This window comes from Actinomadura kijaniata NBRC 14229 (genome assembly GCF_001552175.1).
GTDB lineage: Bacteria > Actinomycetota > Actinomycetes > Streptosporangiales > Streptosporangiaceae > Spirillospora > Spirillospora kijaniata.
Window position 1 is genome coordinate 1 of the sequence record NZ_BCQR01000003.1, and the last position, 57671, is coordinate 57671.

The window sequence follows — 57671 nt, forward strand, 5'->3', positions numbered from 1 at the left end:
GGCGGCCACGCACTGCCCCACACCGGGGTGGCCGGTGAGGGCGGCCTCGATCTCACCGAGCTCGATGCGGAACCCGCGGACCTTCACCTGGTGGTCCAGGCGGCCCAGGTACTCCAGCTCGCCGTCGTCGTTCCAGCGGACCAGGTCGCCGGTGCGGTACATGCGTTCGCCGGGCGCGCCGAACGGGCACGCCACGAACCGTTCGGCGGTCAGGTCGGGGCGGCCGAGGTAGCCGCGCGCCAGGCCGGGCGTCGCCAGGTACAGCTCGCCGGGGACGCCGGCCGGGACGGGGCGCAGCGCCTCGTCCAGCACGTAGGCGCGCACGTTGCGCATGGGGCCGCCGATCGGCGCGCGGGCGTCGGGGTTCCCGTCGTCGAACCAGTCGGTGACGATGACGGTCGTCTCGGTGGGGCCGTAGATGTTGGAGACGCGCGCGTGCGGGGCGAGGGCGCGCAGGTCCCGCAGCAGGCGGGGCGGCAGGGCCTCGCCGCCGAGGGCGATGTCGCCGACGTCGAGCTTGAGGCCGCCGCGCGCCAGCGTCGCGGCCATCGCCGACGGCACCGCGGCGACCAGGGTGCCGCGCCAGCCGCCGCGGTCGGCGAGTTCCAGCAGGTCGCGCACGACCTCGACGCAGCCGCCGGCGGTGAGCGGGACGATCCACTCGATCACCGAGACGTCGAAGTTGAGGGAGCTGGCGAACAGCACCCGGCCGAGGCGCTCGGGCGGGTAGTCGGCGACGGTGGAGGCGACGAAGTCCACGACGTTGGCGTGGGTGACGACCACGCCCTTGGGGCGGCCGGTGGACCCGGAGGTGAAGATGACGTAGGCCGGGTTGTCCGGGCGCAGGGGGCGGACCCGGTCGGCGTCGGTGACGTTCCCGCCGGGGACGCCGGTCAGGTCCAGGGCGTCCAGCTCGACGCGGCGGGGGGCACCGGGCAGGTCGGCACCGGGCAGGTCGGCACCGGCGCTGGTGATCACGCAGGCGGGGGCGGCGTCCGCCAGCATCATCGCCACGCGGTCGGGCGGGTAGGACGGGTCGACCGGCTGGTAGGCCGCGCCCGCCTTGAGGATCGCCAGCGCCGCCACCAGCAGGTCGGCGCCGCGGGGCAGGGCCAGGCCGACGAAGTCCTCGGGGCCGACGCCGAGGCCGATCAGGTGGCGGGCCAGCCGGTTGGCGCGGGCGTTCAGCTCGGCGTAGGTCAGCTCGGTGTCGCCCGCGACGACGGCGGTCGCGTCCGGGGTGCGGGCGGCCTGCGCCTCGATCAGGTCGGGGAGGACGGCGGGCGGGACGTCCAGGGCGGTGTCGTTCCACTCGTGCAGGACGCGGCGGCGTTCGGCGTCGTCGAGCAGCCCCACCTCGCGCAGCGGCGTGGCCGGGTCGGCGTCGGCGAGGGCGCGCAGGAAGCGGACGTAGCGGTCCTGGTGCCCGGCGACCTGGGACGCGGTGTACAGGTCGGGGTGGGCCTCGAAGTCGACGCGCAGGCCGTTGCCGTCGAGGTTGTCGTAGATGTTGACGGCCAGGTCGTCGATCGGGCCGATGGTGAGGGCGTGCATGCGGCCCGGTGTCCCGGCGAAGTCCAGCCGGTAGTCGAACGCCATGATGTTGACGACCGGGCCGTACAGGCGGTGCTGCCGGTCGCCCAGCAGTTTCAGGTCGCGCAGCAGGTCCTCGCGGCGGTACCGCTGGTGGCGCAGGGCGCGGGCGGAGGCGCGGGTGACGGTGCGGACCAGCTCCTCGACCGTCATGTCGGGGCGGACCTCGACGCGCAGCGGCAGGATCGACGACATCATCGCCGGGGTCTCGCGCGCCAGTCGCGTGGTGCGGCCGGTGACGGCCAGGCCGAGGATGACGTCCCGGGTGCCGGTCATGCCCGCCACGTAGGCGGCGGTCGCGGCGATCGCCAGGCCCTGGGTGGCGGTGCGCAGCCGGCGCGACCCGACGGCCAGGGCCTCGGTCTGCTCCGGCGGGACGGTGACGGTGCGGGCGAGGTAGTCGGCGGTCGGCGGCGCCGTGCCCTCGGCCAGGCCGACCGCCACCGGCCGGTCGGCGAACCGTTCGGTCCAGTAGGCGCGGTCCCGTTCGAACCTCTCCGACGCGCGGTACCCGGCCTCCTCGGCGAGCAGCGCCCGGTAGTCGCCGAGCCTGGTCGGCTCGTACTCGCCGCCGTCGGCCAGGGTCGTGTAGAGCTCGGCGGCGCGGTGGCTGAGGATCGGGCCGCAGAAGCCGTCCTGGAGGATGTGGTGCGAGCGGATCCACCACCAGTGGTGGTCCCCGGCCAGGCGCAGCAGCGCGGTGCGGTACAGGCGCTCGTCGTCCAGCGGCAGCGGCTCGGCCATCCGCGCGTCGATCCAGGCGCGGGCGGCGGCGCGCGGGTCGGCGGCGTCGCTCAGGTCGACCAGCGGAATGGTCGCGTGCGGTTCCAGGAATTGCTGGACGGCCATTCCGTCGCGTTCGACGAGGCGGATGTGCATCGCCTCCAGCTCGTGGGAGGCGATCCGCGCCACCCGGTCCAGCAGCCCGTGGTCGACCGGCCCCTCGATCTCGATGTAGAGCCCGATATGGATCGGCGTCTCCGGCGTCAGTTGCTGCGCGTACCAGACGCTCTGCTGGGCGGCGGAGAGAGGAACGAACTCGGAGGACGACATCAACAGCACTTTCCCGGTCGGAGGGGGTTTCGGCGATGCCCGGGAGCGGGGCCGTTCCGGTGGCCCGGGGCGCGGGAAAAGAAGACGGAACTGTGAACTCCGGGCCGCTGCGGTCCCCTTTCCCCCCGTCCCTCTCCGAATCGTGCCGCGCGCACGCGACCGGCGGCCCGTGTGGCTACTCGGCAGTAGCGGAGCCACAGTTAACCAGCCCGTCACATGCCTCGCAATCCCCCCGAAAGTAGAAGTTGAACCCGCGCATTACTCACGCGCGTGACAAAGGATCACCAGTTGGCGGGTGGGACGCCGGGATCGACGCTCGGCCGATGACAAAGGTTGACGACCGAACCCGGCCAACGTGATTACGGAGGGTGATATCAGGTGATGTCAGGCCGGATAGTCGTGGACCACGACGGCGGCCGCGCCGACCGCCGGGTGGCGTTGCAGGACCGCCTCGATCTCGCCCAGCTCCATGCGGACCCCGGAGATCTTCACCTGCCGGTCGACGCGGCCCAGGTACTGGAGCGTGGGCCGGGGGTCCCCGCCCGCGCCGGGCGGCAGCAGGCGGACGGCGTCGCCGGTGCGGTACAGGCGGCCGGTCGGGGTCGCCCCGAACGGGTCCCGGAAGAACGCGTCGCGGGTGCGCTCGTGGTCGCCCAGGTAGCCCCGGCCGACGCAGACGCCGCCGACGAACAGCTCGCCGGTCTCGTCGATGTCGCAGGCCGCCCAGGTGCCGTCGTCCTCCTCGCGCAGCACGTAGAGCTGGGTGTTGACGACCGGCACCCCGATCGGCAGGCGCAGCAGCTCCAGGTCGCCGGCGGTCACGGTGTGGTGGGTGACGTCGTCGGAGCACTCGGTGGGGCCGTAGGCGTTGAGCAGGCGGGCGTGCGGCATGGCCGCCAGCCAGCGGCGCGACAGCTCGGTGGGCAGCTCCTCGCCGGTGGCGATCATCCAGCGCAGGCACGACAGCGAGCCCTCGGGGGCGTGCGGCAGGTCGTCCAGCAGGTGGCGGACCATGGTCGGGACCAGCTCGACGACGGTGGTCCCCCGCTCGTCGACCGCGCGGGCGAACGCCACCGGGTCGTGCGCCACCTCGTCGCCGACCACGTCGACCCGGCCGCCGACCAGCAGCGGGCACAGCATCTGCCAGACCGAGATGTCGAAGCCGAGCGGGGCGGTCTGGGCGACCGCGTCCGCGCCGGTCAGCCCCAGGTCCACGATCTTGGCGTGGAGATGGTTGACCATGCCTTGGTGCTCGACGACCGCGCCCTTGGGGCGGCCGGTGGACCCGGAGGTGAACAGCACGTAGCGGGGCCGGTCCAGGGAGTCCAGGCGCGGGTCGCCCGGCCAGGGGTCCAGGGCGTCCGCCTCCCGGACCGGGACCACGCGCACCTGCGCCGCGGCGGCGCCCTCCCGCAGCGCCGGGGCGGGTTCGCCCTCGTCCACGGCGAGCAGGACCGTCGCGCCCGCCTGGGCGAGGACGTCGCGGACGCGCCCGGCGGGCCAGGTCTCGTCGGCGGGCACGTACACCGCGCCGACCAGCTCGATCGCCAGGAACGCCGCGACCACGGCGGCGCTGCGGGCGCCGCCGACGCCGACGACGGTGCCGGGCGCGACGCCCTCGCGTTCCAGCAGGGCGGCGATGCGGCGGGCCTCGGCCGCCAGCTCCCCGTAGGTGAGGGAGCGCGCCGCGTCGGTGACGGCGGGACGGTCGCGCTCGGCGGCGAACCGCTCCACGCGGGTGATGACGGGATCGGCCAGGTCGACCTCGCGGGCGCTGCTCATGCCGTGCCGCGCGGTGAGCTCCCGGGCCCGCTCGACCTCGGCGGCGGGGACCGGCAGCACCGGCAGCCCGTCGCGGGTCAGCAGCCGTTCGCCGACGGGTCCGCGAGCGTCCATGTTCACTCTCCGTGATGCGAAACTGATCGACCGTCATCGCCGAATAGGCGGGCGGCCCAGCTTATGTCCGCCCTCGCCGTAAGCGGGCGAGAATCATCGCATAGCGGCCTACTAGCTGGTAAGTAGGGGGTTGCGGGGCGACATGCCCGAAGGTACCGTGATGCTCCGCCACGGTTCGGCCAACGGTCCGGCGGCGAACTTCGGAGCAGACGGGGGAACGGCCGCAAATTGCTTTCCGGATATTCTCCGCCACGCCGGAGAATGGACGGCTGCGTTTCCCCGGAAACGGCCATTGGCATTCGTTCGAGGATGGCAGCGTGCCCATCATAAACTCGCCGCTGGAATTCAATGTCGAGGACCTGTACGTCGACCTGCGGCCGGTTCTCGGCCCGCCGCTGTTCCTCAAGTGCGAGGGGTTCAACTTCGCCGGTTCGGTGAAGCTGAAGGCCGCCGTCGCGATGGTCGCCGCCGCCGAGCGCGACGGGCGGCTGGCCCCCGGCGCGACGATCATCGAGTCGTCGTCGGGGAATCTCGGCGTCGCCCTGTCGATCATCGCCGCGAGCCGGGGCTACCGGTTCGTGTGCGTCACCGACCCGCGCTGCAACCCCGCCTCGGTGCGGGTGATGCGGGCCCTCGGCGCCGAGGTGCGGGTCATCACCCGGCCCGACGGCAACGGCGGCTTCCTGGAGAGCCGCATCCGGTACGTGCGGGGCCTGGTGGAGTCCGGCGGGTACGTGTGGCTGAACCAGTACGCCAACCCCGCCAACTGGCTCGCGCACTACGAGGGCACCGCGCCCGCGATCGACAAGGCGTTCCCCGACCTCGACGTCCTGTTCGTCGGCGCGGGCACCACCGGGACTCTGATGGGATGCGCGCGGTACTTCCGCGAGCACGGGCGGCCGGTCACCGTCGTCGCGGTCGACGCGGTGGGGTCGGTGACGTTCGGCGGCATCCCCGAGCGCCGCATGGTGCCCGGCCTCGGCACCTCCGCCCGGCCGGAGCTGGTCGACGAGTCGTTCATCGACGACGTGGTGCACGTCCCGGAGGGCGACACGATCCGCACCGTGCACGCGCTGGCCGCCAAGGGCTTCCTGTTCGGCGGCTCGACCGGCACGGTCGTGGCGGGCGCGGCGCGCTGGCTGGCCGAGCACCGCCCCGGCGCGCGGCCCGTCGCCGTCGCCCTCGCCCCCGACCTCGGCGAACGCTACCTGGACTCCATCTACGAGGAGAACTGGCTGCGCGAGAACTTCGCCGGACTGGTCGACCAACTGCCCGTCCCGGGCGCCGGCGTCCGCGGCGCCTGACCACCCCGACACCCCACGGAGCCGTGCCATGCCCCAGCCTTCGTTCGCCGTGATCTCCGGAGCCCAGGTCCACGAGGCCGTCCACGGGCGCGAGGAGCGGGTCACCGCGATGGTCGAGGCGGCCTACCGGCTGCACGGCGAGGGCCTGACGGTCAACCCCGACTCCTACTTCCTGCGCTTCCCCGACCGCCCCTCCGACCGGATCATCGCGCTGCCCGCGTCGGTCAGGGGCGAGGTGAACGTGCACGGCATGAAGTGGATCTCCTCGTTCCCCGGCAACGTCGCGAACGGCATCCCGCGCGCCTCGGCCGTGCTGATCCTCAACGACGCCGAGACCGGCTACCCGTTCGCGTGCCTGGAGAGCTCCATCATCTCGGCGGCCCGCACCGCCGCCTCCGCCGCGCTGGCCGCCGCGCGCCTGGCGGACGCCCGCGGCGACCGGCCCCGCCGGGCCGGCTTCTTCGGCGCCGGGCTGATCGCGCGCTACGTCCACACCTACCTGGCGGCCAACGGCTTCGCGTTCGACGAGCTGCACGTCCACGACCTGTCGCGGGAGCACGCCGAGGGGTTCCGGGGCTACCTGGAACGCACCGAGAAGGGCGAGGTCACGATCCACGACGCGCCCGAGCCGCTGGTCCGCTCCTGCGACCTCGTCGTGTTCGCGACGGTGGCGGGCGAGCCGCACGTGACCGACCCGGCGTGGTTCGCCCACAACCCCCTGGTCCTGCACGTGTCGCTGCGCGACCTCTCCCCCGAGATCATCCTGTCGTCGTGCAACGTCGTCGACGACGTCGAGCACTGCCTGAAGGCCGGCACCTCCCCGCACCTGGCCGAGCAGAGGGTCGGCCACCGCGACTTCGTGGACGGCACCCTGTACGACGTGCTGACCGGCCGGGTCACTCCCCCGGCGGACCGGCCGGTGGTCTTCTCGCCGTTCGGGCTGGGCGTGCTGGACCTCGCGGTGGCCAAGTACGTGTACGACCGGGTCGCCGCCACGGGCGGGCTCCAGGAGGTCCCGGGCTTCTTCCACGAGATGAGGCGCTACGGCTGACGCCGCGTCCCGGGGGCGCCGAGGGTAGGGACGCCCCCGTTCGGGGAACGCCGCCCGCATGGACAACGAACGCGACGACGTGCAGTCCCTCACCGACTTCGAGCTCCAGGTCTACGAGACGGTCGCGGAGATCGACAAGGGCGGCGGCGCCGCCGACATCGACACGCTGAGGACCCTGATCGACCGGCCGGAGGAGGACATCTGGGCGGCCCTGAGCCGCCTGGTCTCGGCCAACCACCTGCACTCCACCGCGAAGGGCTACGTCCTGGGCCCCCACGACTGGTCGGCCTGACCGGCCATCAGGAGAACTCCGAGGTGTCCAGCTCGAAATCCACCAGCAGGTGCAGGGGGCTACCCGCCTGCGCATGGCTGCGACGCTTGACCTCGCGGACGGGTCATCCCGGCAGGGCTGGCCGGTCAGTCCATGTGCGGGAACTCGGTGGTGTCGAGTTCGAACCCGAACGGCTCGGGCAGCGGCACCGGCTCGCCGAATTTCACGAGCCGCACACCCCTGTAGTCATCGCCCTCCGGATCGCTGTAGAGGACCAGGACACGTTTGTCCCGGTCGACCAGCAGATAGAGCGGGATGTCGGCGCGGGCGTAGCAGTGCCGTTTCGTCACTCGGTCCCGCGTCGGGTTGGAGGAGGTCACCTCCACGACCATGGCGACACCGACAGGGCGCGTCCACGGCCCTCCGCCCCGGAAGTGCCCGTGCGACGCGGGAGTGAAGGCGATGTCCGGGATGAGGTGGTCATCGGGAGGCCGGCCGTCGCTCGGCGCCGTGGTCCCCCTGTTGCAGGAGAACTTCATCTCCGTCGTGGACCGCCTGATCACCTGTGTGGTGATCAGGCTGATGGCGTCCTCGTGATCGGAGTTGGGGGGTGGCGACACGACGATCTCTCCGTCGATCAGCTCGGCGCGGTAGCCGTCGGGCACTTCGAGGGCGAGGAAGGCGTGCAGGAGACCTTCCGAGTCCGACGGGCGACGCTTCGAGCTCTGCGTTTCGCGGGCCATCGCGGTCATGCTCTGCTCCTTCCCCCACCGGAGGAGGATAGACGCAGAACGCCACCTCTCGCATACAGATCGTGTCCATCACTGACCCTCCAAGCGTAGAACGCTGACCACGATCGCGCGACGGGCGGGATGGCGGCGGGGTGGGCCGGTGCGGCACAATGCCTCTTACCAAGCAAGCGTCAGGTTGGGAGTTGCCGTGGGGCTCGTGGCCACCGAGGAGCAACAGGAGCTGCGGGAGACGTTGCGGCGGTTCTTCGCCGACAAGTCGCCCGGCGCCGAGGTGCGGCGGCTCATGGAGGGCGAGGCGGGGTACGAGCCCGAGGTCTGGGCGCGGATGGGCGGGCAGCTCGGGTTGCAGGGGCTCGCGGTCCCCGAGGAGTACGGCGGGGCCGGGTTCGGGGTGCGGGAGCTGGCCGTGGTGTTCGAGGAGATGGGGCGGACGCTGGTGTGCGCGCCCTACCTGGCCACGGTGATGGGCGCGGAGGCGCTGCTGTCGTCGGGGGACGAGGCGCTGCGGCGCGAGTGGCTGCCGGGGATCGCCTCCGGGGAGCGCATCGCCACGCTGGCCTGGGTCGAGGGGCGCAGCTGGGACCTGGACGACGTCGCCATGGAGGCCGTCCGCGACGGGGACGGGTGGGTGCTGGACGGGGTCAAGACGCTGGTGCTCGATGGGCATGTCGCCGACGTGGTGCTCGTGGTGGCGCGCGCGGCGGGAGGGCTCGGGCTGTTCGCGGTGGAGGGGGGCGCCGGGGGGCTGGCGCGGGCCGTGCTGCCCACCGTGGACCAGACCCGGCGGCTCGCGCGGCTGGAGTTCTCCGGGGTCGCGGCGCGGCGCGTGGCGGGCGGGGACGTGCGGCGCGCGCTGGACGTGGGGCTGGTCGGGCTGGCCGCCGAGCAGCTCGGCGGGGCCCAGCGGGCGCTGGAGATGACCGTCGAGTACGTGAAGGTGCGCAGGCAGTTCGGGCGGCCGATCGGGAGCTTCCAGGCGATCAAGCACCGGTGCGCGGACATGTTCGTGCGGGTCGAGTCGGCGCGGTCGGCGGTGCTCCAGGCGGCGTCGGTGGCCGACGAGGATCCGGCGGAGCTTCCGGTGGCGGCGGCGCTGGCCAAGGCGTACTGCTCGGACGCCTACTTCCACGTCGCGGCCGAGACCGTGCAGATGCACGGGGGGATCGGGTTCACCTGGGAGCACGACGCGCACCTGTACTTCAAGCGGGCCAGGGCGTCGCAGGAGATGTTCGGCCCGCCCGCCGACCACCGCCGGCGTCTGGCCGCGCTGCTGGGGATCGGCCCCTGAACGGTCAGACGGTCGCGGCCGAGAAGTCGTCGAACGCCGCCTTCGTCGGGACCCCGCGGTGCGGGTCGGCGGACGTGGTCAGGCCCACCGCCCCCGTGCCGGAGTCGAACGGCCGCTCCCGCCGGTCCCGGTACTCCAGGCGCCGGACGCCGTTCACCCACAGGACCAGGCGCAGGTCGCCGCCGTCGGCGTCGCACAGGGCCTGCACCAGCGAGGTCGCGCGGGGTTTCTCGGGCGCGGCCTGGGCGAGGACCGAGACGCGTTCGCCGACGTGGCGGGACAGGCGGGCCGAACCGCCCGGAGTGATGGTGAAGCCGTAGAAGTCGACGGCCCGGCCGTTCCCGCGGCCCAGGCAGTAGACGCCCGCCTCGCCGTCGGCCGCGCGGCTCTCGAACGTCACGCCCGCCGTCACCAGCACGCGGCGCGGCACGGCCGCGGCCCGCACCGGGTCCACGACGACGACGCCCGTGTCCCCGCTGGTCACGTGGAGGGCGCCGGCCGCGACGCGGGTGTAGGGACCGGCGGCGGCGCGGGTGTCGAACGTCTGCGTCGGGATCACGAAGCTCCGGATCACCGGGGGCGGGTCCGGCGGGGCCGGGGCCGTGGGCCGGGAGGTCGGGGCGGGCGGCGGCGGCAGGAATGCCGCGTTCGGCTCCCCGCCCGGCCGGAACGTCCCCACCACCAGGATCGCCGCGACGGTCAGCACGGTCGCGGCGGCGGGCACGCGGCGGCGCGGCGGGGCGTAGGTGGGCTCGGAGGCGTCGTGGTCGCGGGACCAGCGGGACTCCAGGACGCGGGAGACCTCCGCGGGGTCGGCCTCGGGCTGGGAGGTCAGCTCGGTGAGGATCTGGCGGGCGGTCGGGCGGTCGGCGGGGTCCTTGGCCAGGGCGCGGGCGACCAGGCCGCGCAGGCGGGCGCCGGGGATGTCCAGCTCCGGCGTCTCGTGGACGATGCGGTGGATGATCTCCGACAGGGTGTCCCCGGCGAACGGGGCCCGGCCCGTCGCCGCGAACGCCACCACGCACCCCCAGGCGAACACGTCGGCCGCCGCCGTCGCCCGCTCGTACCGCACGACCTCGGGGGGCAGGTAGGCGGGCGTGCCCACCACCTCACCCGGGACGGTGACCGTGTCGTCGGTGCGGCGGGCGCGGGCGATGCCGAAGTCGATGACGCGGGGGCCGACCGGGGACAGCAGCACGTTGCCGGGTTTGAGGTCGCGGTGCACCACGCCCGCGCCGTGGATGCCGACCAGCGCCGTCGCGATGCCGGTCGCCAGGTCCTCCAGGTCCGCGCCGCGCAGCGGGCCCTGTTCGCGGACCGCCCGGTCCAGGGTGGGGCCGGGCACGTACTCGGTGACGACGAACAGCGGCTCGGCGTCCAGGCGGGCGTCCAGCACCGGCGCGGTGCAGAACCGGCGGACGCGGCGGGCGGCGGCGACCTCCCGGTGGAAGCGGACGCGGAACGCCTCGTCGCCCGCCAGGTCCGGGTCGATCACCTTGAGGGCGACCGGGCGGCCCGTCTCGTCCTCGGCCAGGTAGACGATGCCCATGCCGCCCCGGCCGAGCCGCCCCACCAGCCGGTAGGGGCCCAGCCGGCAGGGGTCGTCGGCGGTCAGCGGCCGGGTCGGCGGGAGCGTGCGCGAGGTGGTGGTCACCGGTGCTCCCCCGCCGCGAAGTCGTCGAACGTCGCCTCGGCGGCGCCGGGGCCGGTCCGGGCGACGGCCAGCCCGACCATGCCGGAGCCGCCGGCGAACGCCGGGCGGGTGGGCTCGGTGCGGTCGGCGCGCTTCACCCCGTCCACCCACAGCGCCAGCCGCGTCGCCCCGGCGTCGGTCACCTCGCACAGGGCCCGCAGCCGGTGCTCGCCGGTCAGCGCGGCCCCGCCGCGAGCCAGGGGCTCGGCCACGCCGTCGCGGCGGTGGGCGAGGGTGACGCCGCCGGGCCCCACCAGCAGCTCGTAGAGGCTGGGCCGTCCCCGGTCGCCGAGCCGCTGCCCCAGGCAGAAGACCCCGGCCGCGCCCGCCGTGACGCGCACGGTGGCCGACACCAGCACCCGGCGCGGCATGACCGGCTGGGGCCGCCAGAGCCAGACGGCCTGGTGGGCCGGGGTGACGCGGCCGGTGTAGCGGCCGTCGCGGTAGCGGCCGTCCCCGTCGCGCGGCCAGCCGGAGCGGGGGTCGTCGAACGCGTCGGAGAGCAGGGCCGTCGCGGCGACGGGCGCCTGGGAGCGCTCCAAGGGAGGGGCGGGGGCGCCGTCCGGCCGTCCCGCCAGCACCGCCCCGGCGACCACGGCCGCCACGACGGTCACACCGGCCCCACCCGCCAGCAGCGGTCCGGGGTGTACGCGGCGGGCCGCCCCCGCCCGGTCCTCCAGCAGCGTCGCGAACACGTGCAGCGCCGTGGGACGCGCCCGCGCGTCGGGGTCCAGGGCCCGTTCGACCAGGTCGCGCAGCGGCCGGTCGATCATGTCGGGCGGCGGGGCGGCGCCGGTGTCCCCGGTGGCCGCGAACGTCACCAGCCGTCCCCAGGCGAGCATGTCGTCGGCCGGGTCCCGCCCCGCCCGCGGGGCGGGGGCGTGCACGCGCGGCCCGACCGGCGTCAGCAGCACCGTCGCGGGGGTGAGGTTCCCGTGCGCGGCGTCCGCGCCGTGCAGGCCGGTCAGGGTCCGGGCCACCGCCAGCGCCAGGGCCTCCAGGTCGGCGCCGCGCAGCGGGCCCCGTTCCCGCACGACCTGCTCCAGCGTCGGCGACGCGGCCCGCGCGAGACCCGGAACCGAAACCATGCGCACCTCTCGTCCTGGCCGGGGTGGGCGCGGGGAGAATCCCAGGTAACGCCACCACCCCGGATCGCGCAACCCCCGACCAGATGAGATCACCACAGAACCGATATCCGCGACAATTCGCCTATGACGGTGACGCGACGGGCCAGCGGATCGATCTACGGGCTGGCGTACGGGGACGCGCTGGGCGCGCCCACCGAGTTCCTGACCATGAAACAGATCCACCGGCGGTACGGGACCGGCGGTCCCCGCGAGCTGGAGCGGACCCCGGCGCTGGTCACCGACGACACGCAGATGGCGCTGGCGGTCGCCGAGGCGCTGCTCGACGCGCTGGCGAACCCGCCGTTCACGCCCGACCTGGTCACGCCGATGTGGCGGCGGCGGTTCGTGGACTGGCTGCGCAGCCCCGACAACAACCGGGCCCCGGGCGCGACGTGCCTGCGGGCAGTCGAGGGCCTGGACGCCGGCGTCCCGTGGGTGCGGGCGACGCAGGCGGGCTCCAAGGGGTGCGGCGCGAACATGCGGGTCACGCCGGTCGGGCTCGCGCCGGGCCTGACCGACGAGCAGCGGGCCGGGGCGGCACAGCTCCAGGCGGCGATGACGCACGGGCACCCCACGGCGCTGGCGGCCAGCGAGCTGACGGCGTTCGCGGTGTGGTGGCTGCGGGAAGGCATGGAGCCCGACGGGCTGCCCGCCGCGCTGCGGGACCGCTGCCGCTCCCAGCGCGCCGTCTACCACGCGCGCTGGCTGGGCGACCTGTGGCAGCGGCCCGGGATGGACGCCCCGGAGACGTTCATCGCACGCGGCTGGGACGAGTGCCTGGCCGTGCTGGACCGGCTGGACGCCGCGCTGGCCCGGCCCCAGCGGGAGATCGACCCGTGCGAGCTGACCGGGGGCGGGTGGGTCGCCGAGGAGGCGTTCGCGACGGGGCTGCTGTGCTTCCTGTACTTCCCCGACGACGCGGTGGGCGCGATCCGGCGCGGGGCGGCCAGCTCGGGGGACTCCGACTCGATCGCCTGCCTGGCGGGCGCGTTCGCCGGGGCGCGCCTGGGCATGGACGCCTGGCCGCCGGAGTGGGCCGACCGGATCGAGTACGCCGACCGCCTAAGGCGTGTGGGCACGGCCTGGGACTGACTCCCAGCCGGTCCAGCCGTCGATCACGATCGCGACGACCGGGCCCTGCGGCGGGCGCTCGCGGTACTGCCGGTAGCGGGCGGCGAGCAGGTCCAGGGGGCCCCGCATCGCGGCCGGGTCGTCCACGACGTGCGCGTGGCCGTCCACGCGGACCCACCACAGGCGGTCCCAGTCGTCCTCGTAGTGGTCGACCAGCAGCGTCACGTGCGGGTTGGCGCGGATGTTGGCCAGGCGCCGCAGGTCCCGGCCGGTCTTGGGCTTGTGGTCCACGGCGGTGTAGACGGTGCCGTGGTCGACCGCGAACGTCACCGGCACCAGGTGGGGGCGGCCGTGCTCGTCCACGGTCGCCAGCCGCGCGACGGGGGCGCCGGCCAGCCTCCGTCGCGCGTCGTCGGCGTGAAGTCTGGGCATGCCGCCATCGTCTCAGTCGCGGAACTCGGGGGGCCGCCCCTCCTTGCGGGCCTGGATCGCCTCCTCGAAGTTGCGGGTGGTGAGGCGGACGAAGAGCTGGCCGAGGCCCTCGTGGCCCATGTGGGACTCCAGGCTCGCGGCGTCCAGGCCCGACCACAGCATCCGCTTGGTCAGCTCCACGCCGGGGCGGCTGAACGCGGCGATGCGCTCGGCCAGCTCGTAGGCGGTGTCGAGCAGCTTGTCGCCGGGGACGGTGCGGGAGACCAGGCCGACGCGCTCGGCCTCGGCGGCGTCCACGTCGCGGCCCGACAGCATGATCTCGAACGCGCGGGACGCGCCGATCGCGCGCGGCAGCAGGTAGGACAGGCCGAGTTCCCCGGCGGTGAGGCCGTTGTTGATCCCGGCGGCGCGGAACAGGGCGGTGTCGGAGGCCAGGCGGATGTCGGTGGCCAGCGCCAGGCACAGGCCGCCGCCGATGGCCGGGCCGTTGACCGCGCCGATCACGGGCTGGTGCAGGCGGCGCAGGGCGCGGATGACGTCGTCGAGCAGCTCCATCGAGCGCAGCGCGATCGTGGGGACGGTCAGGCCGTCGACACCGGGGACCCGGCCGGGCGACTCCAGGTCCGCGCCCGAGCAGAAGCCGCGTCCCGCGCCGGTGACGACCACGACGCGGGTGCCGTTGTCGCGTCCGATCTCCTCCAGGGCCTCGCGGAACGGGACCATGACGTCGAACGCCATCGCGTTCATGCGTTCGGGGCGGTTCAGCGTGACGAGCGTGACGTGCGGGCGGGGCTGGTCGAGCAGGACGAAGGACATCGGCACCCTTTCCGTTAACCTAGCAAGCGCTAGGTTACACGGCGGGGCCAGGCCGGGGGCTCCAGCATCCGGTCCACCACCCGCGCGAGCTGCTCGTCGGTGAGCACGCGCGGCTCGCCGATCGCCCTGGCACGCACGTACACGCCGCACAGCCACTCCAGCAGCCGGGCGTTCTCGTAGGCCTCCTCCAGGTCGCGGCCGATGGTGACGCCGCCGTGGTTGGCCATCAGCGCCGCCCTCCGGCCGCCCTCCATCGCCGCGCGCACGTGGGCGGCCAGCTCGGGGGTGCCGTAGGTGGCGTACTCGGCGACCCGCACCACGCCGCCCAGCAGCAGGGTGTTGTAGTGGATCGGCGGCAGCTCGGTCATGGTCGTGGCGACGACCGCGCCGTAGGTGGAGTGGGTGTGCACGACGGCCGCCGCGTCGGTCTCGGCGTACAGCGCCAAGTGCATCGGGGTCTCCGAGGACGGGGCGCGCTCCCCCTCGACGAGGTACCCCTCGACGTCCACCACCGGGCAGTCCGCGGGGGTCATCCGGTCGAGCATCATCCCGCCCGGCGTGACCGCGACCAGGTCGCCGGCGCGGACGCTGACGTTGCCCGACGCGCCCGTGACGAGGCCCGTCCCGGCCAGGCGGCGGCCGACGTCGCACAGCGCCGCCCGCTCCTCCTCCAACAACATGTGAACCACCCTCACGTTCGACGGCCCGAAGGCGTACGCTATCGCCCTCGGTCCCCCCACACCGGAGCTGTGTCATGGCCGTCGTCACCCTGGGCGCGCACATCCTCGACGTCCTCGCCCGCCCCGTCCAGACCCTCCCGAGCGGACAGGACACGGTGGTCGTCGACCAGATCCGGGTCACCGCCGCCGGGGCCGCCGCGGGCACCGCCGTGGCGCTCGCCAGGCTCGGCAACGACGTGGTGTCGGTCGGCGCGATCGGCGACGACGACCTCGGCGACCTGCTGGTGACGATCATGACACGGCACGGGGTGGACGTGTCCGGGCTGGTGCGGCGCACCGCCGAGCAGACCGCCGCGTCGATCCTGCCGATCCGGCCCGACGGCGGGCGGCCCTCGTTCCACGCGCCCGGCGCGAACCTCACCCTCACCGCGGGCGCCGTCGACCCCGGCCTGCTCCAGGCCGCCGCGGCGATCCACCTGGGCGGGCCGGACGTGGCGTTCGGGCTGAACGACCCGGCGCTGTTCGCGGCGCTGGAGGCGGCGCGCGCGAACGGCGCGTTCGTCACCATGGACCTGCTGTCGAACATGCCCGAGCTGGTCGCGGCGGCCCGGTCGTTCCTGCCGCACGTGGACTACCTGCTGCCCAACGAGGAGCAGGCGCGCCTGATGACCGGCGAGGCCGACCCCGGGGCCGCCGCCCGCGCCCTGCTGGCCGAGGGCCCGAAGGCCGTGGTGGTCACGCTCGGCGGCGACGGCAGCCTGCTGGTGACCGGCGCCGGGGAGCGGCACGTCCCGGCATTGAAGGTGGACGTCGTGGACACCACCGGCTGCGGCGACGCCTACTGCGCGGGCTTCGTCACCGCCCTGCTGCGCCACCGCGACCTGCCCGAGGCGGCCCGCTGGGGGACGGCGGCCGCCGCGACGGTGGCGCGGGGCCTCGGCTCCGACGCGGGCCTGACCGACCTGGACGCCGTCCTCGGCCTGCTCCGCCGGACCCCGGACTAGATCTTGGCCTCGCGGTCCTTCCAGTACGGGTCGCGCAGCAGCCGCTTGTAGAGCTTCCCGGTGGGGGTGCGGGGCAGCTCGGGGACGAAGTCGACCGTCTTCGGGGCCTTGTAGCCCGCCAGGGAGGCCCGGCAGTGCGCGATCAGCTCCTCGGCCAGGCCGGCGGAGGGCACCGCCTCGTCGGACGGCTCGACGACGGCCTTCACCTGCTCGCCGAACTCCTCGTCGGGGACGCCGAACACCGCCACGTCCCGCACCGCCGGATGGGTGATCAGCACGCCCTCGACCTCGGCCGGGTAGATGTTGACCCCGCCACTGATGATCATGTCGATGGCGCGGTCGGCCAGGTACAGGTAGCCGTCCTCGTCCAGGTAGCCGATGTCGCCGGTGGTGAACAGCCCGTCCGCGCGGTGCGCCGCCGCGGTCTTGGCGGGGTCGCCCCAGTACTCCATGTCGTCGCCGCTGGTGTAGCGGAACCAGAGCTGGCCCCGCTCCCCCGGCGCGGCGGGCGTGCCGTCCTCGCGCAGCACGTGCAGCTCGGTGAGCGGCAGCGGGCGGCCCACGCTGCCGGGCTTGTCCAGCCACTCCGCCGCGGTGATCACGGTGTTCACCGACGCCTCGGTGGAGCCGTAGTACTCGTGGACGACCGGGCCGAACCAGTCGATCATCTGGCGCTTCACGGCGGGCGGGCAGGGCGCGGCCCCGTGCCAGACGGCCCGCAGGCTGGAGCCGTCGAACGCGGCGCGCCGCCGTTCGTCCAGCCGCAGCAGCCGCACGAACTGGGTGGGCACCAGGTGCACGTTGGTGATCCGGTGCTCGTCGATCAGCCGCAGCGTCTCGGCCGGGTCGAACGACCGCCGCATCACCACCGGCCGCCCCATCAGCAACAGCAGTTGCGAGAACAGCCACTGCGCCGAGTGGTAGACCGGGCCGACCAGCAGCGACCGGCCCGGGTCGGGGATCAGCAACATCTCGGCGAACGTCTGCCCGACCAGCCGCACCATGTCCAGCGGCAGCCCGGCGCCCAGCAGCTTGCGGCTCACGCCCTTGGGACGGCCCGTGGTGCCGGAGGTGTAGAACATCGGGAAGCCCATGACCTGGCCGGCGGGCTCGCCGTCGCCGCCGGAGGCCAGGAACGCCTCGTAGTCGGCGAACCCCTCGACCGGCCCGCCGACCGCGACCCGGGCGGCCAGCTCCAGCCCCTCGGACGCCGCCCGCGCGACGTCGCCGAACGCGTCCTCGGAGAACAGCGCCCGCGCCCCCGAGTCGGTGAGCACGTAACGCAGCTCGTCGGCGGTCCAGTGCCAGTTGACCATCACGTAGCGCAGCCCGACGTGCCCGGCGGCGCACATCAGCTCGAAGTGCTCGCGGCGGTTGCCCGCGTGGATCGCGACGGCGTCGCCGGTGGCCAGGCCGAGACCGCGCAGCGCGTTGGCGAGCCGGTCGGTGCGGGCGTCCAGGTCGCGCCAGGTGGTGACGCCGTGCTCGTCGGTGAGGGCGGGCTCGTCGGGGCGGGACTCGGCGTGGGAACGGAGCAGCTCGGCCATCGCGACCTCCGGGAAGACGGTCCTGCCCTCGGACTCTAGGTCGCGGCCGGGCCGGGCGGAAGATCCGTCCCCGGAACGGGGAGACGGTTCCCGGATGCGACCGCGCCGCCGCACCCGGGAACCGTGTCCACCACAGTAGACGCCTGAGCCCTCTCTCCGGTTTCCCGCTTTTTAAGAAGTCCGCACCAGATCCGTGATCGATGTCCCCCGGAGTACCGCCTGTGCCGCGCTGACCAGTTGCGCGAGCCGGAACACCTCGGTCCGGTGGAACGGCGGCGCGCCGGTCCGGGCGACCAGCAGCGCCAGGTCCGGCGCCGCCCCGCCCGGCGACATCGGCGTCAGGGCGTACTGGGTGCCGTCGGCGGCGGTGAACGCGCGGTCGCGCAGCGGCTCCAGGTCCGGCAGCGCCGTGTCCGGCAGTCCCCCCAGGCTGGCGTGGGCGATCCGCGCCCCGCCGGGACCGGTTTCGGCCAGCGCCGCCCAGTCCGCGCTGAGCAGCGCGGGCACCGCGTCGGTCAGGGTGACCGCGCCGCGCGCGGGGGCCGAGGCCAGCTGCCCGATCAGCGCGGCGTCCGGAAAGGCCCCCTGCGGCTCGACGGTCGGCCAGACGCCGACGATGTCCACGCCGGGCACCGCGCCGAGCCCGTCGACGAGCCGGTCGATCCCCGCCCCCGACGGCCAGGAGACCGTGAAGTCGTCCAGCGCACGGCCGTTGTCGCGTTCCAGGACGTTCATCTGCACCACGTCCGCGCCCGCCGCGCCGAGGGTGCGGGCCACGCTCCCCAGCGAGCCGGGCCGGTCCGGCAGCCGAACGCGAATCCGCAACAACATCGTCACCTCCAGTGTCCCCCGCGCCACGCGCGACGTCCGCACCAGCGTCCGGCAGCGACGTTTCGGACGTGTTACCCGTCCATGTCGCCGCCGAGAAGAACCGGGCGTCACCGTCACGACACACCCAATGGAAGGTCAACGCCAGACCTACCCCCGGCACCTGTGGGCCGTTAAGGTAACTGCACGTGTCGAGCGACCGGGATCGCCCAGTCAGCGCGGAGGCCCAGGTGGAGTCCGAGCCCGATCCCAACATGCCCGGTCCCGCCGCGCCCGAATCCCCCGAACCCCCCGCGTCCGGTGAGCCCCCCGCGTCCGGCGGGTCCCCGGACGGGGCCGGCGTCGCCGCCGCGCTGACCGCGCTGGCCGAGCAGCTGCGGCGCGAGCACGAGCGCGCCGCGCACCGCGAGAAGGTCATCGACCGGCTGCACGAGGAGAACCAGCGGCTGCGCCGCGACGAGCTCCAGGCCGCGCTGGAGCCGCTGCGCGCCGCGCTGTTCCGGCTGCACGACCAGACGCGGCGCGCCGCCGGGGACTGGGCCGCCGCGCCGCCCGACCCCGCCCAGGCCGTCCGGCTGCTGGGCGCCCTCGCCGACGACGTCGCCGACGCCCTGGCGCGCGTCGGGGTGGAGCGCTTCACCGTCGAGCCCGGCGACCCCTACGACCCGGCCCGGCACCGCCCCGCCGGGGTGGACCCCGCCCCCGACCCCACCACCGACGACACCGTGACCGCCGTGCTGTCGGACGGCTTCGAACGCGACGGCCGCGTGGTGCGCAAGGCCGCCGTGCGGGTGGCGCGGCTGCCCCCGGACGCGGGCGCCCCGGCTCGGCCGAGTCGCCTGCGCGACGGCGGCCGGAGCGAGACGATGAACACGCGATGACAGACGCGACGAGGACCACCGACGCCGACGGGTGAGAGGGACATGGCTGTCTACGGGATCGACCTGGGAACCACCTACTCCTGCATTGCCTCCATCGACGATGTGGGACGCCCCGCGGTCCTGCGCAACCTGGAGGGCACCGACACCACCCCGTCGGTGGTGTACTTCGAGAGCTCCGAGAACGTGGTGGTGGGCCAGACCGCCAAGGACACCGCCGTGCTGGAGCCCGACAACGTGGTCAGCCTGATCAAACGGGACATGGGCCGGGAGGTGAGCCGGACCATCCACGGGTTCGACTACACCCCCGAGGAGCTGTCGGCGTTCATCCTGCTGAAGCTGGCCACCGACGCGCGCACCACCACCGGCGAGGAGACCCGCGACGTCGTGGTCACCGTCCCGGCGTACTTCGGCGCGGCCGAGCGGGACGCCACCCGCAAGGCGGGCCGCATCGCCGGGCTCAACGTGATCGACATCGTGTCCGAGCCGATCGCCGCCGCCATCACCTACGGGGTGCTCAACCCCGAGACCGACCGCACGATCCTGGTGTACGACCTGGGCGGCGGCACGTTCGACACCACCGTGATCGCGCTGCGCGGCGGGCACATCGAGGTGGTCTGCACCGACGGCGACCACGAGCTGGGCGGCGCCGACTGGGACGCGCGGCTGGTGGAGTACCTGGCCGAGCGCTTCCGCGCCGAGCACCCGGACGCCGGGGACCCGCTCGACGACAAGGCCACCGAGCAGCAGCTGCGGCGCGACGCCGAGGACGCCAAGAAGGCGCTGACCGTCCGCACCGCGCACACCGTCCGGGTCGTGCACGCCGGGCGGACCGCAGCGATCGAGGTGACGCGGGAGAGGCTGGAGGAGCTGACCCGCGACCTGCTGGACCGCACGATCGAGATCACCGGGCGGACCCTGGCGACCGCCGCCGACAAGGGCGTCCACGACTACGACGACCTGGTGCTGGTCGGCGGGTCCACCAAGATGCCGGTGGTCGCGGCGCGGCTGGAGACCGAGCTCGGGCTGCGGCCCCGGCTCCAGGACCCGGACCTCGCGGTCGCCAAGGGCGCGGCGCTGTACGCGTTCGAGGAGACCTACCGGCGGCTGGTCCGCGAGGGCGCGGTGGACCGGGCCCGCGAGATGGCGAGCCGGGCGGGCCTGTCGGCCGAGCAGGAGGAGCAGATCGCCGGGCGGCGCATCCGCACGGTCGCCTCGCACGCGTTCGGGATCGTGGTGGTGGACCGCGAGACCGGCGCCGAGAGCGTCGCGCACCTGGTGCACGCCAACGACGAGCTCCCCGCCGCCAAGACCGAGGACTTCTACACCCTGCACGACGACCAGGCGATCGCCGACGTGCGCGTGATGGAGCAGGCCGGCAGCGTCGAGTCGCCCGAGCTGGTCGACAACACCGAGATCGCGCGCGGCGAGATCCGCGTCCCGCCGGGCAAGAAGGCGGGCTGGCCGATCGGGGTGACGTTCGCGCTGGACGCCTCCGGGCTGCTGAACGTGACGGCCGTGGAGAAGGAGACCGGCGAGCGGCTGGAGCTGAAGGTCGACGTCGGCGGCATGTCGGAGGAGGAGGTCGAGAGATCCCGCAAGGCCCTGTCCCGCGTCCAGGTGAGCTGACGGTGTTCCAAGGCCCCGGCCCACGGCACTCGCCTGGCGGCTCGCGCCGTGACCGTGCCCCGGCGAGTGCGGCATCGCTTCGCGATCTTCCCGGTGGGGCTCGCCTCCGGCGTCGCCCCACCGGTCAGGTCACGCACTCGCGCCGTGGCCGGGGCCGTTTCGGAACAGGCCCTGGCCGTAGCCGTGCGGAGGCGCGGCCGGAGGCGGGACGTTGACCTCCGGCGGTTTCGACTCCGACTACCAGCGGGGGGTGCTCGAACCGGCGCGGGCCGCCGGGGACCAGCCGCCCGAGGACCTGCGGCTGCGGTACGCGCTGGAGGACCCGCTGACGCCCGACCGGGTGACCGCGCGGGTCAAGCAGGTGCGGCAGTGCTGGCGGCGCTCACGCGGGCAGCTGAAGTACCGACGGCTGGTGGACCGGCTGGAGGCCGAGCACCGCGAGCTGGCGCCGCTGTTCGCCGCGGCCGAGCGCGGCGACCTCGGGCCGCTGGAGGAGCGGTTGCGCGGCGGCCGGGAACGCGCCCGGCGGCGGCGGAGCGCGGCCCGCGCCCGGCTCGCCGACGCGGCGGGGCTGCTGCGGATGGTGACGCCCGCCGAGGTCGAGGACATCGCGCGGACGGCGGGCGTGGCCCGCGCCGAGCTGGAGGAGCTGGCCCGGCGGGACCGGATCGAGGTCCGCGAGCCGGACCCGCTGCCCGCGGCCGCGCCGTACCAGGCGTTCGGGAAGGTCCGCGAGTCGCTGGAGGTGCTCGGGCGGCGGCACCTGGCGGACTTCCTGTTCGGGGCGCGGCTGGCCGGGCCGATGCGGGTCCTGGACGGGTTCGCGGCGCGCGGGGTGGTGCTGGACTCCAGCGCGGTGTTCAACGCGGCGTCGCAGTGGGCGCGGCGCAGCCGCGACACCAGCACCACGCACGCCGACACGGTGCTGGCGGCGCTGCGTTCGGGCCCCGACCCGGCCGACCTGGTCCGTTACGACATCGTGGAGCGGCTGCGCGAGCGGCTGCGGCAGCGCGCCTCGGAACGGGCGCTGCTGCGGCACGCCACCGAGGACCTGGGGGTCGAGGAGGACGACGCGCGCCGCCTGGTGTTCGCGGTGCTGCGCGAGGGCGCGCCCGGCGGGGGCGTGGCCGGGCGGCTGCGGGCCCTGCTGGACGGGGGCGAGGTGCACGCCGCCGCCGAGCTGGCCAACGCCGCCCAGGAGAGCGGGACCGAGCTGCCGGAGGAGGCCGCCGTGCTGGCCACCGAGGCGCGGCGGCGGGTCGCCACGGCGTCGCGGCTGCGGGAGGCGGCGGTCGCCGAGCCCGACCCGGACCGGGCGTGGCGGCTGCTGGCTGACGCGCTGCGGCTGGTGCGGGACCTGCCGGGGGCCGCCGAGCACCAGCGGCGGCTGCCGCCCCTGCCCGTGCCGTCGCTGCGCGCCGACGTGGACGTGGGCGGCGGCGAGCGTTCGGTGCGGCTGTCGTGGGAGGAGTCGCCGTCCACGGCCGGTGAGGTGATCTACCACGTGGTGCGGCGGGCCGGGCGCCCGCCGCGCGGCCCGGCCGACGGCGACCCGGTCCCCGGGCGGCACTCCTCCGGTCTGCGCGACGACCGGCCGCCGGTGAACGTCCCGCTGTACTACGGCGTGGTCGCGATCCGGGGCGAGGCCGCCGCCCCTCCCGCGGTGGCGGGTCCGCTGGTGGTGCGGCCCGAGGTCCGCGACGTGGAGCTGACGCCCGGCGACGGGGTGGTGACCGGGCGGTGGCGCTGCCCGCCGGAGGCCGCCCGGGTCGTGGTGCTGCGCGAGGGCCGGATGGTGGCGACCGGCCGCGAGGGGTTCCAGGAACGCGTCCCCAACGGCGTCACCCACCACTACCGGATCCGCGCCGTCTACCTGGACGAGGACGGCGGGGAGGCCGTCACCGCGGGGGCGCGGGCGTCGGTGACGCCGACCGCGCCGCCCGACCCGGTGTACGAGCTGGCGGCCGTGCCCGACCCGGCCGATCCGGGGCTGCTGCTGGTGCGGTTCGACCCGCCCGCGCACGGCACGGTCGAGCTGGTGCTCACCGAGGAGGCGCCGCCGTGGCCGCGCAGCGCGCTGGTGCCGGTCGCGGAGGTGCGGCGGGAGAGCCGCCGGCTGGCCGCGACGCCCGTCGAGGGCGGGCTGACCGTCCGGCCGGGCGCCGGCGGGTGGCTGCTGGCGGTGACCGTCGCCGAGGACACCGCCGCGATCGGCGCCCACCACCGGCACGTGAACCTGCCGCCGCCGCGCCGCCTGGTCGCCGACCGCCGGGGCGAGCGGGTCCACCTCGGGTTCGACTGGCCGCCGGACGTGACCGAGGTGGAGGTGTCCTACCGGATCGGCGCCGACCGCATCGCCACCGGCCGCATCGAGGCCCACCTGGCGGAGACCGGCCGGGTCGAGCCGGGGCGGCTGGACTCCGGCGCGCCGGAACGGCTGCTGGTCAGCCGCGCCGCCTACGAGACCCAGGGCGGGGTGCGGCTGGAGGTCCCCGAGGACGAACCGGTCGAGATCGCCGTCGCCGCGTCCGGGACGGCCGCCGGGACGCGCGTCACCGGCCCGCCGGTCACCACCGAGCTGGCCGCCCGCGCCGTCGTGCGCTACGACCTGGAGCGGTCGGGGCCGCCGTGGCGCAGGACGCTGACGGTCCGGCTGACCTGCGCGCGGGCGCTGCGGATCGCGCGGCTCCACCTGGTGCTGCGGGCGGGGCGGGTGATGCCGCACCGGCCCGGCGACGGCGAGACGGTGGGGACGTGGGAGGACGTTCCGGTGCCGGGCGAGCTGTCGGTGCCGTTCCCCGCCGTGTCGGGGCCGTGCTGGCTGCGCTGTTTCGCCGATGATGAGGGCGTCGAACTCGGCGACCCCCCGATCCGCCGGCTGCGGATCGGCCGATGACCCCCGGGAGGAACCGGTGTCCCTGCCGTCTCGGGTGAGCCTGTCCCCACGGGCGGAGATCACCTGCCCGTACTGCTTCGCCGAGCTGGCCCCCGCGCGGATCCCGTTCCGCTGCCGGGGGCGGGCGGGCCGCCGCGCGGGCTGCGCGCCCGTGCTGGACGAGCGGCTGGCCGCCTACACCGGCTCGACGGCGGGCGCGTCGCTGCCGCCGGTGTTCCCCGCGCCCGGCCGCCGCCGCGCCGAGGGCCGCGCCGGCTGCCCGCACTGCGGCCAGCCCACCGGCAGCCGCGTCTGCCCCGAGTGCCACAACCCGCTGCCGTCCGCGTACTGCGACTCGCCGGGCCGGATCGTCGCGCTGGTCGGGGCGAAGAACGCGGGCAAGAGCACCTACATCGCGGTGCTGCTGCACGAGCTGATGAACCGCGTCGGGACGGAGCTGGACGCCTCGCTGGTGGCGTGCGACGACCGCACGATCGAGCGGTACAGGCGCGACTTCGCCCGGCCCCTGCTGGAGGAGCGGCGGCTGCTGCCGACCACCGCCAGCGCCGCGACCGCGCCCCGCGAACCCCTGGTCTACCTGCTCACGCGCAGCCGCCGCACGCGGTTCGCGCGCGAGCGCACCGACTCCCTGGCACTGGTGCTGTTCGACACCGCCGGGGAGGACCTGCGCAGCCGGGAGGTCCGCGACCTGCACCTGCGGTACCTGGAGGCCGCCGACGCGATCATCTTCCTGGTCGACCCGCTCCAGCTGCCCGGCGCGCGGCCGGTGCTCGGCGACGTTCCGGGCGCCGAGCCCGACAGCGAGCCGATCGACATCATCGCGCGGGTCACCGAGGCGCTGCGGCAGCGGCACGGCTCCCGTCCGAACGAGCGGCTGCCGGTGCCGGTCGCGGTCGCCCTCACCAAGATCGACCTGCTGCGCCCGTCGCTGCTGCGGCAGTCGGCGCTGCACCGCGGCCGGTCCGGGACCGGGGTGCTGGACCTCGACGACCGGGACGCGGTGCACGAGCAGGTCCGGGCGCTGCTGCACGAGTGGCAGGCCGGGCAGCTCGACACCTATCTGGGGCAGCGGTACGCCGACTACGCGCTGTTCGGGCTGTCGGCGCTCGGCGGGCGGCCCGAGGGCGACCGGGTCGGCGCGGGCGGGGTGCGCCCGCACCGGGCCGAGGACCCGCTGCTGTGGCTGCTGTACCGGTTCGGGATGCTCGACGGCGTTCGGGGAAGGTGACCGCGTGGCCTGGCAGCTCCACTACACCTCCGCGCGGCACGGCCCGACCGGGCGGGCGGGCTTCCAGTTCGTGGCCGAGACGCCGGGCCTGCCCGACGGGGTGCGGGCGAGGGTGACGCCGTACCTGTCGTACCGGCCGCCGCCGGACGCGCCGCTGTCGCCCGACGCGGCGGAGCTGGGGCGGTTCCCGGTGGCGCTGCTGTACGACGTGGTGGAGGGGCGCCCGCTGCTGCTGCGGTGCCGCTACCTGGGGCGCGACTACTCGGGGCGGTACGGGAACTTCTTCGCCCACGCGGTGGTGGCCGACCCGGACGAGCTGGAGGGCCTGCGGCCCGCCGAGCTGTGGGAGGCGCCGCTGTGGGCCGGGGAGCCCTCCGGGGACCCCGACCTCCCGGCGCTGGAGGACCTGGTCCCGGACGCCGGGGTCGCGCCCGACGCGCTCGCCGGGTGGCTGGCGGGCGTCCCCCACGCCTACACTCTGCTGGCCCGCCTGGTGGACGCGGTCACCGACGTGCTGGACCGCGGCCACGGCCGGGTCGTGCTGGTGGCGCGCGACGTGGCCGACGTCGCCCGGTGGATCGCGGTGCTGTCGTACTCGCTGCCGGTCGCGGCGACGGCGCGGATGTCGTTCGTGACCTACAGCGCCGACCCGGAGGGCGCCGGGCAGCGCCTGGTGGGCACCACGCCGGACGTGTGGGCGGCGGCCCGCCGCCCCGCCGGGCACGCCTTCGTCCTGGACGGCCCCGTCCCCGGCGGCGAGCCGAGCCGCTTCGCGCGCATGGTCGCCGCGTTCTGGCGGGAGGCGGACCTCCCCGGCCTGGACGCCCTGGCGGAGCTGGCGACGCTGGAGCCGGCGGCCCTGGAGCCGGCTGCCCTGGACCGGGCCGCCGCCCTGCTGGCCCTGTGCCGGGGCGAGGCCGGGATCCCCCCGGACGAGGAGGCGGCCGCGGCCGCGCTGCTGGCCCGCCACGGCGCCGCGATCCCCGACTGGGTGTGGCGGGACCTGGTCCCCGGCGTGCCGTCGATGGGCTTCGACCTGGCGGTGGCGGTCCACGACCGGGCCCGCGCCGCGGACGCGACGGACGTGGCCGCCCAGTGCGCCGCCCGCGCCGCCGTCCTGGCCCTGACCGCCCGGCATCCCCCGCCCCCGACGCCCAACGACGACACGACATCGACACGACCCCCAGGCCACACGCACCCCAGCGACACACGCGCGGCGGTTCGGGCAGCCGCGATACCGGCACGTGGCGGCGCGTGTGGTTTGACAGGCGAGTCGCCGCGTGCCGGCATGCGTGCGGCATCAGCAGCCGGGCTCCCGGCGCCTGGGGAGGTCTTGGCTCGGTTGCCTCGGTGCGTTCTGCCCGCCGGGGCGGGGGCGGAGGTCGCGGCGGTGGTGCGGGGGGCGCTGGGGGCCGCTTCCAGGGTGGACGAGGTCACCCGGATCGTCGCGGTGGCGGATCGGGTCGGGGTGCCCGTCGATCCGGCGGAGGTGACGGCCGCTGTGGCGGCGCGGGTGCGCGACGCCGACGTCGTGGCGGCGTTGGAGGTGTGCCCGGACGCGATGCGCGGGGCCGTCGTGGACGGGGTGCTGCGAGGGCTTGGGGAGGTCGGTGAGGAAACGCGGCGGGGGGTGCTCACCGATGACGTCTGTGATGTGCTGTACGGCGATCCCGGACCGCTGTGCGCCGTCCCCCTGGTGGCGTTGGCGGTGCTGGGGTCGGTGGGGCGGCGGTACCGGGAGCGGCGGGTCGCGGTGACCGGGCGGATGCTCGGGCTGCGGGTGTTCCCCGCCGACCTCGACCCGGTGCTCCGGGAGGTCTGGGCGGTGCCGCCCTCGCCCGGCGAGTGCCTGGAGCTGATGGAGGATCATGTCGAGCGGTTCCGGGAGCATCCCGCGCTGGCGGCGCTGCCGTCGCGGGCGTTCACCCGGCTCGCGGTGCCCGAGGGGGAGCGCCTGACCGGGGCCGACGCGCTGCGGCTGGCCGAACGCGTCCGGGCGCTGCTGCCCGACGGGACCGCCGCGCGGGACGCCGACGTCGTCCGGGCCTGCGCGGCGCTGGCGCGGGCCGAAGCGCCCGAGGACGCGGCGCGGGCCCTGGGCGCGATCGCCTTCACTGCGGGCGCCTCGCGGCGGTTGCGGGACGAGGCGTTCGCCGGGGCGGCGCGGCGGCTCGCGCGCCGGGACCCGGGGTTCCGGGCGGGGGTGCTGGCCGCCGCGTCCGAGCGGGTGCGGACCCGGCTCGCCGAACGCTGGGCCGCCGACCCGCCGGACCGGGCGGGCCGCGCCGAGCTCCTGGAGGTCGTGCTGCGGCTGCGCGGCCACGGCGTCGCCGACGCGGCCCTGGACGCGTGGGCGCGGGCGGCGGTCGGGCGGCGGTTCGCCGGGCGGCGGCTGGAGCACCGCTTCTCCGGCGACCCCGGGCTGCGGGCCGCGCTGCGCGACCTGATGGACGGGAGGTGAGCCCGTGCATCCCCTCGTCGCCCTGATCGTCGGCCTGCTGTGGGTCGGCGTGATGTGGGTGGGGTTCTGGCTGGTGTTCCCGGTGCTGTTCCCCGTCACGCTGGCCGCCGCCGGGCTCGGCGCGGTCGGCGTGTACCTGCTGCACGCTGCCCGGACGCTCGCCCCCGCCACGCTGCACGGCCCCTCGCCGGTCGCCGAGCCGGAGGTGTCCTACCGGCACTACCTGCTGGGACAGGTCTGGCGGGACTGGTGGGCGATCACCGCGACGGTCGTGCCGAAGGTGGCGCGGACCGGCCGCGCCCTCCTGCTGAGGATCACCGTGGTGCTGCTGGGCGGGCCGTGGGGGTTCTTCACGTTCCCGATCTGGGCCGCGCTGTGCGCGGGGATCCTGGCGGCGGCCGTGCCCGCCGCCGCGCTCGGCGCGGCGCTGACCGTGCTGTACGGCGTCGTCGCGGCGGTCGGGCTGGCGGGCTGGCTGGTGTGCGTGCTGGCGCTCGCCGCCGTGGAGCGCGTCTTCATGGCCACCGGCCGGATCCTCCAGACGTGCCCCCACCCGTTCTGTTACGAGCGGATCGGGCTGCCGGTGTACGAGTGCCCCGGCTGCGGCGCGCGGCACCCCCGGCTGGCGCCCGGCCCGGCGGGGGCGTTCCGGCACGTGTGCCGGTGCGGGACGCGGCTGCCGACGACGGTGCCGCTCGGCCGGTTCCGGCTGGCGGCGTACTGCCCGCACTGCGAGGGGCGGCTGCCGGACCGCATCGGGCGGGTGCGGGTGGAGCCGCTGCCCTTCGTGGGCGGCCCGGCGGCCGGGAAGACCACGTTCATGATGCTGGGCATCCGGGCGCTGCACGCGCGGGCACGGGCGGTCCACGGGCGGCTGGCGTTCGTGGAGGAGCGGCACGCCCACGCCTACGCGCAGGAGATCCGCGAGTTCGCCGAGGGCGGGCGCGCGGCCAAGACCGGGCCCGGGCTGCCGCTGGCGACGATGCTGGACGTGGAGCTGCCCGAGCCCGCGAACGCCCGGAAGGTCTCGCACCGCATCCTGTACCTGTTCGACCCGGCGGGCGAGCACTACACGGGCGCGACCGAGGTGGAGTCGCTGCGCTACCTCGACCACGGTGAGGCGCTGCTGTTCGTGGTGGACCCGTTCGCGCTGCCCCGCGTCCGGCACGCGCTCACCGCGGCCGAACGCGCCCTCGTCGAGGCGGCGGGCTCCTCGGAGGAGGACCCCGCCGACACCCTGCAACGCGTGCTGAACGAGCTGCGCACCCGCCCCGACCAGGGCCGCCAGAAGCGCGTCGCCGTCGTCGTGACCAAGCTCGACCTGCTGGTCCGCACCGGGATCGGCGAGGGCCTGGCGGACGACGGCGACCTGCGCGGCTGGCTGGAGCGGGTCGGGCTCGGCAACATGGTCCGCGTGCTGGACCAGGTCGCCGGGCGGGTCCGCTACCTCGGCTCGGGCCTGGACACCGACCCCGACGAGATCGCCGACCTTCTGTGCTGGGTGGGCGGGCTGTCCGGCGAGCGCGGCCTGGCCGGACGGTCGCCCGACCCCGGGGCGGAGGTGCCGGGCACCGCGCCGCTGCGCGCGCCCTGGCCGGTGCGGGGCCGGGGAGACGGCCGCGTTCCCGTGGGGTACCAGGTGGGCCGGTGGACGGTGCTGGCGGGGGTGGCGGCGGTGACGGCGGCCGCGATGACCGTCGCGTCGATCGCCGCCGCCGAACGGCTCCCCTTCTGAATCCGGGCACGCGGAAAACGATGCCCGGACCGTCCACGTGCGAACTCCGTGCCGGTGGCGGGCGTCCAACGCCACACGAGGGGGTACGACCCCGCCTGGAGATGGGGGCGGCACATGCCCGAGAACGACCCGAACCGGCACCCCGGACCACCCGCCGAGGAGGGCGGGACCGCGCGGCCCGCCGACGAGCGGGCGGCCGACGAGCGGGCGGAGCCGGGGCCCGAGGCTCCCGCGGAGGGGCCCGAGGCCCCCGCGGAGGAGCCCGAGCGGGCGCCCCAGGGGCCTGAGCTGTCCCGCAGGGCGATGCTGCTGCTGGGCGGCGGGGCCAGCGTGGGCGCGGCCCTGGTGCTCGGGGCGAGCCTGCTGGTCGGCGGGCACGGCGGGGCCGGGCACGGCGGCGCGGAGCCGTCCGAGCGGATCCGGCCGGTGGGCGACGGGCCGGTCTCCCCCGGCGCGCCGACGGCCGTCCCGCAACTGGCCGGGACGGGGTCGATGGCGGCCGTGGGGCTGCTGGCGGCGCGCCGCTTCCCGCTCGGCGGGATCATCCAGGTGCCGTCGTCGCAGCGTCCGGGCCTGGTGCTGCGCAGCCATCCCCCGGCCGGGGCGTCGGTCTCCGGCGGCACCCCCGTCACGCTGTACGTGTCGGCGGGCCGCGTCGGCGGCGACCGGGTCACCGTGCCGTACCTGGTCGGCCTGGGCGAGGCTCAGGCCCGCGCCAGCGCCGCCGCGCTCGGCCTGACCGTGCGGACCTCCGGCACCGGGGCCACGGTGCGCGCCCAGCAGCCCGCGCCCGGCTCCAGCGGCCCGAACGGCGCGACCGTCGCCCTCACCCTCGGGTGACTGTGACACATCACACTGTCTGACACGGCAGATAACGGTCCGTCATCGCGTTACCTTCACGAACGCACCCTCCGTCGGAAAGGTGACGAGATGACCGCGACCGTGCCCGAGACGACCCGCGCCCTGGACCTGGACCCGGACGCCCAGGACCTGCTGTTCCGCGAGGCCCGGACCGCCAACGCCTTCACCGGCGAGCCGGTCGGCGACGAGCGGGTCCACGCGATCTACGAGCTGGTCAAGTGGGGCCCGACCGCGATGAACGGCCAGCCGATGCGGCTGGTGGCCGTCCGCTCCCCCGAGGCCCGCGCGCGCCTGCTCCCGCACCTGGCCGAGGGCAACCGGGCCAAGACCGCGAGCGCGCCGCTGACGTTCGTCGTGGCCGCCGACACCGACTTCCACGAGCACCTGCCGGCCGTCTTCCCGCACGCCGCCGGGGCCCGCGACGCGATGGCCGCCAACCCCGGCCGCGAGGCCATGGCCCGCTTCAACGCCGCCATCCAGCTCGGCTACCTCATCGTCGGCATCCGCGCCGCCGGGCTGGCCGCCGGACCGATGGCCGGGTTCGACGCCGAGGGGATCCGGCGGGAGTTCCTGGACGGCACCCCGCTCGTCCCGATCGCCGTGGTCAACGTCGGCCACCCCGGCCCGGACGCCTGGTTCCCGCGCAACCCCCGGCTGGCGTTCGAGCAGGCCGTCACCATCGTCTGAGCCGTCCCCCGCGCCGCGCGCCCGTCCCGTTCAGGAGTTCCCCCATGGCCGAGGCCCCCTCCCCCACCGCCGCCCCGCCCGGCGCCTCCCCCGCCCCGCCGCCCGCCTCCCGCGGGCGGCGGGTCCGGCTGGTGATGCTGCTCGGCGCGCTCAGCGCGATGGCGCCGCTGTCGACCGACATGTACCTGCCCGCGTTGCCGCAGGTCAGCCAGGACTTTCACACCGGCGCGGCGCAGGCGCAGCTCACCTTGACCTTCAGCGTGGTGGGCCTGGCCCTCGGCCAGGTCGTGGCCGGGCCGCTCAGCGACCGGCTGGGCCGCCGCCGCCCGCTGCTGGTCGGGATGGCCGTCTACACGGTGGCGTCGCTGCTGTGCGCGCTGGCCCCGTCGATCGGGACGTTCGCCGCGCTGCGGCTGGTGCAGGGCGCGGCGGGCGCGGCCGGGATCGTCATCGCCCGGGCGGTCGTCCGCGACCTGTACGACGGGACCGCCGCCGCGAAGTTCTTCTCGACGCTGATGCTGGTCAACGGCCTGGCCCCGATCCTCGCGCCCGTGCTGGGCGGCCAGCTGCTGCGGCTGACCCCCTGGACGGGCGTGTTCGCGGTGCTCGCGGGGATCGGGGTGCTGCTGTTCCTGGGGTCGCTGCTGTGGCTGGGCGAGACGCTGCCCGCCGGGCAGCGGCAGACCGGTGGGCTCACCGCGACGCTGGGAACGTTCCGGGAGCTGCTGGCCGACCGGGCGTTCGTGGGCTACGCGCTGGCGCAGGCGCTGGCGTTCGCGGCGCTGTTCACCTACATCTCCGGCAGCCCGTTCGTGCTCCAGGACCTGTACCACCTGTCACCGCAGGCGTTCAGCGTCGTGTTCGCCGTCAACTCCCTCGGCATCATCGCCGCCGGGCAGATCAGCGGGCGGCTGGTGGGCCGGGTGCGGCTGCGGCGGCTGCTCGGCGCCGGGCTGGCGACCGTCACGGCCGGCGGGATCGCCCTGCTGGCGGCGGTGTCGGCCGGCCTCGGCCTGGTGGCCGTGCTGCCCGCGCTGTTCCTGGTCGTGGCGGGCCAGGGCCTGGTGCTGCCCAACGCCACGACGCTGGCGCTGTCGGGCCGCCCGCCCCGGGTCGCCGGGAGCGCCTCGGCGCTGGTGGGGCTGGCCCAGTTCGCGCTGGGCGGGGCCGCCGCGCCGCTGGCCGGGATCGGCGGGAACGGCACGGCGCTGCCGATGGCGATCACCATCGCCGCGACGGCCCTGGCGGCCGTGGCGGTCCTCACCCTCGTCCCGCCCCGCCACGCCGCCGACCCGGACACGGACGCGGACACGGACGCGCCACCGAACTGACCCCGCGGAAGATCGCGAAGCCACTGGGCGGTGGGGCCGGGAACACGGCGGCGGCCGAGGCGGGCCGAAAGGTCGAGGACGAGCACTCCGGCGCTGTCGTCCCGCCGGGCGGCCAGGGCGCCGGGACGGCCGACGTCCGCGACGTGGTCCCGCGCCTCCAGGGCCGCCGCCGACCCGCCGTTAACGCGGGGCCAGGGCCGCCAGGACGAAGGCCGAGACCTCCTCGGCGATCTCCTCGGCGGTCCTCGGGCCGTCGGGGCGGTACCACTGCGGCATCTGGTTGACCATGCCCAGCGCGATCTGCGTGACCGTCTCGGCCGAGGCGACCGCCGCGAACACGCCGTCCTTCTGGGCGTTCTCCACCAGGTCGCGGAACGCCACGTGGTAGCGGCGGCGGTCGGCGCGGACCGCGCGGCGGCGCTCGTCGTCCAGGTTGTGCATCTCCTGGCCGAACACCTTGGCCTCGTCGACGTGCGCGGCGGTGCTGCGGATCAGCTCGGTGAGGATCGCCCGCACCGTCTCGGCGGGCGGCAGCCCGGCGGCCAGGACCCGGTCCAGGTCGGCCAGCTGCCGGGTGATCAGCGAGTGGTAGATCTCGTAGAGCAGGTCGGTCTTGGAGTCGAAGTAGTGGTAGAGCGCGCCCTTGGTGACCTCGGCCGCCGCCACGACCTCCTGCACCGACGTGCCGTCGAAGCCGCGTTCGGCGAACAGCCGCACCGCCGCGTCCAGGATCCGCCGCCGGACCGGCACCGCCTGCTCACCGACCGACATCTTCGCTTCCTCCCCCATTGACGGGTGTGTGTCACCGCACTTAGCTTGCCAGAGACCGACCGGTCGGTATGCACGGGACCGGCAGCAGGAACCGGCAGCACGGAGGAGTCCCCCGATGCCCGTAGTCGAGACCGTCCGCGGCCCCGTCGACGTCGCCGCGCTCGGCCGCACGTTCATGCACGAGCACGTGTTCGTCCTGGACACCGAGCACATCCAGAACTACGGCGCGGGCGCGTGGTGGGACGAGGAGGAGCGGGTCGCCGACGCGATCGCCAAGCTGCGCCAGCTCGTCGACCGCGGCATCACCACGATCGCCGACCCGACCGTGTGGGGCCTCGGCCGGTACATCCCGCGCGTCCAGCGGATCGCCGAGCAGGTCCCCGAGCTCAACATCATCCCCGCGACCGGGCTCTACACCTACAACGACGTGCCGTTCCAGCTGATCTACCGGGGGCCGGACACGCTGCTGGGCGGGCCGGACCCGCTGGTGGAGAACTTCGTGCGCGACCTGACCGAGGGCATCGCCGACACGGGCGTGAAGGCGGCGTTCCTCAAGTGCGCGATGGACGCGCCCGGCCTCACCCCCGGCGTCGAACGCGTCATGCGCGCGGTCGCCGCCGCGCACCGCGAGACCGGCGCGCCCGTCACCGTGCACACCCACAGCGACAGCCACGCGGGCCGCGTCGTGGTGGGGCTGCTCGGCAAGGAGGGCGTGGACCTGTCGAAGGTCGTGATCGGGCACGCGGGCGACAGCAACGACCTGGACTACCTGATGGAGCTCGCCGACACCGGCGCGATCCTCGGGATGGACCGGTTCGGGCTGGACCTGCTGAACCCGACCGCCGACCGGGTCGCCACGATCGCGGCGCTGTGCGAGCGCGGCTACACCGACCGGATGGTGCTGTCGCACGACGCGGCCTGCTACATGGACTGGTTCGGCCCCGACCCCGAGCTGCTGCGCGATCTGGCCCCCAACTGGAACTACCGGCACATCACCGACGACGTCCTCCCGGCGCTGAGGGAGCGGGGCGTGACCGACGCGCAGATCGACCAGATGCTGGTCGGCAACCCGCGGCGCTACTTCACCCGCGAGTCCTGACGGCGCGATGCACGCGGAGCCCACCGAGCGGAACGGCGCGGGCTCACCGGGATGCCTGGTGGTGCCGGCGGCGCTGCTGGTCCTGCTCGCCGTCGTCCTGCTCCGGCCGCTGCTGGGCGACGACCGGGGAGCCGCGCCCCCGGCGACGACGGCGACGGCGCCGCCGGCCAGTACCGCGAAGCCGAGCGGGCGGCGGCCCGGCGTGGTCAACATCGAGAGCGAGCAGGCGCTGCGCGGCACCCGCAGCGCCGGGACCGGCATCGTCGTCACCCCCTCCGGCCTGGTGCTGACCAACAACCACGTCATCCAGGGCGCCACGTCCCTCACCGGCACCGACACCGACAACCGCCGCACCTACCGGGCCCGCGTGCTCGGCTACGACAAGAACGGCGACCTGGCCGTCCTCCAGCTGGAGGGCGCGTCGCGGCTGAAGCCCGCCGTGTTCGGGGACGCCGCCCGGGTGCGGATCGGCGACCCGGTCACCGCCGTGGGCAACGCGGGCGGCCGGGGCGGCACCCCGTCGGTGGTGACCGGCAGGGTCACGGCGCTGGAGCAGGTGGTGACGGCCCGCGACGCCAACGACGGCGGCGTGGAGCGCCTCACCGGCCTCATCGAGACCGACGCCCCGCTCCGGCCCGGCAACTCCGGCGGCCCGCTGCTCAACTCCGCGGGCGAGGTCATCGGCGTCAACACGGCGGCGTCGGCCGACTACCGGATGGACTCCGGCGACGCCCGGCAGGGCGCCCCGCGCGGCTACGCCATCCCCTCCGGCCACGCGCTGGCCGTCGCCCGCCAGATCGAGCGCGGCGAGGCGTCGGCGACCGTGCACATCGGGCCCACGCCGCTGCTGGGCGTCCGGGTCCGGGCCGGGGGCGGCTCCGGCGCGCTGGTGGAGGAGGTGGTCCCCGGCGCGCCCGCCGAGGCCGCCGGGGTCCCGAAGGGCGCGATGATCGTCGCGCTGGGCGGCCGCCCGGTCGACTCCCCCGACAAGCTGACCGAACTGCTCCTGGCCCACCGTCCGGGCGACACGGTCCGCCTGGAGTGGACGGGGCCGGGCGACGGGACGCGCCGCGCCGCCGACGTCCGGCTCGCCGAGGGCCCGCCCCAGTAGCCGTCAGTCCCGCGCGATCCGGCGCAGGGCGTGCTCGGGCCGGTGGGCGGTGACACCGGAGTCGATGACGACGGTCTGGCCGGTGACGCACCGCGCCTCCGCCGAGGCCAGGAACGCGACCAGCGCGGCGACGTCCTCGGGCTCGCAGGCGTCGGGCAGCACGCGTTCGGCGGCCTTCTCCGCCAGCCGTCCGGGGCTCATCACGCGGCGGGCCAGGTCGGTCAGCACCAGGCCCGGCGCGACGGCGTTGCAGCGGATGCCCCGGTCGCCGTACATGGTGGCGACATAGCGGGTGAAGGAGACCAGCGCGGCCTTCGCCGAGCCGTAGGCGGCGTGGTCGGCGTCGCCGAGCAGCGCCGACACCGACGCGGTGTTGACGATCGCCGAGCCCGCGCCCATGCGCGGCACCGCGTGCTTGACGCCCAGCATCGCGCCGCGCAGGTTCACCGCCATCGTGCGGTCCCACACCGCCACGTCCATGTCGGTCAGGTCCAGGTCGCGGCCGTACACCTCACGCGACAGCACGGCGGCGTTGTTGTGCAGCACGTCCAGCCGCCGCGCGGGCCCGGCGGCGGCCTCCACCATCGCGCGCACGTCGTCCTCGACCGAGACGTCCCCGGTGACCGCGCGCGCCGTGCCGCCGTCGGCGACGATCAGCCGGACGGTCTCGGCGGCGGTGACGCCGTCGATGTCGGCCACCGTCACCGTCGCTCCCTCGGCCGCCAGCCGCCGGGCGGTCGCCCGGCCGATGCCCGAGCCGCCACCGGTGACCAGGGCCGTGCGCCCCGCGAACCGCATCAGTGCCACCTCCGTGGAGCGACCCCCGGACCCCCGCGTGCCCGATGCGGGAATCCTCCTTCGTCCGGTTCCCTCATCAGGCGTCCCACTCGACGGGCAGGGTCGCCAGGCCGCGGCCCACCAGGCTCCGGCGGTACACCGGCGGCGGGGCGCCCGCGGCGGCGCGGAGGCCGGGCAGGCGCCCGGCCAGGCGCTCGAACGCGACGCGCATCTTCAGGCGGCTGAGCGCCGCGCCCACGCAGTGGTGGACGCCGTGGCCGAACACCAGGTGGTCGCGGGCGTTGGGGCGGCGGACGTCGAAGCGTTCGGGGTCGGGGAAGACCGTCTCGTCGTGGGCGGCCGAGTCGGTGTGCAGCAGGATCTGGGCCCCGGTCGGGACCGTGACGCCGTGCAGCGTGACCGGGCGCGTGGCGGTGCGGAAGCTGCCCAGGCTCGCGCCGTCGATCCGCAGCGACTCCTCGATCATGCCGGGGATCGCCGCCGGGTCGGCGACGACCTCGCGCCAGGCGGCGGGCTCGCGGGTGAGGCGGTGGACGGCGTTGGACAGGGCGTTGGGCACGGTGTCGTTGCCTCCCAGCAGCAGGGCGCTGATCGTCTCGACGACCTCGCGGTGGGTCAGCCCGTCCGGGCCGGTGTCGATCAGGCCCGCGGTGAGCGAGGCGAAGTCGTCGCGCGGCTCGGCGCGGCGCGCGGTGACCAGGCGGTCCACGTAGTCGAGGTACTTCAGGAAGTCCCGGGCGAGGTCGCGCTGCCGCGCGGGCGGCTGCGGCGACAGGAACAGCTGGAACCAGGCCAGCACGTACCGCTTGACCCGCTGCTCGTCCTCGGGCGGGACGCCGATGAACGCCGCCGACAGCCGCGCCGACGGCCCGTGGGCGATGTCGGCGACGAAGTCGGCGCGGCCGCGCGGGGCCACGCGGCCCAGCGCCGCGTCCACCTCGGCGCGGAACCGGTCGCCGAGCCGCTCCACCGCGCGGGGGGTGAACGCCCGGGAGATCGCGCGGCGGATGCGGGTGTGCTTGGGCGGGTCCACGTTGGCGGCGAAGTCGTCCAGGAACGACCGGTGCTCCCCCAGCATCCCCCGCACCTCGGCGGTGAGCGTGCGGGAGATCGTCAGGGAGCCGACGCTGGAGAACGTCGCGTGGTCCCGGTAGGCCGAGCGCACGTCCTCGTACCGGGTCAGCACCCACATCCGCAGGTGGTCGCTCCAGAAGACGGGGCGCTCGTGGCGCAGGCGGCGCAGGAAGGGGTAGGGGTCCGCCACGTGCCAGTCGGCGGTGACGTCGAAGTCGGTGGCGGTGTCGGGGCCCGTCATCGGCGGCCTCCCAGGATGCGGCGGGGGTTGTCGACGAGCATCTGCCGGATCTGCTCCTCGGTGACCCCGGCGGCGCGCAGCGCGGGCAGCACGTCGTGGGGGATGTGCAGCAGGTGGTAGTTCGGGTGGCGCCGCCTGACGACCTCGGGGTCGAAGCGGTCGTTGAAGCAGTAGGAGTCGTGGGACAGGACCATGCGGTCGGCGTGGCCGCGTTCGCACAGCGCAGCCACGGTCGCCACGCGGTCCGCGAACGAGGTGAACTCGATCCCGAACCGGTCCATGCCCAGGTAGGACCCGCCCGCGATCAGCTCCTCCAGGTAGGCCAGGTCGGTGGAGTCGCCCGCGTGGCCGATCACGACGCGGGACGGGTCCACGCCCTCCTCGGCCAGCAGCCGCTGCTGGTCCAGGCCGTTGCGGGTGGCGGACTCGCTGTGCGTGGTGATCGGCACGCCGGTCTCGCGGTGGGCGGCGGCCACGGCGCGGATGACGCGCTCGACGCCGGGCGTGATCCCCTTGCGGCCGGTCGCGCACTTGAGCATCCCGGCCTTGACGCCGGTGCGGCCGATGCCCTCGGTGATGTCGCGGACGAAGAACTCCGCCAGCCGGTCCGGGCCGCCGAACAGCGTGCCGGGGCCGCGGTTGCCGAAGTAGGGCGGCAGCTCGTCGTAGGTGTACAGGCCGGTGGCGGCGACGATGTTGATCTCGGTGAGCGCGGCGACGCGCTGGACGGACGGGACGTGGCGGCCGAGGCCGACCACCGTCAGGTCCACGATGGTGTCGATCCCGGCGGCCTTCAGGGCGTCCAGCCTGCCCGCCGCCTCCCGGGCGCGCTCCTCCGGGTCCCAGCCCTCGGGGATGTCGGGCCAGTTCCACAGGATCTCCGGGCTGAGGCCGAAGACGTGCTCGTGCATCAACGTGGCGCCCGCGTCGGCGACCGGGCCCCGCACCGTCTCGATCATGAGGTGGGCACCACCGGGAACCTCGGGTGGTCGAACGGCTCGTTCACCGTCAGCCCCAGGCCGTCGGTCTGGCCGTAGGGCGCGCCGGTGTAGAGCGTCGCCGCGTCGAAGTAGGTCGCGGTGAACGACAGCCGCGGCCGGTCGCGCCGGTTCGCCGGGGCGCCGTGGACCACCAGGCTGTGGTGGACGGTCGCGTCGCCCGCCGCCAGGTCGAACGGCTCCGACGGCTCCAGGGTCTCCAGCCACGGATGGCGGCTGAGCGCGTCGTCGTCCTCGCGCACGAAGCTGCGGCCCAGCGGCCCGTACCGGTGCGAGCCCTCGTAGAAGCGCAGCGCGCCCATGTCGGCGGGGACGTCGTCCAGCGCCAGCCACACCGTCAGCATCGACGCCCGGTCCATCGGCATCCAGGGGAAGTCCTGGTGGAAGGCGGTCGCGCCGTGCCCGCCGCCTCCGTCGGCGACGGGTTCCTTGACCAGCAGGTTGGTGACCTGGAGGCGGACGGCGTCCACCCCGGTCAGCAGCCGGGTCGCGTTGCGGGCCAGCACCGGCGACAGCGCCAGCGCCGCGAACGCCGGGTCGTGCCGCGCGATGTCGCGGTCCTGCCCGAACGCCCGGTCCACGAGGGCGTTGCGGAACCCGCCGGGCCGCTCGTCGAGGCGTTCCAGGGCCCGTTCCCGCAGGTCGGTGACGAACTCCGGGCCGACCAGGCCGGGCAGCCGCACCCAGCCGGCGGCGCGGAAGCGCGCGGTCTCCCGCTCGGTCACCTCGCGGACGGGGGCCTGCGTCACCGGAACGCCCATGGGCGTGACGGTAACGCCGAACCCGGAGATGTAGCAAGCGCTTGGTATATCGTGCGGGCATGCGACCGTTCCGTTTCGCGGCGGTGCTGCGGTCGGCGGGGTCCGGGCGCGCGTGGGCCGACGGGGCGCGCCGCCTGGAGGACGCCGGGTTCGACGCGCTGCTGGTCCCCGACCATCTGGTCGGCCCCCGGCTCGCCCCGGTCGCCGCGCTGACGGCGGCGGCCTGCGCCACGACCCGGCTGCGGGTCGGCACGCTGGTGTTCGCCAACGACTTCCGCCACCCGGCCGTCCTCGCCAAGGAGGCCGCCACCCTGGACCTGCTGTCGGACGGGCGGCTGGAGTTCGGCATCGGCACCGGCTGGATGGCGCACGACTACCACCGCGCGGGCCTGCCCCTGGACCCGCCCGGAACGCGCGTGGACCGCCTCGCCGAGGCGATCGACGTGCTGAAGGGGCTGTGGCGCGGCGGGCCGTTCAGCTACCAGGGGGCGCACTACCGCCTCGACGGCCTCCAGCAGGAGCCCACGCCCGTCCAGCGCCCGGGGCCGCGCCTGCTGCTGGGCGGCGGCGGTCCCCGGATGCTGCGCCTGGCCGCCCGCGAGGCCGACGTCGTCAACCTCACCACGCGCACGCTCCCCGACGGCTCCGGCCCCGACCCGGCCGACGGCGGCCCGGACGCGTTCCGCCGCAAGGTCGAGATCCTGCGGGAGGCGGCCGGCGACCGCTTCGGCGACCTGGAGCTCGGCACCTCGGTCCTGGCGGTCGGCGCGGGCCGCGCCCCCGCCGCCTGGAGCGCCGCCGACCCGGCCGCCCAGCACGACACCCCGCAGGTGCTGCCCGGCGACCCCACCGCGATCACCGAACACCTGCTCCGCTGGCGCGCCGACCTCGGCCTGTCCTACTTCGTGCTGCACCACGAGGCCGACCTACCCGCCTTCACCCCCGCCGTCGCCGCATTGGCCGGCCGCTGAACGCTCCGGGAAAACCGAACGCCCCCGAGAGACCGAGCGCCCCCGGCCCCAAGGCGTCCCCGGGCCCAAAGCGTCCCCGGACCCCGGGCGTCCCCGGATCCCGGGCGCCCCCAGTCCCAAGGGCGCCCCCGGTCCCAAGAGCGCCCTCGAACCCCGGGCGTCCCCCGGACCCCGGGCGTTCCCGGCCCAAGGGCGTTCCCGGCCCCAAAGCGTTCCTCAGGCTCCGAGCGCCTCCGGACGCACTGGGATCCCCCGGACGCCGGACGTTCCCGAGACGCCGGGTGTTTCCGGCCCCGGACGTTCACCCGACCCCGGACGTTCATCGGTCCCCGGGCGTTCGTCGAAGGGTTCGCCACTTTTCGCGGCCGGCCGATCGCGGCGCGTGGGCGCGACGTACCATGTGGGCGTCCCCTCGACCCCTACGCGACCCGCGAGGCAGCGGTGGCGAGTCCGCAAGCATGGCCGGGCAACCTGCCCGCCGAGACGAGCAGCTTCATCGGCCGCCGGGACGAACTGGCCGAGGTGCGTCGCACGCTGGACCGCGCGCGGCTGGTCACCCTGCTGGGGCCGGGCGGGGTCGGCAAGACCCGGCTGGCGCTGCGGGCGGCGTCCGGGGTGCGCCAGGCGTTCCCCGGCGGCGTGTGGCTGGTGGAGCTGTCGGCGCTGCGCGCCCCCGAGCTGATCGCCCACACCGTCGCCCAGACGCTGCGGCTGCCCGGCCCGGCCGCCGGGGACCCGGTCGACCTGCTGGCCGACCACCTCGCCGACGCCGCCCCGACGCTGCTGGTCCTGGACACCTGCGAGCACCTGGTGCACGCCTGCGCGATGCTCGCCGAGACGCTGCTGACCGTCGCCCCCGCGCTGCGGATCCTGGCCACCAGCCGGGAGTCGCTGAACACCGTCGGCGAGTACACCGTCCTGGTCGCCCCGCTGGAGGTGCCCCGCACCGGCGACCCCGAGCCCGACGGCTGCGACTCGGTGGAGCTGTTCGCCGAGCGCGCCGCCGCCTGCCGTCCCGGCTTCGCGCTGGCCCGGCACAACCGCGCCGCCGTCGCCCAGCTGTGCCGCCGCCTGGAGGGCATCCCGCTCGCCCTGGAGCTGGCGGCCGTCGGGCTGCGCGCGATGCCGATCGAGCAGATGGTCGAACGCCTGGACGACCGGTTCCGGCTGCTGGGCCCCGCCCGCACCGGCGAGCACCGCCACCGCACCCTGCGCACCGCGATCACCTGGAGCCACGACCTGTGCGTCCCGCCCGAGCGGATGCTGTGGGCGCGGCTGTCGGTGTTCCCCGGCGGGTTCGACCTGGAGGCCGTCGAGCGCGTCTGCACCGACGAGCACCTGCCGGTCGGCGAGCTGCTCGACGTGCTGACCATGCTGGTGGACAAGTCCATCGTGCGGTTCGACCCGTCCGGCCCTCGGTACCGGATGCTCGACACCCTGCGCGAGTTCGGCACCGAGCTGCTGGAGCGCAGCGGCGAGGCGCCCGTCCTGCACGAGCGGCACCGCGACCACTACGCCGCCCTCGCCGAGCGCGCCGTCGCCGGGCGGCGCGGCGACCGGCAGCTCGCCTGGGTCGACCGGCTCCAGGAGGAGGACGACAACCTGCGCGCCGCGCTGGAGTGGTCGCTGGCCACCCCCGGCCAGGAGCGGGCGGGCCTGCGGCTGGCGGTGCTGCTGTGCGACCACTGGTTCCTCACCGGCCGCCTCGGCGAGGGCCTGGACTGGTACCGGCGGGCGCTGGCGGCCGTTCCCGGCCGGACCTTCGAGCACGGCCGGGCGCTGTACGGGGCCGGGCTGTACGCGATCCTGCGGGCCGACCCCGCGGAGGCCGGGGCGCTGCTGGCCGAGGCGCTGGCCGTCGCCGACGCCGCCGGCGACCCGGACCTGCGCGCCCACGCCCTGCACGAGCTGGGCCGCTGCCGCTTCCACGTCGGCGACCTCGACGGGGCGCTGGACCTGTACCGGCGGGCCCGGCGGGGCTACCGGGAGGCCGGGGCGCGCAGCACGATGTCCGCGACGATCCACGCCGACCTGGCCTCGGTGCACGCCGTGCGCGGCGACCACGGGCGGGCGCACGACCTGTGCGAGGAGGGCATCGCGGCCTGCGCCGCGGCCGGTGAGCGGTGGGGCCGCGCCGTCACCGTCCTGACGCGCGCCGCGACGCACTGGCTCGGCGGCGCGTGCGACCGGGCGGTCTCCGACGTCCGCGACTGCCTGCCGGTGCTGGCGGCGTTCGACAACCTGCGGGCCATCGCGCGGAGCCTGGACCTGCTGATGGTGTGCGCCGCCACCACCGGCGACCACGAGCGCGCCGCCGTGCTCGCCGGGGCCGCCGAGTCACTGTGGGAACGCCACTGCGCCCCCGACCGGCGCGGCGTCCACTACGTCGCGCTGCGGGCCGCCGGGGTCGACGCCGCCCGCCGCGGCCTGGGCGGGGAACGCTTCGGCGCCCTGCTCGCCCGGGGCCGCGCCATGCCGACCGAGCAGGCGGTCGCGTTCGCCCTGGACGGCTGACGCCGCGGCGGGCCGGGCGGCGCGGATCGCCGCGGGGCGGAACATCACAAGACGGCAAGAAGAACCGTCACCCTCGGTGATCACGCCTGCCGGAGACGTAGCATCGTTGGCCGTCCCCCAGTGATCCGAGGCGACCATGACGAACTCTGACGGGCTGCCGGCCGAGCCGACCCCCTTCATCGGTCGGCGGCGCGAGCTGGCGGCGGTCCGCCGTGCGATGGACCGGTCCAGGCTGGTCACGCTGTGCGGTCCGGGCGGGGTCGGCAAGACGCGGCTGGCGCTGCGCACGGCGGCGACGGCCGGCGACGGTTTCCCCGACGGGATCCTGTTCGTGGAGCTCTCGGCACTGCGCGAGCCGGACCTGCTGACCCGCACCGTGGCGACGGCGCTGCGGTTGCCCGACACCGCCACCGGAGACCCGCTGGAGCGGCTGGCGGCGCACCTGGCCGACAAGCGGATGCTGCTGGTGCTGGACGCCTGCGAGCACCTCATCGACGCCTGCGCGCGGCTGGCCGAGACGCTGGTGCGGGCCGCGCCGGGGGTGCGGATCCTGGCGACCAGCCGGGAGCTGCTGGACGTGGTCGGCGAGCACCACATCACGGTCGAGCCGATGCCGGTCCCGGCGCCGGGCGACCCGTTGACGGGCGAGGAGTACGACGCGGTGGCGCTGTTCACCGAGCGGGCCGCCGCGTCCGCGCCGGGCTTCGTCCTCACCCCCGGCAACCGGGCCGCGGTGACGCGGCTGTGCCACCGCACCGAGGGCCTGCCGCTGGCGATCGAGCTGGCGGCGGTGCGGCTGGCGACGACGCCGGTGGAGCGGCTGGCCGACCGCCTCGACGCGTCGCTGCGGCTGCGCGGCCACCACCAGAGGGCGGCGGTGGAGTGGAGCCGCGACCTGTGCGACGAGCGGGAGCGGCTGCTGTGGGCGCGGCTGTCGGTGTTCCCCGGCGACTTCGGCCCCGACGAGGCCACCGCCGTGTGCTCCGACGGGGACGCCGGGCCGCTGCCCGCCGCCGAGCTGCCCGAGGTGCTGGCGCGGCTGGTGGGGCGGTCGCTGGTGCGGCGCGACGGCGGCCGCCACCGGATGCTGGACACGCTGCGCGAGTACGGCGCGGAGCTGCTCGCCGAGCACGGCGAGTTCGACCTGCTGCGCGACCGCCATCTGGAGCACTTCACCGCGCTGGCGCGGCGGGCCGTGGGCGCGGCGATGTCGCCCGCCCAGCTGGACTGGCACCGGCGGCTGCGCGCGGTGGACGCCGACCTGCGGGTGGCGCTGGAGCGGGCGCTGACCACGCCCGGCCGGGAGCGGGCGGGACGGCGGCTGGCGGTGCTGCTGCGCGGCCACTGGTACGCGACCGGCCGCTACGGCGAGGGCCGCGACTGGCACCGGCGGGCGCTGGCGGCCGTTCCCGAGGACACCGGCCCCGAAGAGCGCGCCGAACGCGGCTGGACGCTCTACGGGGCGGGCATGTTCGCGGTGTTGCAGGGCGACATGGACGCCGGGGACCCGTGGCTGGCCGAGGCGCTGGAGATCGCCGGGGCGCTCGGCGACGCGCGGCTGCGCGCGCACGTGCTGCACGAGCAGGGCCGGTCCCTGTTCCACCGGGGCCGCGTGGCGGAGGCCGAGGCGCTGTTCGGCGAGGCCGACACGCTGTACGCGCGCGACGGCCACCCGTCCCCGGACGCGTTGACGGTCTTCGTGGACCTGGCGGCGGCCCGGGCGCTGAGCGGCGACCCGGCGGGCGCCGTGCGCCGCTGCGAGGGGGCCCTGACCGTGTGCGACGCGACCGGGGAGCGGTGGGCGCGGTCGTTCGCGCTGTGGATGCGCGGCGCGGCGCGCTGGCTGGGCGGCGACCCGGACGGGGCCGAGGCCGACGTGCGCGGGTGCCTGCGGGAGAAGGTGGAGTTCGACGACCTGGTGGGCGTCGCCATGGCCCTGGACGTGCTGATGGTGTGCGCGGCGACGCGCGGGGCGGCCGAGCGCGCCGCCGTGCTGGCCGGGGTCACCGACGGGCTGTGGGAGGCGCTGCGCACGCCGGTGCCGCGCGGCCCGCACTACGCGGACCTGCGCGCCGGGAGCGTCCGCTCGGCCGTCGGGGCGCTGGACGGGGAGGCCGCGCGGGAGGCGCTGGCGCGGGGCCGGGCGATGCCGCTGGGCGACGCCGTCGCGTTCGGCCTGTCGGACCGGGAGCGCCCGGCCCCGGAGGGCCCCCCGGAGGACTCCGCGCGGGGCTGACCACGCCGTTCCCGCCGGATGGTGCGACAGTAGGAGGAGCAGGTACGAGCAGCGGGCACGACGGGCGGGAACGTCGTGATCAGGGGTGGAGGCGACGATGGGCCGTGAGGCGCCGCGCGAGGACTTCGACGACTCCGGGCTGGAGGTCACCAAGCCCAAGCAGTGGGCGGCCGGGGTGCCCGGCGTCGCGGTCGCGCTCCGGGACTCCTACGCGCAGATGGGCGTGCGCCGCACCGCGCTGACGCTGCTGCGCGTCAACCAGAAGGACGGGTTCGACTGCCCCGGCTGCGCCTGGCCCGAGCCCGACCACCGGCACGCGGCCGAGTTCTGCGAGAACGGCGCCAAGGCCGTGGCCGAGGAGGCCACCACCCGGCGGATCACGCGGGAGTTCTTCGCCCGGCACACCGTCGCCGAGCTGGCCGAGCGCACCGACCACTGGCTGGGGCAGCAGGGCCGGCTGACCGAGCCGATGGTGCGGCGGCCCGGCTCGGAGCACTACGAGCCGATCGCGTGGGACGAGGCGTTCGGGCTGCTGGGGACCGAGCTGAACGCCCTGGCCTCCCCCGACGAGGCGGTGTTCTACACCTCGGGCCGCACCAGCAACGAGGCGGCGTTCGCCTACCAGCTGTTCGTGCGCGCGTTCGGCACCAACAACCTGCCGGACTGCTCGAACATGTGCCACGAGTCCTCGGGGTCGGCGCTGACCGAGACGATCGGGATCGGCAAGGGATCGGTGCTGCTGGAGGACCTGTACCGGGCCGACCTGATCTTCGTGGTGGGGCAGAACCCCGGCACCAACCACCCCCGGATGCTGTCGGCGCTGGAGAAGGCCAAGAAGGCGGGCGCGCGGGTGGTGGCGGTCAACCCGCTGCCGGAGGCGGGCCTGCTGCGGTTCAGGAACCCGCAGGTGCCCTCCGGGGTGGTCGGGCGCGGCACCCAGCTCGCCGACCGGTTCCTCCAGATCCGGGTGAACGGCGACCTCGCGCTGTTCCAGGCCCTGAACAGGATGCTGCTGGAGTCCGACGACCCGGACGCGATCGACCGGGGGTTCCTCGCCGAGCACACCCACGGGTTCGAGGAGTTCGCCGCGCACGCGCGGGCGGTGGACTGGGACCTGGTGCTGGAGGCGACCGGCCTGACCCGGGGCGAGATCGCCGCGACGCTCGGCGACGTGCTGGCGGCGAAGCGGATCGTGGTGTGCTGGGCGATGGGCCTGACCCAGCACCGCAACGCCGTCCCCACCATCCGCGAGATCGTCAACTTCCTGCTGCTGCGCGGCAACATCGGCCGTCCCGGCGCGGGCGTGTGCCCGGTGCGCGGCCACTCCAACGTGCAGGGCGACCGCACCATGGGGATCTTCGAGCGGCCGAGCGCGGCGTTCCTGGACGCGCTGGCCGGGGAGTTCGGGTTCGAGCCGCCGCGCGAGCACGGCCTGGACACCGTGGACGCGATCCGCGCGATGCGCGACGGAAGGGCGAGGGTGTTCCTGGGGATGGGCGGCAACTTCGTGCGCGCCACCCCCGACTCGGCGGTCACCGAGGCCGCGATGCGCCGCTGCCGCCTCACCGCCCACGTGTCGACCAAGCTGAACCGCTCGCACGCGGTCACCGGCGAGATCGGGCTGATCCTGCCGACGCTGGGCCGCACCGAACGCGACCTCCAGGCGTCCGGCGAGCAGTTCGTGTCGGTGGAGGACTCGATGGGCATGGTCCACGCCTCGCGGGGCCGCCTGGAACCGGCCTCGCCGCACCTGCGGTCGGAGGTCGCGATCGTGTGCGGGCTGGCGCGGGCGACGCTCAAGGACTCGCCGGTGGACTGGGACGCGTTCGAACGCGACTACGACGTGATCCGCGACCACGTGTCCCGCGTCGTCCCCGGCTTCGCGGACTACAACGCCCGCGTCCGCCGCCCCGAGGGGTTCGTCCTGCCGCACGCGCCCCGCGACGAGCGCCGTTTCCCCACCGCCACCGGCAGGGCGAACCTGACGGTCAACGAGCTGGAGGTGCTGCGCGTCCCCGAGGGCCGCCTGATCCTGCAGACGGTCCGCAGCCACGACCAGTACAACACCACCGTCTACGGCATGGACGACCGGTACCGGGGCGTGAAGGCGGGCCGCCGGGTGGTGTTCGTCCACCCCGACGACCTGGCGGCGCTCGGCCTGGCCGACGGCGGCACGGTGGACCTGGTGTCGGAGTGGTCCGACGGCGTGGAGCGCCGCGCCCCCGGCTTCCGGATCATCTCTTATCCCACCGCGCGGGGCTGCGCGGCGGCCTACTTCCCCGAGACCAACGTGCTGGTCCCCCTGGACAGCACCGCCGAGATCTCCAACACGCCCACCTCCAAGTCGATTGTGGTCAGGCTGGAACCCACCGGGTGACGAGGTCGTCCCCGCGACTCACCCCACCGGGGTGTGACCCGCGTCATACGATGGGAGCCGAGAGGGAGGTACCCCCGTACCGAGCGAGGTGACCCGTGACGGCGCTGGCCGAGCGCACGCGCGGCGGGAATCTGCCCGCCGAGGTGACCCGGTTCGTCGGCCGTCGCGCGGAGCTCGCCGAGGCGCGGCGCGTGCTGGCCCGGTCGCGGCTGCTGACGCTGACCGGGGTCGGCGGGGTCGGCAAGACGCGGCTGGCGGTGCGGCTCGCCGCCGACCTGCACCGGTCGTTCGCCGACGGGGCGTGGCTGGTGGAGCTGTCGGCGCTGCGCGAGCCCCAGCTGCTGCCGCGCACCGTCGCCGACGCGCTGCACCTGCCCGGCCAGTCCGCCGGTTCGCAGGTGGAACGGCTCGCCGACCACCTGTCGGACAAGGAACTGCTGCTCGTCCTGGACACCTGCGAGCACCTGATCGAGGACTGCGCCCGCCTCGCCGAGGTGCTGCTGCGCACCGCGCCCCGGCTGCGGATCCTGGCCACCAGCCGCGAGCCGCTGGACGTGATGGGCGAGCACAACCTCGTCATCCCGCCGCTGCCGGTGCCCTGCCCGGACGGCGGGCCCGTGCCGGACGGCGACGCCGACGAGGGCGACGCGGTCACGCTGTTCGCCGACCGCGCCGAGGCGATGGCGGGTTTCGTCCTCACCCCCGAGAACCGCCCGGCCGTGACGCGGCTGTGCCACCGCCTGGACGGCATCCCGCTGGCGATCGAGCTGGCGGCGGTGCGGCTGCGCAGCATGTCGGTGGAGCGGCTGCTGGCCCGCGTCGACGACCGGTTCCGGCTGCTCGGCACCGCCCGCGCCGCGCAGGACCGGCACCGCACGCTGCGCGCGGCGATCGAGTGGAGCCACGAGCTGTGCACGCCCGAGGAGCGGCTGCTGTGGGCGCGGCTGTCGGTGTTCCCCGGCGACTTCGACCTGGCGGCCGCCGAGGCCGTGTGCGCCGGGCCGGGCCTGGACGCCATGGAGCTGCTGGACGTCCTGGGCCGCCTGGTGGAGAAGTCGATCGTCCTGTGCGAGCGCGGCGCCGCCGGCAACGGCGGGCCCGCCGACGACCGGTACCGGATGCTCGACACCATCCGCGAGTACGGCGCCGAACGCCTGGCGGAGCAGCCCGACGCCGTCGACCTGCGCCGCCGCCACCGCGACCACTACCTGGACCTGGCCGAGCAGTCCCGCGCCGCCGCCCTGTACGGCGACCAGGTGGGCTGGCTGACCCGGCTGCGCGCCGAGAACGCCAACCTGCGGGTCGCGCTGGAGTACTCGCTGTCGGAGCCCGGCGAGCAGGCCGCCGGGCTGCACCTGACGATGACGCTCCAGCACTACTGGATGTGCCTGGGCCTGTTCGGGGAGGCCCGCCGCTGGCACGAACGGGCCCGCGAGGCCGCCGTCGTCGCCGCCGAGGGCGGGCCCGGCGCCGGGCCGGAGGCGGCGTGGCCCGAGGCGGCCCGGCTGGACTGCTTCGCCGCGATGATCGCCGTGCAGCAGGGCGAGGCGGAGCAGGCCCGGACGCTGGTCGCCGCCGCGCTGGACTCCGCCGACCCGGACCTGCGGGCGCACGCCGTCCACGTGCTGGGCCTGATCGCGCTGTTCGAGGGCGACCTGCCGGGCGCGCAGAAGCGGCTGGAGGAGGCGCGGGCGGCGTTCGACGCGCACGGCTACCGCGATCCCCTCGCGCTGCTGACCGGCCCGCACCTGTCCACGGTCCTGCTCCTGCAGAGCAAGGACGACGAGGCCCTCGCCCTCGCCGAGGAGACGGTGCGGCGCGGCCAGGCGACCGGCGAGCAGTGGAACCACTCGTTCGCCCTGTACGCGCGCGGCGCGGCGCTGTGGTGGCTGAACCGCCACCGGGAGGCGGTCGCCGACCTGCGCGCCTGCCTGAAGATCAAGGAGCGGCTCGGCGACCAGCTCGGCATCACCCTGGCCCTGGACCTGCTGACCCCCGACCCGGTGGTGCGCGGCGACCACGAGCAGGCCGCGATGCTGCTGGGCGCGACCGAGCGCATGTGGCGCGCGCTCGGCGCGTCCCTCCAGTACGGGCCGCACTACATGGAGCGGCGCGCGATGTCGGAGAAGGCGCTGCGCAAGCGCATGCCCGAGGACCGGTTCCTGGCGGCCAAGCGGCGCGGCACCGAGATGTCGATCGCCGAGGCGATCGCGCTGGCGCGCGGCGCGCCGCCCGCCCCGATCCCCCGGCACGCCCGCGAACCGCTCAACCTGCGCGAACGCCAGGTCGCCGCGCTGGCCGGGGAGGGCCTGTCCAACCGCGCCATCGCCGACCGCCTCGGCCTCGGCAAGCGCACCGTGGACGCGCACGTCGCCCACATCCTGACCAAGCTCGGCCTGTCGTCCCGCGCGGAGATCGTCGCCTGGGCGTCGGAGTCGCCGGACGGCTCCGTCCCGCGCTGAACGGCCCGTGCCGACCGGCCCGTGCTGACCGGCTAGCGCGGGGCGAGCTTGCTGCCCGGATAGGGGCTGAGCAGCGTCTCGCGCCAGGGGCCCTCCAGGAACACGCGGGCGCGCTTGCGCCAGGTCAGCAGCCGGTGGTCGGCGGGCACCCCGTCGTCCATGCCGAGGGCGGCGTCGCGGGCGCGCTGCACCCGCAGGTGGGAGTCGATGTCGGTGCCCCAGAGCGTGACGGCCTCGGTGTCGCAGAACTGCACCTCGTAGGCGCCGACGAGACGGTGGCCGTACTCGGCCAGCACCGGGGCGCGCTCCTCCCGTACGGCGGCCAGGTAGTCCAGGGCCGCGCCGGGGCGGACCCGCGCGCTCTCGAACAGGTACAGCGGCGCGGCGTAGCCCTCGGCCACCAGACCGGCGAGCGGCGGCGCGCCGGGGGCCGAGCCGAGCGGGCGGGAGAACGCGCCGAAGCGCAGGTCGTCGAGGTCGGACAGGAACAGGTTGGCCCGCACGTCCTCGTAGATCTGGAGCATCTGCCGCCAGCCGCCGTCCCAGCCGCCGTGGCAGTCCCACAGCGTGACGACCTTGAACTGCGGGTGCCCGGTGATGCCCACGGCGTAGAACGCGCCCACCAGGTCGATCTCGCGGGAGCGGACCGACAGGCCGGAGGTGAGCTCGGCGTCCCCGGCGGCCCGCGCGTCGTCCTCGCGCTTGTAGGCGGTGAGCCGCCGCAGGTACTCCAGCGGGCGCCGCGAGTTCATCGGATGGAACTCGACCTCTTCGAGCAGATGGATCCCACGGTGCACGACGCCTCCCGTTAGCCAAGCAGATGCTTGGTCGGGACACTAACGCGCGGTGGCGAGCCTTTCCAGCCACTCCCCCAGCAGCGCGGACTCGGCGCCGGTCAGCACCGGGGAGGGGTCGGCGGCCAGGGCGGCGCGCAGCGCGACCGCGCGGGCGGCCGTCGCCGGGCCGCCGGGCGCCCCGTCGGTGCCGTCGCCGCCCTCGTCGGAGGGCAGCGCGATGGCGGTCAGCACCGCCTCACGGGTACGGGCCGAGACCTCCGCGTCCGCCTCCGGGTCCTTGATCAGGTCCAGGGTGACGCCGACGCTCGCGGCCCCCACCATGCGGGCGGCGGTCCCGACCGGCACCCGCAGCCGTCCGGCGCGCGCCACCGCCTCGATCAGGCCGAGCAGGAGGGCGTACGCCTCCCGCGCGGCGGGCGGCGTGTGGCCACTGCCGTACATCAGGGCGTAGAACTCCGGGTTGGTGCGGCCGAACTCCACGTGCAGGTCCCAGCCGCGCCGCAGGTCCTCCACGGGGTCGCCGGTGGGCTCCTGCGCGCGCTTGCCGCTCAGGTAGCGCTCGAACCCGTAGGCCGCGACCGCGTCGAACAGGCCCCGCTTGTCGCCGAAGTGGTGGTACAGCGTCGGGGCCCCGACCCCGGCGGCCTGGCAGACGGCGCGCGTGGACACCGGCTCTCCCCCGGCGTCCGCGAGCAGGCGGGCGGCGGCCTGGATGATCCGTTCACGGGTGTCGGCGTCCTTGGCGGCGGTCACGACATCGATGCTACAGAGGCAGCGGAACATCCGTTATACGAGGTGACGGCCCCACCCACAGGAACCGGAAAACGTCATCGACGCGACCCGGACGCACGGCAGGGGCACGTACTCGCGCGGCGCGGGTGGCGTTCACCGGCAAGGGTCGGCGGGAGACATCGTTGGTGTGGTCCGGGCGCATACGCGGACGGCGCGGGTGGCGCTCACCGGCAGGGGTCGGACGCATCGTCGGCGTGGTCCGGATGACCAGCGCGGGTGGTGTTCAGTGGCAGGGGTTGGTGGGGGGTGTTGTTGGTGTGGTTCGGGTGAGTGGCGGGGGTGTGTGCTTGCGTGGCGTGAGGGTCGGGGGTGGTGGGGGCGTCACGGGTGTCGCGGTCGGGATCGGGGACGGTGACGGGCGGGCGCGCGCCGGTCGGGGACGGTCGTACAGGCGGGTTCGGGTGCGCTGGACGGTGCCGGGGCGCAGCCCGACACCGCGCACCACCGCGCGGTGTCCGTGGCGGTCGGCGACCCGCACGGTGAACGGGCCGCCCCCGACGCCGGTCCCCACCCAGTGGTTGTCCCCGCCGCGCCGCAGCCCCCGCCATCCGCCGGGCGTCGCGACCTCGACGCGGGTCAGCGGGTTGCCGTGCCCGGTGACCAGCAGCCCCAGCCACTGCGCCGACGAGCCGGGCTTGACGCGGAACGCCAGCCGCCCGGCCGGGGCCGGGTCGCGCAGCGGGCGCCAGCGGACGGCGACCACGCCCCTCCCGGCGTCCCCGGCGACCCGGGCAAAGGCGCGTTCACTGAGGCCGACGCGGTCGGTGCCGCAGCCCCGGCAGCGGTCCACGACCATCGCCCGGACCGCGCCGCGCGGCCCGCGCACCTCCAGGTACGAGCCGCACCACTCCGCCCGGCCGAACGTCGCCGACGCCAGCGAGACGTACGCCCCGTCCTCGGGAAGGGGGCCCAGCGAGCACAGCACCTCCGACCACTCCCGGTGGTGGACGGCCGTGCCGCTCCCCGCCGGGCCGGGGTCGCGCCCGGCCGGGGGGACCGCCGCGCACGCGTCCGCCTGGAGCCGGACCGCCCCGAACGCCAGCGCCGCGATCACCGCCAGCGACAGCAGCGCCCAGAGCCAGTGCCGTTTCGGTCCGCGTCGTGGCGTCGCGTGCATGGCCCACCCCCGTGCCGGACCGCAACCGGTCCCCACTGGTAATCAGTTCGCCACGGAGAGTGTTACCGCCTGTCGCCGACCCGGCCGCCACTGTTAGATTCCGAATCCGATTCTGATATGGGGAGGTCTTGCGATGGGTCCCTGGAACACCCCCGAGCGCACGGCGCTGCGCGAGCTGGTCCGCGAGTTCACGGCCAAGGAGGTCGTGCCGTTCCTGCCGGACTGGGAGCGGGCCGGGGAGCTCCCCCGCGACCTGCACCGCAGGGCCGCCGCGGCCGGGCTGCTGGGGGCGGGGTTCCCCGAGGAGGCGGGCGGTTCGGGCGGCGACCCGCTGGACGCGCTGATCGTCGCGGAGGAGCTGATCGGCGCGGGCGGCTCCGGCGGGGTGGTGGCGTCGCTGTTCACCCACGGCATCGCGCTGCCGCACATCATCGCCTCCGGCGACGCCGCGCTGATCGACCGGTTCGCACGGCCCACGCTGGCCGGGGAGATGATCGGCGCGCTGGGGATCACCGAGCCCGACACCGGGTCGGACGTGGCGGGCATCCGCACCACCGCCGTCCGCGACGGCGACCACTACGTCGTCAACGGCTCCAAGCTGTTCATCACCTCCGGCGTGCGGGCCGACTTCGTGACCACGGCGGTGCGCACCGGCGGGCCCGGCGTCGGCGGCATCTCGCTGCTGGTCGTCGAGAGGGGCACGCCCGGCTTCACGGTGTCGCGCGCGCTCGACAAGATGGGCTGGCTGTGCTCCGACACCGCCGAGCTGTCGTTCACCGACGCGCGCGTCCCGGTGGCGAACCTGGTCGGCGCGGAGGACTCCGGTTTCCTCCAGATCGTGCAGCACTTCGTCACCGAACGCCTGTCGCTGGCCGTGCAGGCGTACGCGACCGCCCAGCGCTGCCTGGACCTGACGCTGGAGTGGGTGCGGACGCGCGAGACGTTCGGCCGCCCCCTGTCGTCGCGGCAGCTGGTCCGGCACAAGATCGCCGAGATGGCCCGGCGGGTGGACGTCGCCCGCGCCTACACCCGCCACGTCGCCGAGCGGTACGTGGCGGGCGAGGACGTGCTGACCGAGACGGCGTTCGCCAAGAACACCGCGGTGCGGTGCGTGGAGCACGTCGTGCACGAGGCGGTGCAGCTGCACGGCGGCATGGGCTACATGCGCGAGTCGGAGGTGGAACGCCACTACCGGGACGCGCGCATCCTCGGCATCGGCGGCGGCACCAACGAGATCATGAACGAGATCGTCGCTAAGCGCCTCTGCCTGTGAGGTCGGCGGCCCGGGCCCACGCCTTGTCGATCACCTTCGACACCGACTCCGGCACCGGCACGCGGGGGGCGAGCACGCCCAGCGCGGTGGCCGTCCCGGACGCGGCCACGACCTGGGCCCAGGCCACCGGTCCCAGCGGGACGCAGCCGAAGAACGTGCTGACGCCCGGCGTCTCGATCACGGCGGCCAGCACCACCAGCGACGCCGCGCACGTGGCCACCACCCACGGGCTGCGCCAGCCGGTCTGCAACGTCTGGAGCAGCTGGGTCAGCACCAGCGCGGCCAGGCCCATCGTCCCGGCGCGGGCCCCGCGCGCGACCGGCAGGGCGGTGAACCGGCCCGCCTGCCAGGCCATGATCGCGCCGAGCGCGGTGACCACGCCGCGCAGCGCGATCGCGTCGCGCAGCGGGTCGCCGAGGGTGCCGCGGCCGGGCGGCCGCTCGTCGTCGCCGCCGGGCGGGGCCAGCGCCACCGCCAGCGCGGGGAGCATGTCGGTCAGCGTGTTGACCAGCAGCAGCTGCCGGGTGCTCAGCGGGGCCTTGCCGCCCAGCGCGGTGCCGTAGACGGTGAACGCGATCTCGCCCGCGTTCCCGCCGACCAGGATCGACACGGCGTTGCGGACGCTCTCCCACAGGGTGCGGCCCTCCAGCAGCGCCGCCACGATGCCGGGCAGGTCGCCGCCGGGCAGGATCAGGTCGGCGGCCGACGGCGCGGCGCGCGAGTCCCCGGAGGTCAGCCCGATCCCGACGTCGGCCAGCCGGATCGCGGCGGCGTCGTTGGCGCCGTCGCCGGTCATCGCGACCACGCGGCCCGAGCGCCGCAGCGCCTTGACGATGCCGACCTTGTGCTCGGGCGTGACGCGGGCGAACACGCTGGTGCGGGGGATGCGCTCGATGCGCTCGCGCTCGCTGAGCCGGTCCAGCTCCGCGCCGGTCATCACGTCGTCGTCCGAGGTGGCGATGCCGAGCTCGGCGGCGATGGCGCGGGCGGTCTCGGGATGGTCCCCGGTGATCATCGCGACGCGGATGCCCGCGTCGGCGAGGGTCGTGATCGCCTCGGCGGCGCCGGGGCGCAGCGGGTCGGCGATGCCGACGAACCCCAGCAGCACCAGCTCGACGGTCTCCCCCAGCTTCTCGACCTCGTCGAGGTCGCCGGGGCGGGCCTCGGCGACGGCCAGCACGCGCAGGCCGCGCCCGGCGAGGCTCCGTTCGGCCTCGCGGGCCTTGGCGCGGCGCTCGTCGGTGAGCGGCTTGGTGCCCTTGCCCTCCGCGACGCGGTGGCAGCGCGGCAGGATCGCCTCGGGGGCGCCCTTCACCGCGACGTAGGGGGTGTCGCCGTCGCGGCCGGTCGCCGCGGCGAACCCCCGGCTCGGCTCGAACGGCGTCTCGTGCAGCAGCTCCCATCCGGGGTCGCCGTCCAGGTGGCGTTCGGCGGCCTCGATCACGGCGCGGTCGGTGGCGTGCTTCACCGTCTCGATCGGGCCCTGCGGGCAGGCGCGGAAGGCGGCGGTGAGGACGCGCCGCCCGAGCGCGCTGTCCACCTCCACCTCGCGGCCGGGGCCGCTGACGCGGCTGAGCTTCAGCCGCCCCTCGGTGAGGGTGCCGGTCTTGTCGAAGCACAGGGTGTCGACGCGGCCCATCGTGCCGAGCGTCCGCGACGAGCGGACCAGCACGCCGCGCTTGGACAGGCGGCGGGCGGCGGCGAGCTGCGCGACGGTCGCGACCAGCGGCAGCCCCTCGGGGACGGCGGCGACGGCGACCGCGACCCCGGAGGAGATCGCCTGCCGCATCGACACGCCCCGCACCAGGCCGAGCAGGCTGACCAGCGCGCCGCTGGCGCCGGTCAGCGGCAACGCGATCCGGGTGACCTCGTTGAGCTGGGCCTGCACGCCGGTCGGGGCCGCGCCGCGCCCGGCCAGCACGGCGGCGCGGCCCGCCTGGGTGGCCGGGCCGGTCGCCACGACCACGGCGTACCCGCGGCCGGTGAGCACGGTGGTGTCCTCGAAGATCATGCAGCTGCGGTCGGCGAGGTCGGCGCCCGGCACCGCCTCCAGCGACTTGCCGACCGGCAGCGACTCGCCGGTCAGGCTCGCCTCGTCGACCTCCAGGCCCTCGGCGGCCAGCAGGCGGGCGTCGGCGGGCACCACGTCGGAGGGGCCGACGGCGATGATGTCGCCGGGGCGCAGCCTCTCGGCGGGCAGGGTCTGGCAGCGCTCCCAGCCGTTGCCGTTCTGGATCGGCGGCAGGTCGTCGGGGGCGGCGTCCACGCGGCGGGCGGGCGGGCGCTGGCCGAGCAGCAGGCCGCGCAGCGCCCGTTCGGCGCGGGCGTGCTGCACGCCGCTGATGACGGCGTTGCCCGCCATGACGCCGCCGACCAGCGCGGCGTCCACGCCGGAGCCGACGACGGCGGAGGCCGCCGCGCCCAGCACCAGGACCGGGGTCAGGGGGTCCTGGAGTTCGTGGCCGACGGCGCGGGCGAGGTCGGTGGCGGCCCGCACCGGGCGCGCCGACCGGACGCGGTGGCGCCGGGGGCGTTCCTCCTCCTCGTCGCCGGGGCGCAGCCGCATCGCCTGCTCGACCGCCGACTCGGGGTCCAGGGCGTGCCAGGGGACGCGCGGCATCGGCGCGGGCAGGGGCCGTGAGGCCAGCCGCCGCGCCGTCACGACCCCGCCGACCAGCGCCGACAGCGCCGCGCCCTGGACCGGGGCCAGCTTCAACGGCGACTGCGACCGGCGCTGGGTCAGCACCAGCAGCGCGCCCAGCGAGGTGCCGCCCGCCGACAGCCGCACGGCGCGTTCGCTGGCCTCGTGGGCGACGGGGATCGCGGACAGCAGCCGCCACACCTGCGCGAGCCCGCCGGTGCAGACCAGGTCGGCGCCCCAGGAGACCGACCGCCCGCCGAGGACGCCGATCCCGACGTCGGCGGCGAGCGCGGCGTCCTCGTCCTCGACGGTCACCAGGGCGACGCCCCGGCCGTCGCGTTGCAGGTCGCGGACGTGGTCGACGAGCGGCACCTCGGCGTCCAGCACGTCGTCGACCTGCGCGCGCAGGTCGGCGGTGGAGGCGTTGCGGGTCAGCAGCACCTGGGTGTCGCCGTCGCGGGCGGCGGAGAGGACGGCCTCGGCGAGCGGTTCCAGCCGCCGTCCGACGACGACCTCGCCGAGCGCGGTGCCGTCGTCGTTCCACACCCGCAGCCGCGTGCCCTCGGGATGCTCGGGGGGACGGTCGTCGAGGCGTTCCAGCTTGCGGCCGTCGCGGTCGGGCACGCCCTCCATCTCCGGGTCGCGCCGCAGCAGCCGGGCCGCGACCCGCCAGGTGGCGGCGTCGTCGGCGGACAGGATCTCCAGCGCCTCCCCGCACAGGGCGCGCGAGTCCACCACGACCGTGTCGATCCGGTCCAGGCGCCGGTAGGCGGAGCCGTCCAGCGGCACCACCCCGATCCGGGCCATCTCCCGGTCGAGGATGGCGGCGAACCCGGCCCGGCCCAGCCGCGCGGCCTTGGGCACCATCGTCAGCATCAGGTCGGCGGCCGCGCCCGGGTCGCGGTTGGCGGCCAGCAGCCCGCCCGCGCCGAGCATCGCGGCCAGCGCGGTGCGGTCGCCGCAGCGCTCCACCGGTCCGTCGGGCAGGGGCCGGGGGCGGTCGGCGCGCTGCGGGGCCTCGGCGGGCAGGCCCGGCGCGCACAGCTCCTCCTCCCACCGGCACCAGGCGGCCCGGCGGGCGGTCAGCTCGGTGAGCAGCACGCCCCGGTGCACGGCGTCGACCGCCAGCGCGGCGGGCTCCTGGGTCAGGCCGTGCAGGACGGCGTTGCCGACGGCCAGCATCAGGTCGGCCCCGTGCGGGCCGAGCCGGATCTCCAGCTCGCGGCGCAGCCGGGGCTGGTTGTCCACCCACACCAGGGCCAGCCGCGCGGCGGGCGGCAGCTTCGGCCACCGCACCCAGCGGCCGGTCGCGGCCATCGCGAACGCCGCGCAGTCCGACGCCAGCGCGATCGTCTCGGCGGTGATCGGGTTCTGGTCGGCCGGGTGGGTGTGCATCGGGAACGCCTCGTCGGGCACCCCGTGCTCGTCCTCCACCGAGGTGACGGCCTCGACCAGCGCGTCCAGCGAGATCCTGCCCTCGTCGAAGACGCACAGCAGCTCGCCGGTGACGGCGTTGACCTCGGCCC

The 57671-nt window shown here is 75.4% G+C and carries 42 protein-coding genes (1 of these 42 running past the window's edge); 23 read left to right on the top strand and 19 right to left on the bottom strand.

Features of this window, described 5'->3' with window-relative positions; all coding sequences use genetic code 11:
* Together AKI01S_RS00945 and AKI01S_RS00950 are read right to left on the bottom strand one after the other, a co-directional pair.
* Positions 1-2646 (bottom strand): amino acid adenylation domain-containing protein (locus AKI01S_RS00945; protein ID WP_157419571.1); only part of this gene is annotated, 2646 nt, incomplete at its 3' end.
* Between the two features lie 384 nt (positions 2647-3030).
* Positions 3031-4542 carry an amino acid adenylation domain-containing protein gene (locus AKI01S_RS00950; RefSeq protein ID WP_067811170.1) on the bottom strand — a complete coding sequence of 504 codons (1512 nt, stop codon included), beginning with the start codon at positions 4540-4542 and terminating at the stop codon, positions 3031-3033.
* A 317-nt stretch (positions 4543-4859) separates the two neighbouring features.
* Between AKI01S_RS00950 and sbnA the strand changes: the two genes are divergently transcribed.
* From sbnA to AKI01S_RS00965, 3 genes are read left to right on the top strand one after another with little or no spacing between them, the layout of a single operon-like run.
* Entirely contained in the window at positions 4860-5846 is a 987-nt protein-coding gene (sbnA, locus tag AKI01S_RS00955) for a 2,3-diaminopropionate biosynthesis protein SbnA (RefSeq protein WP_067811173.1), read from the top strand.
* 28 nt (positions 5847-5874) lie between these two features.
* Positions 5875-6897: a 2,3-diaminopropionate biosynthesis protein SbnB gene (sbnB, locus tag AKI01S_RS00960; RefSeq protein WP_067811176.1), complete on the top strand. Its 1023-nt coding sequence runs from the start codon at positions 5875-5877 to the stop codon at positions 6895-6897.
* Between the two features lie 58 nt (positions 6898-6955).
* Positions 6956-7189 (top strand): hypothetical protein, encoded by a 234-nt coding sequence (locus AKI01S_RS00965; RefSeq protein WP_067811179.1) that lies wholly within the window; start codon positions 6956-6958, stop codon positions 7187-7189.
* Positions 7190-7314: 125 nt separating this feature from the next.
* Here AKI01S_RS00965 and AKI01S_RS00970 read toward each other — a convergent pair whose 3' ends face one another.
* Positions 7315-7920, bottom strand: a complete 606-nt coding sequence (locus AKI01S_RS00970; protein WP_067811182.1) for a Uma2 family endonuclease — start codon at positions 7918-7920, stop codon at positions 7315-7317.
* Between the two features lie 187 nt (positions 7921-8107).
* Here AKI01S_RS00970 and AKI01S_RS00975 point away from each other — a divergent pair, with 187 nt between their 5' ends.
* Positions 8108-9208, top strand: a complete 1101-nt coding sequence (locus AKI01S_RS00975) for an acyl-CoA dehydrogenase family protein (RefSeq protein ID WP_067811184.1) — start codon at positions 8108-8110, stop codon at positions 9206-9208.
* Positions 9209-9212: 4 nt separating this feature from the next.
* Here AKI01S_RS00975 and AKI01S_RS52670 read toward each other — a convergent pair whose 3' ends face one another.
* Complete coding sequence (locus AKI01S_RS52670) at positions 9213-10862, bottom strand: serine/threonine-protein kinase (protein ID WP_067811185.1); 1650 nt, start codon at positions 10860-10862, stop codon at positions 9213-9215.
* The gene (locus tag AKI01S_RS00985; protein ID WP_157419573.1) at positions 10859-11995 is read right to left on the bottom strand and encodes a serine/threonine-protein kinase; all 1137 of its coding nucleotides are present in this window, start codon (positions 11993-11995) and stop codon (positions 10859-10861) included. The genes AKI01S_RS52670 and AKI01S_RS00985 overlap by 4 nt, the downstream gene beginning before the upstream one ends.
* A 117-nt stretch (positions 11996-12112) precedes the next feature.
* Here AKI01S_RS00985 and AKI01S_RS00990 point away from each other — a divergent pair, with 117 nt between their 5' ends.
* Entirely contained in the window at positions 12113-13120 is a 1008-nt protein-coding gene (locus AKI01S_RS00990; protein ID WP_067811189.1) for an ADP-ribosylglycohydrolase family protein, read from the top strand.
* Here AKI01S_RS00990 and AKI01S_RS00995 read toward each other — a convergent pair.
* From AKI01S_RS00995 to AKI01S_RS01005, 3 genes are read right to left on the bottom strand one after another with little or no spacing between them, the layout of a single operon-like run.
* Entirely contained in the window at positions 13091-13531 is a 441-nt protein-coding gene (locus AKI01S_RS00995; protein WP_067811191.1) for a TIGR03668 family PPOX class F420-dependent oxidoreductase, read from the bottom strand. The genes AKI01S_RS00990 and AKI01S_RS00995 overlap by 30 nt on opposite strands.
* 12 nt (positions 13532-13543) lie before the next feature.
* A complete protein-coding gene (locus AKI01S_RS01000; RefSeq protein WP_067811193.1) occupies positions 13544-14347 on the bottom strand; it encodes an enoyl-CoA hydratase in 804 nt (267 codons plus the stop codon).
* A 29-nt stretch (positions 14348-14376) separates the two neighbouring features.
* Complete coding sequence (locus tag AKI01S_RS01005) at positions 14377-15027, bottom strand: class II aldolase/adducin family protein (RefSeq protein WP_067811196.1); 651 nt, start codon at positions 15025-15027, stop codon at positions 14377-14379.
* Between the two features lie 74 nt (positions 15028-15101).
* On the opposite strand from AKI01S_RS01005, the gene AKI01S_RS01010 reads away from it, so the two are divergent.
* Complete coding sequence (locus tag AKI01S_RS01010; protein ID WP_067811197.1) at positions 15102-16031, top strand: carbohydrate kinase family protein; 930 nt, start codon at positions 15102-15104, stop codon at positions 16029-16031.
* On the opposite strand, the gene AKI01S_RS01015 is transcribed toward AKI01S_RS01010, so the two are convergent.
* On the bottom strand, positions 16028-17578 hold the full coding sequence (locus AKI01S_RS01015; protein ID WP_067811200.1) for an AMP-binding protein: 1551 nt from the start codon (positions 17576-17578) through the stop codon (positions 16028-16030). The two genes, AKI01S_RS01010 and AKI01S_RS01015, sit on opposite strands and share 4 nt — an antisense overlap.
* Positions 17579-17749: 171 nt before the next feature.
* On the bottom strand, positions 17750-18409 hold the full coding sequence (locus tag AKI01S_RS01020; protein WP_067811203.1) for an ACT domain-containing protein: 660 nt from the start codon (positions 18407-18409) through the stop codon (positions 17750-17752).
* Between the two features lie 227 nt (positions 18410-18636).
* Between AKI01S_RS01020 and AKI01S_RS01025 the strand changes: the two genes are divergently transcribed.
* The 9 genes from AKI01S_RS01025 (at position 18637) to AKI01S_RS01065 (ending at position 32112) form a co-directional block, all read left to right on the top strand.
* Positions 18637-19287 (top strand): nucleotide exchange factor GrpE, encoded by a 651-nt coding sequence (locus tag AKI01S_RS01025; RefSeq protein WP_245681434.1) that lies wholly within the window; start codon positions 18637-18639, stop codon positions 19285-19287.
* A 42-nt stretch (positions 19288-19329) separates the two neighbouring features.
* Complete coding sequence (locus AKI01S_RS01030) at positions 19330-20913, top strand: Hsp70 family protein (RefSeq protein ID WP_067811209.1); 1584 nt, start codon at positions 19330-19332, stop codon at positions 20911-20913.
* Positions 20914-21124: 211 nt separating this feature from the next.
* Positions 21125-23809, top strand: a complete 2685-nt coding sequence (locus tag AKI01S_RS01035) for a SaeA-related protein (RefSeq protein ID WP_067811211.1) — start codon at positions 21125-21127, stop codon at positions 23807-23809.
* A 16-nt stretch (positions 23810-23825) separates the two neighbouring features.
* Positions 23826-25037, top strand: coding sequence for a TRAFAC clade GTPase domain-containing protein (locus AKI01S_RS01040; protein WP_067811214.1), 1212 nt, complete (start codon positions 23826-23828; stop codon positions 25035-25037).
* Between the two features lie 4 nt (positions 25038-25041).
* On the top strand, positions 25042-27498 hold the full coding sequence (locus AKI01S_RS01045) for a GAP1-N2 domain-containing protein (RefSeq protein WP_067811217.1): 2457 nt from the start codon (positions 25042-25044) through the stop codon (positions 27496-27498).
* Between the two features lie 4 nt (positions 27499-27502).
* Positions 27503-29233: a TRAFAC clade GTPase domain-containing protein gene (locus AKI01S_RS01050; protein WP_067811220.1), complete on the top strand. Its 1731-nt coding sequence runs from the start codon at positions 27503-27505 to the stop codon at positions 29231-29233.
* A 114-nt stretch (positions 29234-29347) separates the two neighbouring features.
* Positions 29348-30073: a PASTA domain-containing protein gene (locus tag AKI01S_RS01055; protein ID WP_067811223.1), complete on the top strand. Its 726-nt coding sequence runs from the start codon at positions 29348-29350 to the stop codon at positions 30071-30073.
* Positions 30074-30163: 90 nt separating this feature from the next.
* Positions 30164-30781, top strand: a complete 618-nt coding sequence (locus AKI01S_RS01060) for a malonic semialdehyde reductase (protein ID WP_067811226.1) — start codon at positions 30164-30166, stop codon at positions 30779-30781.
* Positions 30782-30825: 44 nt separating this feature from the next.
* Complete coding sequence (locus AKI01S_RS01065) at positions 30826-32112, top strand: multidrug effflux MFS transporter (protein WP_067811228.1); 1287 nt, start codon at positions 30826-30828, stop codon at positions 32110-32112.
* A gap of 180 nt (positions 32113-32292) precedes the next feature.
* Here AKI01S_RS01065 and AKI01S_RS01070 read toward each other — a convergent pair whose 3' ends face one another.
* Entirely contained in the window at positions 32293-32883 is a 591-nt protein-coding gene (locus AKI01S_RS01070; protein ID WP_083998713.1) for a TetR/AcrR family transcriptional regulator, read from the bottom strand.
* Between the two features lie 115 nt (positions 32884-32998).
* Here AKI01S_RS01070 and AKI01S_RS01075 point away from each other — a divergent pair, with 115 nt between their 5' ends.
* Together AKI01S_RS01075 and AKI01S_RS01080 are read left to right on the top strand one after the other, a co-directional pair.
* Positions 32999-33982 (top strand): phosphotriesterase family protein, encoded by a 984-nt coding sequence (locus tag AKI01S_RS01075; RefSeq protein WP_067811232.1) that lies wholly within the window; start codon positions 32999-33001, stop codon positions 33980-33982.
* Between the two features lie 7 nt (positions 33983-33989).
* Positions 33990-35093, top strand: a complete 1104-nt coding sequence (locus AKI01S_RS01080; protein WP_083998715.1) for a S1C family serine protease — start codon at positions 33990-33992, stop codon at positions 35091-35093.
* A 3-nt stretch (positions 35094-35096) separates the two neighbouring features.
* Here AKI01S_RS01080 and AKI01S_RS01085 read toward each other — a convergent pair whose 3' ends face one another.
* The 4 genes from AKI01S_RS01085 to AKI01S_RS01100 form a co-directional block, all read right to left on the bottom strand.
* Positions 35097-35891, bottom strand: a complete 795-nt coding sequence (locus AKI01S_RS01085; RefSeq protein ID WP_067811234.1) for an SDR family NAD(P)-dependent oxidoreductase — start codon at positions 35889-35891, stop codon at positions 35097-35099.
* Between the two features lie 76 nt (positions 35892-35967).
* Positions 35968-37206: a cytochrome P450 gene (locus AKI01S_RS01090; RefSeq protein WP_067811235.1), complete on the bottom strand. Its 1239-nt coding sequence runs from the start codon at positions 37204-37206 to the stop codon at positions 35968-35970.
* Complete coding sequence (locus tag AKI01S_RS01095) at positions 37203-38165, bottom strand: phosphotriesterase family protein (protein ID WP_067811237.1); 963 nt, start codon at positions 38163-38165, stop codon at positions 37203-37205. Before AKI01S_RS01095 ends, AKI01S_RS01090 begins: the two co-directional genes overlap by 4 nt.
* Complete coding sequence (locus AKI01S_RS01100; protein ID WP_067811239.1) at positions 38162-38965, bottom strand: phytanoyl-CoA dioxygenase family protein; 804 nt, start codon at positions 38963-38965, stop codon at positions 38162-38164. Before AKI01S_RS01100 ends, AKI01S_RS01095 begins: the two co-directional genes overlap by 4 nt.
* A gap of 59 nt (positions 38966-39024) precedes the next feature.
* On the opposite strand from AKI01S_RS01100, the gene AKI01S_RS01105 reads away from it, so the two are divergent.
* From AKI01S_RS01105 to AKI01S_RS01125, 5 genes are all read left to right on the top strand, one after another.
* Positions 39025-39936, top strand: a complete 912-nt coding sequence (locus AKI01S_RS01105; protein WP_067811241.1) for a TIGR03621 family F420-dependent LLM class oxidoreductase — start codon at positions 39025-39027, stop codon at positions 39934-39936.
* 441 nt (positions 39937-40377) lie between these two features.
* On the top strand, positions 40378-42450 hold the full coding sequence (locus AKI01S_RS01110; protein ID WP_067811244.1) for an ATP-binding protein: 2073 nt from the start codon (positions 40378-40380) through the stop codon (positions 42448-42450).
* Between the two features lie 136 nt (positions 42451-42586).
* A complete protein-coding gene (locus AKI01S_RS01115; protein WP_067811247.1) occupies positions 42587-44686 on the top strand; it encodes an ATP-binding protein in 2100 nt (699 codons plus the stop codon).
* 97 nt (positions 44687-44783) lie between these two features.
* Complete coding sequence (locus tag AKI01S_RS01120) at positions 44784-47063, top strand: FdhF/YdeP family oxidoreductase (RefSeq protein WP_067811289.1); 2280 nt, start codon at positions 44784-44786, stop codon at positions 47061-47063.
* A 95-nt stretch (positions 47064-47158) separates the two neighbouring features.
* Entirely contained in the window at positions 47159-49525 is a 2367-nt protein-coding gene (locus AKI01S_RS01125) for an ATP-binding protein (RefSeq protein ID WP_067811248.1), read from the top strand.
* Between the two features lie 32 nt (positions 49526-49557).
* Here the strand turns inward: AKI01S_RS01125 and AKI01S_RS01130 are convergent, their stop codons facing one another.
* The 3 genes from AKI01S_RS01130 to AKI01S_RS01140 form a co-directional block, all read right to left on the bottom strand.
* Positions 49558-50322, bottom strand: coding sequence for a hypothetical protein (locus AKI01S_RS01130; protein ID WP_067811251.1), 765 nt, complete (start codon positions 50320-50322; stop codon positions 49558-49560).
* 39 nt (positions 50323-50361) lie between these two features.
* Positions 50362-51075: a TetR/AcrR family transcriptional regulator gene (locus AKI01S_RS01135; protein ID WP_245681435.1), complete on the bottom strand. Its 714-nt coding sequence runs from the start codon at positions 51073-51075 to the stop codon at positions 50362-50364.
* 262 nt (positions 51076-51337) lie between these two features.
* A complete protein-coding gene (locus AKI01S_RS01140; RefSeq protein WP_067811256.1) occupies positions 51338-52231 on the bottom strand; it encodes an expansin EXLX1 family cellulose-binding protein in 894 nt (297 codons plus the stop codon).
* A gap of 133 nt (positions 52232-52364) precedes the next feature.
* On the opposite strand from AKI01S_RS01140, the gene AKI01S_RS01145 reads away from it, so the two are divergent.
* Positions 52365-53504, top strand: coding sequence for an acyl-CoA dehydrogenase family protein (locus tag AKI01S_RS01145; protein WP_067811259.1), 1140 nt, complete (start codon positions 52365-52367; stop codon positions 53502-53504).
* Here the strand turns inward: AKI01S_RS01145 and AKI01S_RS01150 are convergent.
* Positions 53485-57671, bottom strand: partial view of a cation-translocating P-type ATPase gene (locus tag AKI01S_RS01150; protein ID WP_067811262.1) — the 3' portion only. Its footprint extends 355 nt past the window's final position; only the last 4187 of its 4542 coding nucleotides appear in the window; its start codon lies off the right edge, out of view; its stop codon occupies positions 53485-53487. The two genes, AKI01S_RS01145 and AKI01S_RS01150, sit on opposite strands and share 20 nt — an antisense overlap.

What these genes read in the sequence shown, in the direction of transcription:
- AKI01S_RS00950 (WP_067811170.1), bottom strand. Translation starts at nt 4,542, where the DNA reads ATGGACGCTCGCGGACCCGTCGGCGAACGGCTGCTGACCCGCGACGGG.
- sbnB (WP_067811176.1), top strand. Translation starts at nt 5,875, where the DNA reads ATGCCCCAGCCTTCGTTCGCCGTGATCTCCGGAGCCCAGGTCCACGAG.
- AKI01S_RS00965 (WP_067811179.1), top strand. Translation starts at nt 6,956, where the DNA reads ATGGACAACGAACGCGACGACGTGCAGTCCCTCACCGACTTCGAGCTC.
- AKI01S_RS00970 (WP_067811182.1), bottom strand. Translation starts at nt 7,920, where the DNA reads ATGACCGCGATGGCCCGCGAAACGCAGAGCTCGAAGCGTCGCCCGTCG.
- AKI01S_RS00990 (WP_067811189.1), top strand. Translation starts at nt 12,113, where the DNA reads ATGACGGTGACGCGACGGGCCAGCGGATCGATCTACGGGCTGGCGTAC.
- AKI01S_RS00995 (WP_067811191.1), bottom strand. Translation starts at nt 13,531, where the DNA reads ATGCCCAGACTTCACGCCGACGACGCGCGACGGAGGCTGGCCGGCGCC.
- AKI01S_RS01000 (WP_067811193.1), bottom strand. Translation starts at nt 14,347, where the DNA reads ATGTCCTTCGTCCTGCTCGACCAGCCCCGCCCGCACGTCACGCTCGTC.
- AKI01S_RS01005 (WP_067811196.1), bottom strand. Translation starts at nt 15,027, where the DNA reads ATGTTGTTGGAGGAGGAGCGGGCGGCGCTGTGCGACGTCGGCCGCCGC.
- AKI01S_RS01010 (WP_067811197.1), top strand. Translation starts at nt 15,102, where the DNA reads ATGGCCGTCGTCACCCTGGGCGCGCACATCCTCGACGTCCTCGCCCGC.
- AKI01S_RS01015 (WP_067811200.1), bottom strand. Translation starts at nt 17,578, where the DNA reads ATGGCCGAGCTGCTCCGTTCCCACGCCGAGTCCCGCCCCGACGAGCCC.
- AKI01S_RS01020 (WP_067811203.1), bottom strand. Translation starts at nt 18,409, where the DNA reads ATGTTGTTGCGGATTCGCGTTCGGCTGCCGGACCGGCCCGGCTCGCTG.
- AKI01S_RS01030 (WP_067811209.1), top strand. Translation starts at nt 19,330, where the DNA reads ATGGCTGTCTACGGGATCGACCTGGGAACCACCTACTCCTGCATTGCC.
- AKI01S_RS01055 (WP_067811223.1), top strand. Translation starts at nt 29,348, where the DNA reads ATGCCCGAGAACGACCCGAACCGGCACCCCGGACCACCCGCCGAGGAG.
- AKI01S_RS01060 (WP_067811226.1), top strand. Translation starts at nt 30,164, where the DNA reads ATGACCGCGACCGTGCCCGAGACGACCCGCGCCCTGGACCTGGACCCG.
- AKI01S_RS01065 (WP_067811228.1), top strand. Translation starts at nt 30,826, where the DNA reads ATGGCCGAGGCCCCCTCCCCCACCGCCGCCCCGCCCGGCGCCTCCCCC.
- AKI01S_RS01070 (WP_083998713.1), bottom strand. Translation starts at nt 32,883, where the DNA reads ATGTCGGTCGGTGAGCAGGCGGTGCCGGTCCGGCGGCGGATCCTGGAC.
- AKI01S_RS01075 (WP_067811232.1), top strand. Translation starts at nt 32,999, where the DNA reads ATGCCCGTAGTCGAGACCGTCCGCGGCCCCGTCGACGTCGCCGCGCTC.
- AKI01S_RS01080 (WP_083998715.1), top strand. Translation starts at nt 33,990, where the DNA reads ATGCACGCGGAGCCCACCGAGCGGAACGGCGCGGGCTCACCGGGATGC.
- AKI01S_RS01085 (WP_067811234.1), bottom strand. Translation starts at nt 35,891, where the DNA reads ATGCGGTTCGCGGGGCGCACGGCCCTGGTCACCGGTGGCGGCTCGGGC.
- AKI01S_RS01090 (WP_067811235.1), bottom strand. Translation starts at nt 37,206, where the DNA reads ATGACGGGCCCCGACACCGCCACCGACTTCGACGTCACCGCCGACTGG.
- AKI01S_RS01095 (WP_067811237.1), bottom strand. Translation starts at nt 38,165, where the DNA reads ATGATCGAGACGGTGCGGGGCCCGGTCGCCGACGCGGGCGCCACGTTG.
- AKI01S_RS01100 (WP_067811239.1), bottom strand. Translation starts at nt 38,965, where the DNA reads ATGGGCGTTCCGGTGACGCAGGCCCCCGTCCGCGAGGTGACCGAGCGG.
- AKI01S_RS01105 (WP_067811241.1), top strand. Translation starts at nt 39,025, where the DNA reads ATGCGACCGTTCCGTTTCGCGGCGGTGCTGCGGTCGGCGGGGTCCGGG.
- AKI01S_RS01115 (WP_067811247.1), top strand. Translation starts at nt 42,587, where the DNA reads ATGACGAACTCTGACGGGCTGCCGGCCGAGCCGACCCCCTTCATCGGT.
- AKI01S_RS01120 (WP_067811289.1), top strand. Translation starts at nt 44,784, where the DNA reads ATGGGCCGTGAGGCGCCGCGCGAGGACTTCGACGACTCCGGGCTGGAG.
- AKI01S_RS01140 (WP_067811256.1), bottom strand. Translation starts at nt 52,231, where the DNA reads ATGCACGCGACGCCACGACGCGGACCGAAACGGCACTGGCTCTGGGCG.
- AKI01S_RS01145 (WP_067811259.1), top strand. Translation starts at nt 52,365, where the DNA reads ATGGGTCCCTGGAACACCCCCGAGCGCACGGCGCTGCGCGAGCTGGTC.